This is a genomic window from Actibacterium naphthalenivorans (genome assembly GCF_014196965.1).
Classification (GTDB): Bacteria; Pseudomonadota; Alphaproteobacteria; order Rhodobacterales; family Rhodobacteraceae; genus Actibacterium_A; species Actibacterium_A naphthalenivorans.
This window is the reverse complement of sequence record NZ_JACIEQ010000005.1, coordinates 108,507-165,484: the sequence shown is the minus strand read 5'-3', so window position 1 is coordinate 165,484 and position 56,978 is coordinate 108,507. Positions and strand designations below refer to the sequence as shown.

At 65.0% G+C, this 56,978-nt stretch carries 49 protein-coding genes, 1 tRNA gene and 1 pseudogene (1 of these 51 only partly in view); 32 read left to right on the top strand and 19 right to left on the bottom strand.

Annotation, left to right across the window (positions count from 1 at the left end):
- Nucleotides 1-228: 228 nt before the first annotated feature.
- From GGR17_RS16190 to GGR17_RS16160, 7 genes are all read left to right on the top strand, one after another.
- Nucleotides 229-813, top strand: a complete 585-nt coding sequence (locus GGR17_RS16190; RefSeq protein WP_328705652.1) for a sugar transferase — start codon at nt 229-231, stop codon at nt 811-813.
- A gap of 215 nt (nt 814-1,028) precedes the next feature.
- Complete coding sequence (gene cydD, locus GGR17_RS16185; protein ID WP_054540446.1) at nt 1,029-2,669, top strand: thiol reductant ABC exporter subunit CydD; 1,641 nt, start codon at nt 1,029-1,031, stop codon at nt 2,667-2,669.
- Complete coding sequence (gene cydC, locus GGR17_RS16180; protein WP_054539610.1) at nt 2,669-4,324, top strand: thiol reductant ABC exporter subunit CydC; 1,656 nt, start codon at nt 2,669-2,671, stop codon at nt 4,322-4,324. The genes cydD and cydC overlap by 1 nt, the downstream gene beginning before the upstream one ends.
- A 116-nt stretch (nt 4,325-4,440) precedes the next feature.
- A complete protein-coding gene (locus GGR17_RS16175; protein WP_054539609.1) occupies nt 4,441-6,054 on the top strand; it encodes a cytochrome ubiquinol oxidase subunit I in 1,614 nt (537 codons plus the stop codon).
- 5 nt (nt 6,055-6,059) lie between these two features.
- Nucleotides 6,060-7,211 carry a cytochrome d ubiquinol oxidase subunit II gene (gene cydB, locus GGR17_RS16170; RefSeq protein ID WP_054539608.1) on the top strand — a complete coding sequence of 384 codons (1,152 nt, stop codon included), beginning with the start codon at nt 6,060-6,062 and terminating at the stop codon, nt 7,209-7,211.
- A 15-nt stretch (nt 7,212-7,226) separates the two neighbouring features.
- Entirely contained in the window at nt 7,227-7,349 is a 123-nt protein-coding gene (gene cydX, locus GGR17_RS16165; RefSeq protein WP_081940289.1) for a cytochrome bd-I oxidase subunit CydX, read from the top strand.
- Nucleotides 7,350-7,443: 94 nt separating this feature from the next.
- Nucleotides 7,444-11,037, top strand: coding sequence for a hydantoinase B/oxoprolinase family protein (locus GGR17_RS16160; RefSeq protein WP_054539607.1), 3,594 nt, complete (start codon nt 7,444-7,446; stop codon nt 11,035-11,037).
- A gap of 15 nt (nt 11,038-11,052) precedes the next feature.
- Here GGR17_RS16160 and GGR17_RS16155 read toward each other — a convergent pair whose 3' ends face one another.
- The 4 genes from GGR17_RS16155 to puuE form a co-directional block, all read right to left on the bottom strand.
- Nucleotides 11,053-12,423 (bottom strand): uracil-xanthine permease family protein, encoded by a 1,371-nt coding sequence (locus GGR17_RS16155; RefSeq protein ID WP_054539606.1) that lies wholly within the window; start codon nt 12,421-12,423, stop codon nt 11,053-11,055.
- 270 nt (nt 12,424-12,693) lie between these two features.
- Complete coding sequence (locus GGR17_RS16150) at nt 12,694-13,191, bottom strand: ureidoglycolate lyase (protein ID WP_369817423.1); 498 nt, start codon at nt 13,189-13,191, stop codon at nt 12,694-12,696.
- Between the two features lie 11 nt (nt 13,192-13,202).
- Nucleotides 13,203-14,045 carry a bifunctional allantoicase/(S)-ureidoglycine aminohydrolase gene (locus GGR17_RS16145; protein ID WP_054539604.1) on the bottom strand — a complete coding sequence of 281 codons (843 nt, stop codon included), beginning with the start codon at nt 14,043-14,045 and terminating at the stop codon, nt 13,203-13,205.
- Nucleotides 14,042-15,469, bottom strand: a complete 1,428-nt coding sequence (puuE, locus tag GGR17_RS16140; RefSeq protein ID WP_054539603.1) for an allantoinase PuuE — start codon at nt 15,467-15,469, stop codon at nt 14,042-14,044. The genes GGR17_RS16145 and puuE overlap by 4 nt, the downstream gene beginning before the upstream one ends.
- A 137-nt stretch (nt 15,470-15,606) precedes the next feature.
- Here puuE and uraH point away from each other — a divergent pair, with 137 nt between their 5' ends.
- Together uraH and GGR17_RS16130 are read left to right on the top strand one after the other, a co-directional pair.
- Nucleotides 15,607-15,966: a hydroxyisourate hydrolase gene (gene uraH / locus GGR17_RS16135; RefSeq protein WP_054539602.1), complete on the top strand. Its 360-nt coding sequence runs from the start codon at nt 15,607-15,609 to the stop codon at nt 15,964-15,966.
- A gap of 143 nt (nt 15,967-16,109) precedes the next feature.
- Nucleotides 16,110-17,339, top strand: a complete 1,230-nt coding sequence (locus GGR17_RS16130) for a urate hydroxylase PuuD (RefSeq protein ID WP_054539601.1) — start codon at nt 16,110-16,112, stop codon at nt 17,337-17,339.
- A gap of 14 nt (nt 17,340-17,353) precedes the next feature.
- On the opposite strand, the gene GGR17_RS16125 is transcribed toward GGR17_RS16130, so the two are convergent.
- Nucleotides 17,354-18,178, bottom strand: coding sequence for a 2-dehydro-3-deoxygalactonokinase (locus GGR17_RS16125; RefSeq protein WP_054540445.1), 825 nt, complete (start codon nt 18,176-18,178; stop codon nt 17,354-17,356).
- A gap of 59 nt (nt 18,179-18,237) precedes the next feature.
- Complete coding sequence (locus GGR17_RS16120) at nt 18,238-19,203, bottom strand: zinc ABC transporter substrate-binding protein (RefSeq protein WP_054539600.1); 966 nt, start codon at nt 19,201-19,203, stop codon at nt 18,238-18,240.
- A gap of 75 nt (nt 19,204-19,278) precedes the next feature.
- Between GGR17_RS16120 and GGR17_RS16115 the strand changes: the two genes are divergently transcribed.
- The 3 genes from GGR17_RS16115 to GGR17_RS16105 are packed head-to-tail and all read left to right on the top strand — an operon-like array spanning nt 19,279 to nt 21,300.
- Nucleotides 19,279-19,767, top strand: a complete 489-nt coding sequence (locus GGR17_RS16115; RefSeq protein ID WP_037207398.1) for a Fur family transcriptional regulator — start codon at nt 19,279-19,281, stop codon at nt 19,765-19,767.
- On the top strand, nt 19,764-20,525 hold the full coding sequence (locus tag GGR17_RS16110) for an ATP-binding cassette domain-containing protein (RefSeq protein WP_054539599.1): 762 nt from the start codon (nt 19,764-19,766) through the stop codon (nt 20,523-20,525). Before GGR17_RS16115 ends, GGR17_RS16110 begins: the two co-directional genes overlap by 4 nt.
- Nucleotides 20,515-21,300, top strand: coding sequence for a metal ABC transporter permease (locus tag GGR17_RS16105; RefSeq protein WP_054540444.1), 786 nt, complete (start codon nt 20,515-20,517; stop codon nt 21,298-21,300). Before GGR17_RS16110 ends, GGR17_RS16105 begins: the two co-directional genes overlap by 11 nt.
- Before the next feature lie 4 nt (nt 21,301-21,304).
- Here the strand turns inward: GGR17_RS16105 and GGR17_RS16100 are convergent, their stop codons facing one another.
- Genes GGR17_RS16100 through GGR17_RS16090 form a run of 3 tightly spaced genes read right to left on the bottom strand, consistent with a single transcriptional unit; the run spans nt 21,305 to nt 23,992 of the window.
- Nucleotides 21,305-22,285 carry an SLAC1 anion channel family protein gene (locus tag GGR17_RS16100; protein ID WP_054539598.1) on the bottom strand — a complete coding sequence of 327 codons (981 nt, stop codon included), beginning with the start codon at nt 22,283-22,285 and terminating at the stop codon, nt 21,305-21,307.
- A 9-nt stretch (nt 22,286-22,294) separates the two neighbouring features.
- Nucleotides 22,295-22,660 carry a DUF5368 domain-containing protein gene (locus GGR17_RS16095; RefSeq protein ID WP_054539597.1) on the bottom strand — a complete coding sequence of 122 codons (366 nt, stop codon included), beginning with the start codon at nt 22,658-22,660 and terminating at the stop codon, nt 22,295-22,297.
- A gap of 15 nt (nt 22,661-22,675) precedes the next feature.
- A complete protein-coding gene (locus GGR17_RS16090) occupies nt 22,676-23,992 on the bottom strand; it encodes an NAD(P)/FAD-dependent oxidoreductase (RefSeq protein ID WP_054539596.1) in 1,317 nt (438 codons plus the stop codon).
- 281 nt (nt 23,993-24,273) lie between these two features.
- Here GGR17_RS16090 and GGR17_RS16085 point away from each other — a divergent pair, with 281 nt between their 5' ends.
- The 8 genes from GGR17_RS16085 to GGR17_RS16050 all read left to right on the top strand — a co-directional run bounded on the left by GGR17_RS16085 (nt 24,274) and on the right by GGR17_RS16050 (nt 32,377).
- Nucleotides 24,274-24,708 carry an RrF2 family transcriptional regulator gene (locus GGR17_RS16085; protein ID WP_054539595.1) on the top strand — a complete coding sequence of 145 codons (435 nt, stop codon included), beginning with the start codon at nt 24,274-24,276 and terminating at the stop codon, nt 24,706-24,708.
- A 91-nt stretch (nt 24,709-24,799) separates the two neighbouring features.
- Nucleotides 24,800-26,083 (top strand): glycerate kinase type-2 family protein, encoded by a 1,284-nt coding sequence (locus GGR17_RS16080; RefSeq protein WP_054539594.1) that lies wholly within the window; start codon nt 24,800-24,802, stop codon nt 26,081-26,083.
- A gap of 126 nt (nt 26,084-26,209) precedes the next feature.
- Nucleotides 26,210-27,973 (top strand): sugar phosphorylase, encoded by a 1,764-nt coding sequence (locus tag GGR17_RS16075; protein WP_054539593.1) that lies wholly within the window; start codon nt 26,210-26,212, stop codon nt 27,971-27,973.
- Between the two features lie 245 nt (nt 27,974-28,218).
- On the top strand, nt 28,219-28,497 hold the full coding sequence (locus GGR17_RS16070; protein ID WP_207642713.1) for a hypothetical protein: 279 nt from the start codon (nt 28,219-28,221) through the stop codon (nt 28,495-28,497).
- The gene (locus GGR17_RS16065; protein ID WP_054539591.1) at nt 28,487-28,813 is read left to right on the top strand and encodes a DUF4387 domain-containing protein; all 327 of its coding nucleotides are present in this window, start codon (nt 28,487-28,489) and stop codon (nt 28,811-28,813) included. Before GGR17_RS16070 ends, GGR17_RS16065 begins: the two co-directional genes overlap by 11 nt.
- Nucleotides 28,814-28,822: 9 nt before the next feature.
- The gene (locus tag GGR17_RS16060) at nt 28,823-30,037 is read left to right on the top strand and encodes an acyl-CoA dehydrogenase (RefSeq protein ID WP_054539590.1); all 1,215 of its coding nucleotides are present in this window, start codon (nt 28,823-28,825) and stop codon (nt 30,035-30,037) included.
- Nucleotides 30,037-31,155, top strand: a complete 1,119-nt coding sequence (locus tag GGR17_RS16055; RefSeq protein WP_054539589.1) for a CaiB/BaiF CoA transferase family protein — start codon at nt 30,037-30,039, stop codon at nt 31,153-31,155. Before GGR17_RS16060 ends, GGR17_RS16055 begins: the two co-directional genes overlap by 1 nt.
- Before the next feature lie 328 nt (nt 31,156-31,483).
- Nucleotides 31,484-32,377 carry an IS1595 family transposase gene (locus tag GGR17_RS16050; protein ID WP_054539588.1) on the top strand — a complete coding sequence of 298 codons (894 nt, stop codon included), beginning with the start codon at nt 31,484-31,486 and terminating at the stop codon, nt 32,375-32,377.
- A 364-nt stretch (nt 32,378-32,741) separates the two neighbouring features.
- Here GGR17_RS16050 and GGR17_RS16045 read toward each other — a convergent pair whose 3' ends face one another.
- From GGR17_RS16045 to GGR17_RS16015, 7 genes and pseudogenes are all read right to left on the bottom strand, one after another.
- Entirely contained in the window at nt 32,742-33,257 is a 516-nt protein-coding gene (locus tag GGR17_RS16045) for a hypothetical protein (protein ID WP_157445590.1), read from the bottom strand.
- Nucleotides 33,258-33,384: 127 nt separating this feature from the next.
- Nucleotides 33,385-34,584: pseudogene (locus tag GGR17_RS16040) on the bottom strand (IS701 family transposase); the annotation flags it as partial.
- A 489-nt stretch (nt 34,585-35,073) separates the two neighbouring features.
- Nucleotides 35,074-35,148, bottom strand: a tRNA-Glu gene (locus GGR17_RS16035).
- 172 nt (nt 35,149-35,320) lie between these two features.
- A complete protein-coding gene (gene recJ / locus GGR17_RS16030; protein ID WP_054540443.1) occupies nt 35,321-37,069 on the bottom strand; it encodes a single-stranded-DNA-specific exonuclease RecJ in 1,749 nt (582 codons plus the stop codon).
- Between the two features lie 103 nt (nt 37,070-37,172).
- A complete protein-coding gene (glpX, locus tag GGR17_RS16025; protein ID WP_037207376.1) occupies nt 37,173-38,138 on the bottom strand; it encodes a class II fructose-bisphosphatase in 966 nt (321 codons plus the stop codon).
- A 74-nt stretch (nt 38,139-38,212) separates the two neighbouring features.
- A complete protein-coding gene (locus GGR17_RS16020; protein WP_054539586.1) occupies nt 38,213-39,499 on the bottom strand; it encodes a homoserine dehydrogenase in 1,287 nt (428 codons plus the stop codon).
- A 76-nt stretch (nt 39,500-39,575) separates the two neighbouring features.
- Nucleotides 39,576-39,878, bottom strand: coding sequence for a hypothetical protein (locus GGR17_RS16015; RefSeq protein ID WP_054539585.1), 303 nt, complete (start codon nt 39,876-39,878; stop codon nt 39,576-39,578).
- 173 nt (nt 39,879-40,051) lie between these two features.
- Between GGR17_RS16015 and GGR17_RS16010 the strand changes: the two genes are divergently transcribed.
- Both GGR17_RS16010 and GGR17_RS16005 read left to right on the top strand, forming a co-directional pair.
- Nucleotides 40,052-41,254 carry an exonuclease/endonuclease/phosphatase family protein gene (locus GGR17_RS16010; RefSeq protein WP_054539584.1) on the top strand — a complete coding sequence of 401 codons (1,203 nt, stop codon included), beginning with the start codon at nt 40,052-40,054 and terminating at the stop codon, nt 41,252-41,254.
- A 63-nt stretch (nt 41,255-41,317) separates the two neighbouring features.
- The gene (locus GGR17_RS16005; protein WP_054539583.1) at nt 41,318-41,803 is read left to right on the top strand and encodes a hypothetical protein; all 486 of its coding nucleotides are present in this window, start codon (nt 41,318-41,320) and stop codon (nt 41,801-41,803) included.
- On the opposite strand, the gene GGR17_RS16000 is transcribed toward GGR17_RS16005, so the two are convergent.
- Genes GGR17_RS16000 through GGR17_RS15990 form a run of 3 tightly spaced genes read right to left on the bottom strand, consistent with a single transcriptional unit; the run spans nt 41,800 to nt 44,648 of the window.
- Entirely contained in the window at nt 41,800-42,366 is a 567-nt protein-coding gene (locus tag GGR17_RS16000) for a TadE/TadG family type IV pilus assembly protein (protein ID WP_054539582.1), read from the bottom strand. The genes GGR17_RS16005 and GGR17_RS16000 overlap by 4 nt on opposite strands.
- 3 nt (nt 42,367-42,369) lie before the next feature.
- Entirely contained in the window at nt 42,370-42,924 is a 555-nt protein-coding gene (locus tag GGR17_RS15995; protein ID WP_162231830.1) for a TadE/TadG family type IV pilus assembly protein, read from the bottom strand.
- 11 nt (nt 42,925-42,935) lie between these two features.
- Complete coding sequence (locus tag GGR17_RS15990; RefSeq protein WP_054539580.1) at nt 42,936-44,648, bottom strand: TadE/TadG family type IV pilus assembly protein; 1,713 nt, start codon at nt 44,646-44,648, stop codon at nt 42,936-42,938.
- A 355-nt stretch (nt 44,649-45,003) separates the two neighbouring features.
- Here GGR17_RS15990 and GGR17_RS15985 point away from each other — a divergent pair, with 355 nt between their 5' ends.
- The 10 genes from GGR17_RS15985 to GGR17_RS15940 all read left to right on the top strand — a co-directional run.
- On the top strand, nt 45,004-46,434 hold the full coding sequence (locus GGR17_RS15985) for a Glu/Leu/Phe/Val family dehydrogenase (protein ID WP_054539579.1): 1,431 nt from the start codon (nt 45,004-45,006) through the stop codon (nt 46,432-46,434).
- 108 nt (nt 46,435-46,542) lie between these two features.
- Nucleotides 46,543-47,793 carry a sarcosine oxidase subunit beta family protein gene (locus tag GGR17_RS15980; RefSeq protein WP_054539578.1) on the top strand — a complete coding sequence of 417 codons (1,251 nt, stop codon included), beginning with the start codon at nt 46,543-46,545 and terminating at the stop codon, nt 47,791-47,793.
- 10 nt (nt 47,794-47,803) lie between these two features.
- Nucleotides 47,804-48,076, top strand: a complete 273-nt coding sequence (locus tag GGR17_RS15975) for a sarcosine oxidase subunit delta (RefSeq protein ID WP_054539577.1) — start codon at nt 47,804-47,806, stop codon at nt 48,074-48,076.
- On the top strand, nt 48,073-51,009 hold the full coding sequence (locus GGR17_RS15970) for a sarcosine oxidase subunit alpha family protein (protein WP_054539576.1): 2,937 nt from the start codon (nt 48,073-48,075) through the stop codon (nt 51,007-51,009). The genes GGR17_RS15975 and GGR17_RS15970 overlap by 4 nt, the downstream gene beginning before the upstream one ends.
- Entirely contained in the window at nt 51,002-51,547 is a 546-nt protein-coding gene (locus GGR17_RS15965; RefSeq protein WP_255353437.1) for a sarcosine oxidase subunit gamma, read from the top strand. The genes GGR17_RS15970 and GGR17_RS15965 overlap by 8 nt, the downstream gene beginning before the upstream one ends.
- Nucleotides 51,548-51,613: 66 nt before the next feature.
- Complete coding sequence (gene dnaG / locus GGR17_RS15960; protein WP_054539575.1) at nt 51,614-53,572, top strand: DNA primase; 1,959 nt, start codon at nt 51,614-51,616, stop codon at nt 53,570-53,572.
- Between the two features lie 119 nt (nt 53,573-53,691).
- A complete protein-coding gene (gene rpoD, locus GGR17_RS15955; RefSeq protein WP_054539574.1) occupies nt 53,692-55,677 on the top strand; it encodes an RNA polymerase sigma factor RpoD in 1,986 nt (661 codons plus the stop codon).
- 49 nt (nt 55,678-55,726) lie between these two features.
- A complete protein-coding gene (locus tag GGR17_RS15950; protein ID WP_054539573.1) occupies nt 55,727-56,197 on the top strand; it encodes a hypothetical protein in 471 nt (156 codons plus the stop codon).
- A 33-nt stretch (nt 56,198-56,230) separates the two neighbouring features.
- Nucleotides 56,231-56,791 carry a hypothetical protein gene (locus tag GGR17_RS15945; protein WP_054539572.1) on the top strand — a complete coding sequence of 187 codons (561 nt, stop codon included), beginning with the start codon at nt 56,231-56,233 and terminating at the stop codon, nt 56,789-56,791.
- A gap of 2 nt (nt 56,792-56,793) precedes the next feature.
- Nucleotides 56,794-56,978, top strand: partial view of a secondary thiamine-phosphate synthase enzyme YjbQ gene (locus GGR17_RS15940; RefSeq protein ID WP_054539571.1) — the 5' portion only. It continues 229 nt past the right edge of the window; 185 of the gene's 414 nt are visible here — the first part of the coding sequence; it begins with the start codon at nt 56,794-56,796; its stop codon lies beyond the right edge, outside the window.

Here is a 56,978-nt window from a genome sequence, read left to right as displayed (position 1 = left end):
GGAAGACTCTCAATTGGGAGGGGAAGCACGTCTTCGTGTGTTCTTCGGTGTCTTGTTTATTTGAAGTCCTATTAGCGCTGTTGGAACACTGAATTTTACGCGGAGGCCATTGGCCGCCTCGGGGGTAGCATTATGGAGCATTTAAGTTGGCGGAGCGTCGATGTTTCGCTCGAAAGACCCATCGATTCTCAAGAACTGAACGGCGTCTATGCGAAATTCGGAAAGCGTTTGTTCGACATCGTTTTTGCGCTGCTGCTTTTTCCGGTTGCGCTGCCCGTAACAGGGCTTCTGTGGGCGCTCACCAAATGTGACGGCGGGCCGGGATTTTTCGGGCACGTGCGCATCGGCCAGAACGGAAAGGCATTCAAATGCTGGAAGATCCGCAGCATGGTGGTGGATGCCGAAAAGAAGCTTAAGGCGCATCTGGAGCAAAACCCCGACGCTGCGGCCGAATGGGCCAAGGACTTCAAGCTGGAGAAAGACCCCCGCATCACGCAACTTGGGAGGTTTCTGCGCAAATCCAGCCTGGATGAGCTGCCGCAAATCTGGAACGTTCTGAAGGGCGAGATGAGCTTTGTCGGGCCGCGCCCGATCATCGAAGCCGAGCTGGTCAAATACGGCGGTTATCAATGGGCCTACCTTGCCGCCACACCCGGCGTGACCGGGGTCTGGCAGGTTTCGGGCCGCAATGATGTCAGCTATGATGAACGGGTGCGCATGGATGCGGAGTATCTCGAGAAAAGATCCTTCCTTTTTGATTGCGCGATCATGCTGAAAACCGTCGGCGCGGTGTTGAACCGAACCGGAAAGTAACCGCCCGGCGCATGGATTTGTCAGCCATTCGCGCCATGCCCGGCCGCGAATGCTTTGTGGGGCCATGCCCGTTCCGATGGCAGTGACAGAGTTGGCCGGGCTTGATTCAGATCAGGTCATCAAGGGTGTTGTCTCATTAAAGAAGGTTGTGAGATACATCTTTGGGCATGCACGTGGCCGATCCCGATCAGAGTGATGGAAAAAACGCAGGGCGCATGCTCGCGGCGATGGCGCTGCCGGTCCGGCGGCCGCTTCAGGCGGCGTCGGCACTGTCTGTTTTCGCAAGTCTTCTGTGGATCGCGCAGGCGGCGTTTGTGGCTTGGGCGCTGTCGGCCCTGCTGGCGCCAGGCGGTATGGTCGAGGCCGCCATCGCGGCGGGCGGCTTTGCCCTGATCGGCCTGATCCGTGCGGGGCTTGGGTTCGTGGCCGAGGGGATTTCCTTTCGTGCGGCCGAAAAGATCGTCGTGACCCGGAGAAAAGAGATCGTGGCCCGCGAAAGCCTGCGCCGCCGGAACGGCACCGCGGGCTCCGCCGCCATCGCCGCCCTGGCTGCTGAAAAGCTCGATCTGATCGAGCCCTATCTGACACGCTATGCCCCGGCCCGGATGCGCGTGGCGGTCGTGCCGATTGTGATTCTGGCCATCGCGTTCGCGCTGTCCTGGGCGGTGGGGCTCGTGCTTCTGGTCTCGGGGCCGCTGATCCCGGTTTTCATGGCGCTGGTCGGCATGGCCGCCAAAGAGGCTAGCGAACGGCAGATGCAGAAGATCGGGTCGCTCAACGATCTGCTGTCAGAGCGTCTGTCGGCGCTGGTCGACATCCGGCTGCTGGATGCGGGCGATGCGGTCGTCGCCGGGTTCCGGCACGAGGCCGACAGCCTGCGCCAGCGCACGATGGAGGTGCTGCGCATCGCGTTTCTGTCCTCTACGGTGCTGGAGCTGTTCTCGGCCATCGGCGTGGCCATGGTTGCGGTCTATGTCGGGTTCAGCCTGCTGGGGCAGCTTGGTTTCGGCGCCTATGCCACGCCCCTTACCGCGGCCGAGGGGATCTTTCTGCTGTTGCTGGCGCCGGACTATTTTCAGCCGATGCGCGATCTGTCCGCCGCCTGGCACGATAAAGCCTCGGCCGAGGCGGTGGCCGGGGAACTTGCAGGCTGGCACGAAGCCGGGGCCGGTCAGATCCTTGGCACCGGCGATCCGCAACCGGCCCTGACGGGCCCGGCGCATATCGCGCTGCGCGGGCTGACGCTCAGGCTTCCGGATGGGCGTGACCTGCGGTTTCCCGATCTGGATATTCCGGCGGGCACATCCATTGCCATCACAGGGGCGAGCGGGGCGGGTAAGACCACGTTGCTGTCACTTCTGGCCGGTCTGCAACAGCCTGCGGGTGGGGCGATCCTGGTCGCCGGGCGGCCGCTGACGGACGACACCGCCGACGCCTGGCGCGCGCGGCTTGGCTGGGTGCCCCAGGCGCCGCGTTTTCTGAACGCCAGCCTGCGCCGCAATGTCACGCTTGGCGCGCTATACGATCCCGCCCGCCTGTCGGGCGCGCTGGCAACGGCGGCGGTGGGCGATGTGGTGGCGGCCGCGCCGCGCGGGCTGCAGACCCGGCTGGGCGAGGCCGGCGGCGGCCTGTCGGGCGGCGAGGGGCGGCGGCTGACGGTGGCGCGCGCGGCCTATGCCGGCGCGGATGTGCTGCTTGCGGACGAACCCACCGCGGATCTGGACGCCGAAACGGCGCGGGCCGTGGCCGACGGGCTGATGGCCCTGTCGCGCGCGGGGGCCACGCTGATCGTGGCCACCCATGACGCGGCGCTGGCCGCACGGATGGACAGGCAAGTATCGCTGGAGGCTGGCTGATGCGCGCCCTGTTCCGCATTCTGCGCCTGATCATGGCGTCCCGGCCCGGCGTGATGCTGCGCGGCGCGCTGCTTGGCGTGGTGGTGCTGCTGGCCGGCGTGGCGCTGCTCGGGCTTTCGGGCTGGTTCATCACCGCCGCCGCCGCGGCCGGGCTGGTGGGGGCAGGGGCGGTGTTCGACGTGTTCCGCCCCGCCGCGGCCGTGCGGATGCTGGCGCTTGGCCGGACGGCGGCGCGCTACGGCGAACGGCTCTTGACCCATGATGCCACGTTGCGCGCCCTGACCGATTTGCGCGCGCTGCTGCTGCGCCACCTGTCGCAGGCGCCCCATGACCGGCTCGTGCGGCTGCGCGGCGCCCTGGCGCTGAACCGGCTGATGGCTGATGTCGATGCGCTGGATGCCATCCCGCTGCGCTTTGCGCTGCCCATCCTGTCGGCGCTGGTGGCGCATCTGGTCAGCTTTGCCGCGCTTGTTCTGCTGGTGGATCTGCGCGTCGCGGTCTGGGTCGTGGCGACATATGTGATTGCCGCCGGTGCAATTCTGGTCTGGGCGGCGCGCACGGCCGACAAACCCTCGCGCCGGGTCGAGCGGGCCCGGCAGGCGTTCCGCGCCCGGCTGATCGACCTGCTGCGCGCGCGCGATGATCTGGCGGTCTATGGGCGGCTGGGCGATCAGCGCGAGGCCGTGCTGGACGCCGACCGGCGGCGCGGCGCCGAACGGGCGCGGCTGGACCGGACAGAGCGGTTTGCCGGGGCGCTGCTGGCGATGACGGGCACGCTCGTGGTGGCGGGCGCGCTGTTGCTTGGCGCCTGGCTGGTGCGTGCCGGGGTGTTTCAGGCGCCTGTGGCAGCACTTGGGGTGTTCATGGCGCTGGCGCTCGCGGAATCCATCGCCCCGCTGCGCCGCACCGCGGCCGAGATGGGCCGGATGAGCGATGCCGCCCGGCGCGTCGAGCATTCCCTCGTGCCGGACGCCGGCCCGGCCCCCGGTCAGGGCCAGACCACGCCCGCCGCCGGGGCCCCGGCGATCGAGCTTGAGCGCGTGTGTTTCAGCCGTGGTGCGGCGGGCGCGCCGGTGCTGAACGGATTTTCGCTCTGTCTGATGCCTGGCCAGACCGTGGCGCTGGAAGGGCCGAGCGGGCGCGGCAAAAGCACGCTGTTGCTGATCCTCGCCGGGCTGCTGACACCTCAGGGCGGTACGGTCCGCGTGCTGGGCCATCCCGTCGATGCCTGGTCGCCGAAGGCCCTGCGCCGCCATCTGGCCCTGCTGCCGCAGCGCAGCGCGCTGATGTCGGGCAGCATCCGCGAGGCCCTGTCGCTTGCCTGCCCGGATCTGCCCGACAGCGCCGCGTGGGAGGTGCTGCGCGCGGTTTGCCTGGAGCAGACGCTCCGCGCCAAGGGCGGCCTTGACTGGCGGCTGGGCGAAGCGGGCGCCGGCCTTTCGGGGGGCGAGCAGCGGCGGCTGGCGCTGGCGCGGGTTCTGCTGCGCCGGCCCGACGTTCTGCTGCTGGACGAGCCGACCGAGGGGCTGGACGCTGAAACGGCAATGCGGGTTCTCGCCGGCCTGCGCGGTTATCTTCCCGACGCGGCGATCCTGATCGCCTCGCATAATGCCACCGAGCGGGCATGGGCCGGGGCGACGATTTGCGTCGGGTAGATATTACATTTTCTGCATATGCTTGATCCATATCAAGGCTGGGCACAGCCGATCGTCGCATATGCATAAATAGGTATTTGCGAGGCAAGTTTATCCTCGCCAGCAAGGAGAACGACATGGAACTGGACATTGTCGAGTTGTCGCGACTGCAATTCGCGATGACAGCCATGTATCACTTCCTCTTCGTGCCGCTGACGCTGGGCCTGTCGGTCCTCGTCGCGATCATGGAGACGGTCTATGTGATGACCAACCGGCCGATCTGGCGCCAGATGACCAAATTCTGGGGGTCGCTTTTCGGGATCAACTTCGTTCTTGGTGTCGCCACCGGCATCACCATGGAGTTCCAGTTCGGCATGAACTGGAGCTATTACAGCCATTATATGGGCGATATCTTTGGCGCCCCGCTGGCGATCGAGGGGCTGATGGCCTTCTTCCTCGAGGCGACCTTCGTGGGGCTGTTCTTCTTCGGCTGGGACAAGCTGAGCAAGCGCGCGCACCTGACTGTCACCTGGCTGGTCGCGCTCGGCTCCAACCTCTCGGCGCTGTGGATCCTGATCGCCAACGGCTGGATGCAAAACCCCGTGGGCGCGGAATTCAACCCGATGACCATGCGGATGGAGATGACCAGCTTCTTCGAGGTCATGTTCAACGAGGTCGCGCAGGCCAAATTCGTGCACACGGTTTCGGCCGGCTACGTCACCGCCGCGGTCTTTGTTCTGGGCGTCTCGGCCTGGTACCTGCTGAAAGGGCGCCACACCGAACTGGCCCGGCGCTCGATCTCGGTCGCGGCCAGCTTTGGCCTGGCCTCCGCGGTGTCGGTTGTCGTTCTTGGTGACGAATCCGGGTATTCCGCCACCCACAGCCAGAAAATGAAACTCGCCGCAATCGAGGCGATGTGGCACACCCAGCCCGCGCCGGCCTCTTTCACGCTGGTGGGTTTCCCCAACCGCGAGGCGCGCGAGACGCATTATGCCATCCACGTTCCCTGGGCGATGGGGCTGATCGGCACGCGTTCGCTGACCACCGAAATTCCGGGCATTGCCGAGCTGGTGGAAAACGCCGAGGCGCGCATCCGGTCGGGCATCATCGCCTATGACGCGCTGACCCAGATCCGCGAGTTGCGCGATGACGCGCCCGCCGATGTGGTGGCAACCTTCGAAGAGCACAGCGGCGATCTTGGCTTCGCCTTCCTGCTGCGCCGCTACGTCGACGATCCGCGCGATGCCACCGACAAGCAGATCGCCATCGCCTCGAACGATACCGTGCCGCAGGTCTGGCCGCTGTTCTGGGCGTTCCGGTTCATGGTAGCGCTCGGTTTCGGCTTCATCGCCACGATGACCTATTTCTTCTTCATGGCCAGCTTCAGGGGCATGCGCTTTCCGCGCCCCGCCTTGCGGCTCGCGGTGATCATGATCCCCGCGCCCTGGATCGCGGCAGAGCTTGGCTGGTTCGTGGCCGAATTCGGCCGCCAGCCCTGGACGGTGGACGGCGTGCTGCCCACGGCGATGTCCGTCAGCCATCTGAGCGTGAGCGACCTGCTGCTGACGCTTGCCGGGTTCGTGACGCTCTATACCGTGCTCTTCGTGATCGAGATGGGGCTGATGCTGAAATACATCCGCAAGGGCCCCTATATGGACGTCGCCGAAACCGACGTCTGGACAGAGCGGCACACGCATCGCCTGCGGACCCATGACGGCAAGGGCCCGTTTGCCGAAACCCCTGCGGAGTAAGTCTGATGATCCTTCATGAACTGATCGAATTCGACACCCTGCGCGTCATCTGGTGGCTTCTGCTCGGCGTCCTGCTGATCGGCTTCGCCCTGACCGACGGGTTCGACCTGGGCGTGGGCGCGCTGTTGCCCTTCGTCGCCAAGACAGACACCGAGCGCCGCGTGGTGATCAACACGGTCGGCCCGGTCTGGGAAGGCAACCAGGTGTGGTTCATCCTGGGGGGCGGCGCCATTTTCGCGGCATGGCCCTCGCTCTACGCGGTCAGCTTCTCGGGCTTCTATCTGGCGATGTTCGTGGTGCTTGCCGCGCTCATCCTGCGCCCGGTGGCCTTCACCTACCGCTCCAAACGCGAAGACACCACCTGGCGCACGGCGTGGGACTGGGCGCTTTTCGTCGGCGGCGCGGTGCCGGCGCTGATCTTCGGCGTGGCTGTGGGCAATGTGCTGCAGGGCGTGCCCTTCCGCCTGACGGATGATCTGTGGGCGATGTATGAAGGGGGCTTTTTCGGCCTGCTCAACCCTTTCGCGCTGTTGGCGGGGGCGGTTTCGGTGGCGATGCTGCTGCAGCATGGCGCCGCCTGGCTGACGCTGAAGACCGAAGGGCCGGTGTCCCAACGCGCCCGTACCTATGGCAGTGTCGCGGGCATCGTGGCGATGGCCGGCTATGCGCTGGCGGGTGTGTGGCTCCTGTTCGGGATCGACGGTTATACGCTGGTCGATGACGTGGTGCGCAACGGCCCGTCGAACCCGCTGCATTCCGAAGTTGCAAAGGGTGTGAGCTGGGGCGCGTCCTACACCGCGCGCCCGTGGATCGCGATCGCACCGCTGCTGGGCTTTGTCGGCATGGCGATGGCCATGCGCGGGCTGCGCGCCGGGCGCGAGGTCTCGACTCTGCTGTGGTCGAAGCTGGGTATCTTCGGCGTCATCTCTTCGGTGGGGCTGACGATGTTCCCCTTCATCCTGCCCTCGACAATCGATCCGCGGTCCTCCCTGACGGTCTGGGACAGTTCGTCGTCGCATCTGACGCTGTTCGTGATGCTGGTGGTGACGGTGATCTTCGTGCCGCTGATCCTGCTCTATACCGCTTGGGTCTATAAAGTGCTGTGGGGCAAGGTGACGGAAGATGATGTCACCAGCAACTCTGAGAGCCTGTACTGAGGAAAGGGACCTGACATGTGGTATTTCGCCTGGATCCTGGGGGTTCTGCTGGCCGCCATGTTCGCCGTCGTCAACGCGATGTGGCTGGAGCTGCAGGAAGACCGCCATCTGGCAGAGGATGACGCGCCCGTCTCCTGATGCCCGCGGCGGGGCGCAAGGCTGCGCCCCGTTCCTCTGATTGACATTCCGGCCCCCATCCCCGACTTCCTGTATGGGTTTCATGGGGGCTGCGATGGGCGCGGAGTGGGAATTCTGGATCGACCGGGGCGGCACCTTCACCGATGTGGTGGCGCGCCACCCGGACGGCCGGCTGAGCACCCACAAGCTGCTTTCGGAAAACCCCGAACGCTACCGCGATGCGGCGGTTCACGGCATCCGCACGGCGATGGGCCTTGCCCTTGGCGATGCGATCCCCGAAGGCGCGATCGGCGCGGTCAAGATGGGCACCACCGTCGCCACCAACGCGCTGCTGGAGCGCAAGGGCGAGCGGGTGCTGCTGCTGATCACCGAGGGCTTCGCAGATCTGCTGCGCATCGGCTATCAGACCCGGCCGCGCCTGTTCGACCTGGAGATCCGCAGACCGGACCAACTGTATGAAACGGTTGCCGAATTGTCCGAAAGGTTGGATGCCGAAGGCCGCGTGTTGCGCCCGCTGGACGAAGGCGCCGCCCGTGCCGCGCTGCAGGCCGCCTTTGACACGGGTATCCGGGCAGTGGCCGTCGCCTGCCTTCACGCTTATCTGAACCCCGTTCACGAAGCGCGCGTGGCAGAGATTGCCGCCGAAGTCGGGTTTACCCAGATCTCCGCCAGCCACCGTACGTCGCGCCTGATCAAGCTGGTGGGGCGGGGGGATACCACCGTGGTCGACGCCTATCTTTCGCCGATCCTGCGCCGCTATGTCGATCAGGTCGCAGGGGCGCTGGACATGGGGCGGGCCTGCGAACGGCTGCTGTTCATGCAATCCGGCGGCGGGCTGACGGACGCGGCGCTGTTCCAGGGCAAGGACGCCATCCTTTCCGGCCCCGCCGGCGGGATCGTCGGCATGGTCAAGACCGCCGGGATGGCGGGGTTCGACCGGCTGATCGGCTTCGACATGGGCGGCACCTCTACCGATGTCAGCCACTACGCGGGCGAGTATGAGCGCAGCTTCGAGACGGAGGTGGCCGGCGTTCGGATGCGCGCGCCGATGATGGATATTCACACGGTCGCGGCCGGGGGGGGGTCGGTCTGCAGCTTCCGCGACGGGCGCTTTCAGGTCGGGCCGGAAAGCGCGGGCGCCGATCCCGGACCCGCCTGCTATCGCCGGGGCGGGCCGCTGACGGTGACCGATTGCAACGTGATGCTGGGCAAGCTGACACCGGCGCATTTCCCGGCGGTTTTCGGACCGGAGGGCGACCAGCCGCTGGATGTTGCAGTGGTGCGCGAGAAATTCACGGCGCTGGCCGCGCGGATCGCCGCGCAAACCGGCGCCGCGCCGCAAACGCCCGAGGCGGTGGCCCAAGGGTTTCTGCGCATCGCGGTCGACAATATGGCCAACGCGATCAAGAAGATCAGCGTGCAGCGCGGCCATGACGTGACCGGCTATACGCTGCAATGTTTCGGCGGCGCGGGCGGGCAGCATGCCTGCCTCGTGGCCGACGCGCTGGGGATGAAACGGGTGTTCCTGCATCCCTTCGCGGGGGTATTGTCGGCCTATGGCATGGGCCTGGCCGAGATCCGCACGATGCAGGAGCGGCAGGTGGACGCCGCGCTGTCCGATGCCGAAGCCGCCGCCGAGGCGCTGCAGGCGCTGCGGCACGCGACGATCGCCGAGGTCGCAACGCAGGGTGTGCCTGCCGCCGCCATCCGCACCGAGGCGCGCGCGCATCTGCGCTATGAAGGCTCTCACCAGACGCTGGAGGTGCCGTTTGGCCCCCCGGCGGACATGCAGGCCGCGTTCGAGGCGGTGCATCAGAAACGTTTCGGCTTCACCTCTCCTGAACGTGCACTGTTCTTCGATATGGTCAGCGTCGAGGCAATCGGCGAAACCGGAGAGGCTCCGGCCGGCAGTGCCCCCGGCGGCGGGGCCGAGGCGATCGACCGGATCGCGGTATGTTTTGACGGCACGTTCCGCGATGTACCGCTGTTTGATCGCGCGCGGATCGGCGCGGAGGCGCGCATCACCGGCCCGGCCATCATCACCGAGGCGACCGGCACCAATATCGTGGAACCCGGCTGGGCGGCGCGGGTGGATGGATTGGGCAATCTGATCCTGGAGCGGGTGGCGCAAAAGGCCCGCCCGCACGCGGCGGGCACGGGGGCAGACCCTGTGTTGCTGGAGGTGTTCAACAACCTGTTCATGTCTGTGGCCGATCAGATGGGCGCGACCCTGGCCAACACGTCATGGTCGGTCAACATCAAGGAAAGGCTGGATTTTTCCTGCGCGATCTTCGATGCGGCGGGCGATCTGGTGGCCAATGCGCCGCATGTGCCGGTGCACCTCGGCTCCATGTCCGACAGCATCAAGACGGTGATGCGCCAGAATGCGGGGGCGATCCGGCCCGGTGATGCTTTCATGCTGAATTCGCCCTATAACGGCGGCACGCATCTGCCCGATGTCACGGTGGTGACGCCCGTGTTCATCGGCGAGGATATCCGGTTCTGGCTGGGCTCGCGCGGGCATCATGCCGATATCGGCGGGCGCACCCCCGGATCGGCCCCGCCCGACAGCTCGCATATCGAGCAGGAGGGCGTGCTGATCGACAATTTCCGGCTGGTCGATCAGGAAAGCTTTCGGGAAGAGGCCGTGGCGGCGCTGCTGGGCGGGGGGCCCTATCCGTGCCGCAACATTCCGCAGAACATGGCCGACCTGAAGGCGCAGGTGGCGGCCAATGAAACTGGGCGGCGGGAACTGCTGAAAGTGGTGGCGGGCTATGGCGGCGATGTGGTGTCGGCCTACATGAACCACGTTCAGGACAATGCGGAGGAAAGCGTGCGCCGCGTCATCGACCGGCTGCGCGACGGGCGTTTCAGCTATCCGATGGACAATGGCGCGCTGATCGAGGTGGCGGTGCGGGTGGATCGCGCGGCGCGGGCGGCGGTGATTGATTTCACAGGCACCAGCCCGCAGCAGCCGGGCAATTACAACGCGCCCTATGCGATTTGCCGGGCGGTGGTGCTTTACGTGTTCCGCACGCTGGTGGGGGCCGATATTCCGCTGAACGAGGGCTGCCTGAAACCGTTGCGGATCATCGCGCCGGAAGGCTCGATGCTGAACCCGGCCTGGCCGGCGGCGGTGATCGCGGGCAATACCGAGGTCAGCCAGGCGGCGTGCAACGCGCTTTACGGGGCGCTGGGGGTGATCGCGGGCAGCCAGGGCACGATGAACAATTTCATCTGGGGCAATGACGATTTCCAGAACTACGAGACCATCGCCGGCGGCACCGGCGCCGGGCCGGGGTTCAATGGCTGCGACGCTGTGCAAAGCCACATGACCAACACCCGGATGACCGATCCCGAAGTGCTGGAAAAGCGGTTCCCGGTGCGGCTGGAGGCGTTCGGCATCCGCCGGGGCTCTGGCGGGGCGGGGCGCTGGCACGGGGGCGACGGCGCGGTGCGGCGGCTGCGGTTTCTGGTGCCGGTGACGGTGACGACGCTGTGTTCACACCGCAAGGTGCCGCCCTTCGGCGTCGATGGCGGCCTGCCGGGCGCGGTGGGGCGCAATGCCGCCGAGTTGCCGGACGGACGCCGGGTGGTGCTGGGCGGCAATGACGAAATCGAGCTGCCCGCGGGTGGCCTGTTCGAAATGCTGACACCCGGCGGCGGCGGGTGGGGGCGGGCCGGATAGCCCGCCCTTGGGCGCTCAGTCGATCGACGGGTCCAGCAGCGGCGTGCCGTCTTCGGGCAGCAGCAGCGACAGGATGATCGCCGACAGGCCCGACAGGGTGATCGGTGTTGCCACGACCTGTTTCAGGAAGGTCGGCAGGTGCTGTGTGGCCTCCGGCACCAGCGTGACGCCGAGGCCGAGGCCGAAGGAAACCGCCATGATATAGACCTTGCGGCGGTCCATCTCCTGTGTGGCGAGGATGCGGATGCCGGCCACGGCGATGGTGCCGAACAGAACCAGCGTCGCGCCGCCCAGAACCGGCTTGGGGATCAGCAGGAAGGCCGACCCGATGATCGGAAAGAAGCCCATGAGCACCAGGATGCCGGCGATATAGATCCCGATGTGGCGGCTGGCCACGCCGGTCATCTGGATCACGCCGTTGTTCTGCGAAAAGGTGGTGTTGGGGAAGGTGTTGAAGATCGCGGCGATGCCGGAATTGACGCCATCCGCCAGGATGCCGCCCTTGATGCGTTTCATGTAGAGCGGCCCCTCGACCGGCTGGCCCGAGATGACGGAATTCGCCGTCAGGTCGCCGCTGGTTTCGATCGCCGTCACCAGATAGATGAAGGCGATCGGCACAAACAGGGTCAGATCAAAGGCGAAGCCGAATTTGAACGGCACCGGCAGGGCGAACATCGGCGCGTTGCCAAAAGCCGAGAAATCGACCTTGCCGAGTGCGGCGGCAACCACGAAGCCGACGAGCAGGCCAAGCATGATCGCCGAAATCCGGACAAGGGGGCCGCCATAGAAGGTCAGGGTCAGGATCGCGATCACGACGATCGAGCCCATGATCAGGTTGACCGGCGCGCCCAGGGTTTCGCCCGCCGTGGCACCGCCGGCGAAATCGGTGAAGCCGACCTTGATCAGGCTCAGCCCGATCACCGTGATCACGACGCCGGTGACGGTCGGGGTGATGACCTTGCCGAGCTTGTCGATGAACTGGCTGAGCATGATCTCGACCAGACAGCCGACAAGGCACAGGCCGAACAGCATCGCCAGAATATCCTCCGGCGTGCCGCCCTGGCCCTTTACCGCGAATCCGGCCGCCAGCAGGGCACCCAGAAAGGCAAAGCTGGTGCCCTGCAGGCTGAGCAGGCCCGAGCCGACGGGGCCGATCGTCTTGCACTGGATGAAGGTCGCGACGCCCGACACGAACATCGACATGGCGATCAGATAGGGGATATGGGCCCCGAGCCCGAGCACCCCGCCGATGATCAGGGTCGGCGTGACGATGCCGACGATCGACGCAAGGATATGCTGGATCGCGGCCAGCAGGCTGGGGCCCGGTGGCGGGGTATCATCCAGCTTGTATATCAGGGAACTGGCCGACGCGGGTTTGCTGGTCATTGGCGGAACTCCGTTCTGATCGTTTCGTGAACTCGGGTCTTGGCGTCAGGCCGGTGCCGCAATGGCTGTGTGCTGTCCCTCGTGCGGCCTGCGTGCCGTGATACGAACAGAGTGAACGGGATGAGCGTCGGCGCACCAAACCCTGTGGCGATCCGGCGGGGCGGAGGGGGGCGCAGTGGTGCGGTGGCGACACAATTTGGTCATGGTTTCGCACGCGCGCCTAATATTTGGGCGAATTTCCGGGTGGGGCCGGCGGAGCGCCCCGGCGGGTCACGGCGCGTCTGCGCCTGCCGGAGCGACGCGATAGGGCGTGTCGAACCAGTATTCTTCGAGGTTCTCGGTGTTTCCGATGCGGTCGACCACGGCGAAAAGGCCGGGCGCGTGCAGCGGTGTCAGCACGCCGTGCCAGGTGCCGCGGTGAAAGTTGATGGCCTGCCCCGGCGCGGTCAGAAAGGCCAGCGGGCGGCCGGGCCTGCCGCTTTCGTCCGGCGCGACGATCACCACGAAGGGATGCGCGCTCATCGGGATGAAGGCCTGGCTTCCGTCGGGGTGACGCTCGACCATGTCGAGCGTCAGGGGCAACTGGCGGGGCTCTGCCCGGAACAGGCTCAGCCCGGCGCGGCCCTGCGGGCCGAAATCCATCCGCGCGCGGTCGTGGTAGCGGCCGCAAAGACCTTGGTTGATGATCTTGTCGGGCGCGCCTTCGCACTCCAGCACATCGCCGAAGGGGGCAAAGGCCGCGGCCGTCAGCGGTTGAAGGAGGATCAGCACGCCGGCCATCAGCGAAGCTGAAGCCTCGGGTGCCGGTTCACATCCTTGTAGAGCAGATAGCGGAACGGCCGCTGCCCGGCCGCATAGCACGCCTGCGGGCAGAAGGCGCGCAGCCACAGGAAATCGCCCTCGGCCACCTCGACCCAATCCTGATTGAGCAGATAGACGCCGCGCCCCTGCAACACGTAAAGCCCGTGTTCCATCACATGGGTTTCGGCAAAGGGGATCGTGCCACCCGGCAGGAAGGTGACGATGTTGACATGCATGTCGTAGCGCAAATCGTCAGGGTCCACGAAGCGGCTGGTGGACCAGAAACCGACCGTGTCCGGCATGCCCAGCGGCTCGACCGCGTCGTCGCTGGTGACGAAAGACGGCGGCGGTTCGATCCCGTCCACGGCCTCGTATTGCTTGCGGATCCAGACGAATGTGGTGGGCGTGTCGCTGTCATTGGCCACGCTCCAGCGGGTGTGGGGCCCGATGAAGGCATAGCCGCCCGGCTCCATCTCGTTGCCGACGCCGTCGATCACGAGCCGCAGGTGGCCGGCCAGCACGAAGATTACCGCCTCGGCGCCGGTTTCGGGTTCGGGATGATCCGATCCGCCGCCGGGCGACACCTCGACGATATACTGGGCGAAGGTCTCGGCGAAGCCGCTGAGGGGGCGGGCCAGCACCCAGGCGCGGGTGCGGGTCCAGCCAGGAAAGAGGCTGGTCACGATGTCGGACATCACCCCGCGCGGGATCACGGCATAGGCATTGGTGAAATGCGCATGTTCACGGGCGCGCTGGTTCTGGTCCGGCAGGCCGCCGGTGGGCGCGTAATAGGTGCGGGGGGCGGGCTCGGGACGGTTCATTTCAGCAGATCTTTCAGGCGGTGCAGGGCGATCCGCTCGACCTGCCGGCAGGCTGTGTTGAACTCTGAATCGTAGTCATTGTCCAGCCGGGCGCGAAAGGCGGCCAGAATGGCGGCCTTGTCGTTGTCGCGGGCGGCGATGATGAAGGGAAAGCCGAATTTCGCGGTGTAGGCATCGTTCAGCCGGGTGAATTCGGCCCGTTCGGCCTCTGTCAGGGCGTCGAGCCCGGCGGCGGCCTGCTCGGCCGTGCTTTCGGCGGTCAGGCGTTTGGCGGTGGCCAGTTTGCCGGCAAGATCGGGATGGGCGGCGAGCACGCCCAGCCGCTCATCAGCCGTGGCGGAACGGAAGGCGCGGCAGAGCGCGGAATGAACGCCGATGGCGCAGTCATGGGCGGGGCCGAGTTCCAGATTGAAGGCGCGGTCGGCGACCCAGGGGGAATGTTCGAAGATGCCGCCAAAGGCCTGGACGAAGGCCTCTCGCGTCATCTCCGACGGGCGGTCGAAGGGCACTGGCGGGAAGTTTTCGGCCCAGTGCTCGGCGATGTCGATGCGCCGGGCGAACCAGACGCCGGCATGGCGTTTGGCATATTCGATGAAGCGGCGCAGCGCCTCGATCCGGCCGGGGCGGCCGATCAGCCGGCAATGCAGCCCGATCGACAGCATCCTGGCCCGGTCATGGCTGCCCTCGGCATACAGCGCGTCGAAACTGTCTTTCAGGTAGGTGTAGAACTGATCGCCCGAGTTGAACCCCTGCGGCGTGGCGAAGCGCATGTCGTTGGCATCGAGCGTATAGGGCACCAGAAGCTGGTCACGCCCCTTGTGGCGGCGCCAATAGGGCAGATCATCGGAATAGATGTCGGCGATATAATCGAACCCGCCTTCCTCGCTGGCCAGATCGACGGTGTTGACCGAACAGCGGCCGGTGTACCAGCCGCGCGGGCGTTCGCCGGTGACTTCGGTGTGCAGGCGGATCGCCTCGGCCATGTCGGCGCGTTCGTCTTCGGGGGCGGCGTCTTTGTATTCGATCCATTTCAGGCCGTGGCTGGCGATCTCCCACCCGGCGTCCTGCATCGCCGCAACCTGGGCGGGCGCGCGGGCCAGCGCCGTGGCGACGCCGTAAACGGTGACCGGAACATCCTCGCCGGTGAACAGCCTGTGCAGGCGCCAGAACCCGGCGCGGGCGCCGTATTCATAGATCGATTCCATGTTCCAGTGGCGCTGCCCCGGCCAGGGCGCGGCGCCGACGATTTCCGACAGGAATGCCTCTGACGCGGCATCGCCGTGCAGGATGCAGTTTTCGCCGCCCTCTTCATAGTTGATGACGAATTGCACGGCGATGCGGGCGCCGCCGGGCCATTTCGGATCGGGCGGGGTGGCGCCGTATCCCAGCATGTCGCGTTGGTACCGGGGGGCGGTGTCTGTCATGGGCGAGTTCCTGTGCTGCTGGCGCGAATCTGGCCCTATTGGCGCAGCAACGCAAGAGGGGCCAGGCCGGGCGCATTTGGCATTGCCAGCGGCGGCCAATTCGCCCAGCCTGAGCGCGGGCAACCGGGGAAGCGGCAATGAGCAACGGCTATCTGACGACGCATGTTCTGGACACGGCGCGCGGGGTTCCGGCGCCGGGGATCGCGATCGCGCTTTACCGTGTGTCGGGCGACGGCCGCGACAGGATTGCCGAGGCGGTGACCAATGCCGATGGCCGCACCGATGCGCCGATCCTGCCGCCGGGTGATTTCGCGCCCGGCATCTATGAACTGGTCTTTTCCGCCGGCGATTACCTGCGCGCCACCGGGCAGGCGGGCGATGCGCCGCTGTTTCTGGATGCGGTGCCGATCCGATTTGGCATCAGCGATGCCGGGGCGCATTACCATGTGCCGCTGCTTCTGTCGCCCTTCGGCTATTCCACCTATCGCGGAAGCTGAGCGCGCCGCGCATGCGTGAACTGCCGGAAAAACGCACAGATCCGCCCGGTTTTCACGGTTTTCACGCCGTCCGGGCCAGCGGATATTAACAAGCCCGCCATGCGCGGGTTAGCGTGGCGGAAAAGGAACGAAAGGGAACGGGCATGCTGGAACTGGCGCTGGTCGAGGAATGGGCGCAATTCGCCGTGCGCTGGCTGCATGTGATCACCGGGATCGCGTGGATCGGCTCGTCCTTCTATTTCATCGCGCTCGATCTGGGGCTGCACCGTGACCGCAACCTTGCCAGCGGCGCCGATGGCGAAGAGTGGCAGGTGCATGGCGGCGGCTTTTATCACATCCAGAAATACCTGGTCGCGCCCGACAGCCTGCCCGAGCATCTGGTCTGGTTCAAATGGGAAAGCTATGCCACCTGGCTGTCGGGGTTCGCGATGCTGGTGCTGGTCTATTATCTGGGCGCGGATCTGTTTCTCGTCGATCCCGAGGTGCTGGATCTTCCGGTCTGGGGCGCGATCCTGATCTCGCTCGGCTCGCTCGGGTTCGGCTGGCTGGCCTATGACATGATCTGCAAGTCGCGCTTTGGCGACGATAACACCCGGCTGATGCTGTTTCTTTATGTCGTGCTGGTGGTGATGGCCTGGGGCTATAGCCAGGTGTTCAGCGGGCGGGCGGCGTTGCTGCATCTGGGCGCGTTCACCGCCACGATCATGTCCGCCAACGTGTTTTTCACCATCATCCCCAACCAGAAGGTGGTGGTGGCCGATCTGAAGGCGGGCCGGGTGCCCGATCCGAAATACGGCAAGATCGCCAAGCAGAGATCGACGCATAACAATTATCTGACGTTGCCGGTGCTGTTCCTGATGCTCAGCAACCATTACCCGCTGGCCTTCGCCACGGAATACAACTGGCTGATCGCCAGTCTGGTGTTCCTGATGGGCGTGACGATCCGGCATTATTTCAACACGGTCCACGCCCGCAAGGGCAACCCGCTGTGGACATGGGCGGCCACGCTGGTGCTGTTCCTCGCGATCATGGCGCTGTCGATGGTGCCGCTGTATTCCGGTGACGCGCAGGAAGAAACCGCGCTGACCCCCGCCGAGCAGAGGTTTGCCGCGGCGGAGGGGTTCGAGGATGTGTATTACACCGTGCTCGGGCGGTGTTCGATGTGCCACGCGCAAGAGCCGGGCTGGGAAGGGATGCGCCACGCGCCGAAGGGCGTGGTGCTGGAGACCGAGGCCGAGGTTGCGCGCCATGCCAGGCAGATCTTCCTGCAGGCCGGGGCAAGCCATGCGATGCCGCCGGCGAACGTATCCTACATGGAAGATCAGGAGCGGCGGGCGATTGTCGCCTGGTACCGGGCTGCGGTCGAGGGGTAGCGCCGGGCGCTGCGTCAGGGTTTCAGCAACAGCCGCGCCTGGCCCAGGCCGTGCAGGCGCATCGCCGCGCCATCTGCCTCGGCCGGGGGCAGGCCCTGTGCCGCGATCGCCGCCGCGTAATGCTGCGCGATGTCGCCGGTTCCGATCACCGCCACCTGCTGGCCCAGCCAGTAGGGCCGCGCGGCGGCCAGCTCCGCGCCCAGAAAGCCACCCCAGAGCCGGGCCCGCGCGGTGCCTTCGGGCGGCCCGCGCAACTGCGCTTCGGCCCGGAGCGAGGCGAGCCGTTCGGCCAGCCGCTCGGGTTTGGCCATCATGTCGGACAGGGCATCCGAAAACGCCGCCGCATCCCAGCCGCCGTCAAGACCCAGCAGCCGGGCGGTGGTTCGGGCCAGCGGGACGGTGAGGAAGCTGACGAAGCTTACCACCTCTTCGGCGGAGATATGGGCCCAGACGGTGGTTTCGCCGGGCAGGCAGAGAACGCCGTCGAACTTCGGGTTCAGGGCCAGAAACCCGGCGATCGCGGTTTCGGGCCCCTGCATCACATGGGCCGGGCTCTCCTGCGCGAGGCCGGGGATGGCGGCAAGTTGCACGCCGTGAACCGGGCGTTGCACAAGCGTGTCGTCAAGCGGCCTGCACGGCACCTTGCGCAGCCCGGCCTGGCCAAGGCCACAGGCCACCACCGGCGGCAGCGCGCCGGTCAGCTCTGCCACGCTGCGGCGCAGGGCCTCCGGCGCGGCCCGGCCGGTTGCCAGAACCGTGCCGCCCGCGCCCATCGCCATCAGGCGCAGGTCGGCGCCCTCGGCGATGGCCGCGACCCAGTCTGTTGCAGTTTCCGCCATGGTACCCTCCGTGCGTCGCGCCTTGGGATAGCGTATCGGCGCGGCGCGGGAAACCGGGGTCACTCCTGCGTCGCGCAATCGGCGATGGTGCGGGCAAGGCCGGTCATGAGATCGGCATAGAGCCCGGGGCCGGGCTGCAATGACGAGCCCGACGGATCGAGCGCCCCGCCCAGCCGCACGCCGCTGCCTTCGATCACGGCGCCGATATAGGCCGGGTCATGCTGCACCTCGGGGAAGATGCAGACCGCACCATCATCGCCCAGTTCCTGCCGGATCGCGCGCAGCCGCGCCGCGCCGGGGCTGGCGGCGTCGCCGACCGTCACCGCGCCGGCGATGGTCACGTCAAAGGCTTCGGCGAAATAGGTATAGGCATCGTGGAACACCACGATCGGCCGGCCGGAAACCGGGGCGAGCGTTTGGCGCACCTCTGCCTCTGTCCGGTCGATCCCCGCCAGCGCCGCGGCCGCGTTCGCGGCATAGGTGGCGGCGTTTTCCGGGTCGGCCTGGGCCAGCGCATCGGCCATGTAAGTGGCCCAGAGCCGGGCATTGTGCGGATCAAGCCAGGCGTGCGGGTCCAGCCCGTCATGGTCATGGTCATGGTCATGCTCTTCCTTTGCCATGTGATCGCCGCCGCCGTCGCCGGCGTGGTCTTCCTCCGCCGCGTGCTCTACCTCATGTGCGTGTTCTTCGCCGAAGTGATGCAGGGTCAGGCCGGTGAGTTCGATCAGCTCCACCGCCTTCCCCTTGGGGCCGATCCCGTCGAGGGCACGCTCCAGCCAGGGGGTCAGTTCGGGCCCGACCCAGAACACCAGATCGGCGTCCGACAGCGCGCGGGCCTGCGACGGTTTGAGCTGAAAATGGTGCGGGTCGCTGCCCTTGTCCAGCAGCAGCACCGGCGTCCCGAGATCGCCCATGACCTGTGCGGCCAGCGAATGCACGGGCGGGATATCCGTTACCACGGCGGGCGCGTCGGCCAGCGCGGGGGTGGACAAAAGCATTGTAACGAGGGAAATGGGCAAGCGCATCGTGAAACCTGTTGGTTGTTGCATCCGGGTGGATACTATTGTTATGTTATATCGTAACAAGTCAAGAGCGGAACCATGACCGAAGCCGAAACACCGCTTGCCTTTGCCGAGCATGATCACAGTTGCTGCAGCACCGACGTGCTGGCGCGTGCCGAGGATATGGTCCGGGCGCAGGGGCTGCGCCTGACCCCGGTGCGCCGCCGGGCGCTGGAGATCCTGCTGGAAAGCCACCAGGCCATGGGTGCCTATGACGTGCTGGCGCGGCTGGCCGAAGACGGATTCGGCACGCAGCCCCCCGTGGCCTATCGCGCGCTGGAGTTTCTGGTCGAACACGGGCTGGCCCATCGCATCCGCCGCCTGAACGCCTTTGCCGCCTGCATGCACCCGGGCGAGGCGCACAGCCCGGCCTTTTTCATCTGCACCGGCTGCAATCAGGTGGCCGAGGCGCCGGGCGGGGGCGTGGCGGCGGCAATGGGCGATGCGGCCAGGGCCGTCGGCTTTCGCATCGAGCGGCTGAACATCGAAGCGGCGGGCCTGTGCCCCGCCTGCCAGGAGGGCGCATGAGCCTGATCACCGCCGAAAACATGAGCGTCCGCTTCGGCGGTGACACCGTTCTGCGCGACGTGGATTTCACCATCGAACCGGGCGAGATCGTTACCGTGGTCGGCCCCAACGGATCGGGGAAGTCGACGCTGCTGCGCGCGCTTCTGGGGGTGCGCCCGCCATCGGCCGGGCATGTGCGGCGGCTGCCCGGTCTGACCATCGGCTATATGCCCCAGCGCCTGACGCTGGATGGCCGGATGCCGCTGACCGTGCGCAGGTTCCTGTCGCTGCCGGTGCGCCGCGCGCCACGGGATGTGGCCGGCGCGCTGGAGCGGGTCGGGGTGCCCGGTGTCGAGGAACAGCAGATGGACGCGCTGTCGGGCGGGCAGTTCCAGCGCGTGCTTCTGGCGCGGGCGCTTCTGGCGCATCCGCAGATCCTGATCATGGACGAACCCACACAGGGGCTGGACCAGCCCGGCACCGCCGCGTTCTATCGCCTGATCGAAGAGGTGCGGCAGGAAACCGGCTGTGCGATCCTGATGGTATCGCATGACCTGCATGTGGTGATGAGCGCGTCCGACCGGGTGATCTGTCTGAACGGCCATGTCTGCTGCCAGGGCACGCCCACCGTTGTGTCGAACGCGCCGGAATACCGGGCGCTGTTCGGGCTTGGCACCGGCGGCGCCTTTGCGCTGTATCAGCACGCGCATGATCACGCGCATGACAATTGCGATCATGATCACGGCGAAGATCACGCGGGGCAGGGCCATGCTGGATGATTTTCTGACGCGGGCCGCGCTGGCCGGGCTTGGCGTGGCGCTGGCCGCAGGGCCGCTGGGATGTTTCGTGGTCTGGCGGCGCATGGCCTATTTCGGCGAGGCGACATCACATGCCGCGATCCTTGGCGTGGCGCTGGCGCTGGCGTTTTCGGTCAATATCTTTGTCGGCACGCTTGTTGTTGCGCTGCTGATGGCGCTGACCGTCAGCGCGCTGGCGGGGCGCGGGCTGGCGATGGATACCACGCTGGGCGTGCTGGCCCATGCGGCGCTGGCCTTCGGGCTGGTGGGGGTGTCGTTCCTGCAGGGGGTGCGGGTCGATCTGACCGCCTATCTGTTCGGCGACATTCTGGCCGTCAGCCGCAGTGATCTCGGGTTCATCTGGGGCGGGGCGCTGGCGGTGCTGGCGCTGCTGGCGTGGCGCTGGTCGGCGCTGCTGACCTCTACGCTGAACGAGGAGCTGGCCCATGCCAGCGGCATCGACACGGGGCGCGAGCGTATGGTGCTGACGCTGGCGCTGGCGCTTGTGGTCGCGGTGGCGATCAAGGTGGTGGGGGCGCTTTTGATCGTGGCGATGCTGATCATCCCCGCGGCCGCCGCGCGCGGCCCGTCGCGCACGCCCGAGGGCATGGCGGTGCTGGCCGTCGTCGTCGGGGCGGTGTCGGCGCTGGGCGGGCTTTGGGCGTCACTCTCCTATGACACGCCGGCGGGGCCCAGCATCGTTGCCGTTTCGGCGCTGATCTTCGCGGGGATGCTGGTGCTTCCCCGCCGAAGCTGAACCATCATTCCGGCTGGCAGATCTCGCCACGCGAAATCGCCAGCGCCGTGCGCCCCAGCAACGCTGCGATCACCACGCAGAGCAGCGCCAGAAGCCCGGCGCCGATGGCCCTGTGCGCCGCCGATCCGGCCTCTTGCGCATAGAGGAAGCTGGCGATCGACAGCGCCGCCAGCGGGAAGGACAGCGCCCAGAACGACAGCGCGAAGGGCAGCCGCAGGATGCGCGGCAGCTGTGTTGCCACCAGCGCCGCGAAGACATAGCCGAGGCTGAGCAGGACATGGGCGAAGGGATCCACGCCGCCCGTCATCCGGACCCAGGCCACGAACGCCACCGAGGGCGGTGCGATCAGGATCACGAGCGTCGGCTGCAGCCGGCCCGGCAGCGGGTCGTGAAAGGTCAGCCGGTTGAACACCAGCGTCAGCAGGATCACCCAGAAGATCATGCCGGCCGAAAAGAACAGCCAGCTCAGCTCGACATAGCCCAGCGGCATTCCTGCGACCGGCACAATCACATTGCCCACCGCCGGGATGAACCACGCGGGCGACAGGTGCCCGTGCTGAAAGCTGCGGGTGCCGATCCAGCCGGAAATCACCGCGAGGGTCAGCACGCCCTGAAGCGCCGCGCCCGCGATCCACAGGGCACGGGCGAGGGCGGGCCAGTCCGCCAGGGTGGCGATCGCGAGCAGCAGGAGCGAGATCGAGACGGTGGGGAAGAACGCCAGCCGCACCGGGTGTTTCCATTCCGCCGCCACATGGCCCGGATAGCGCAGCGTCTTCAGCCCGTAGCCCGTTGCCACCGCGACGAACAGCACGATCGAGAGCCCCCGCGCCACATCCGACATCCCGCTGCCCCAGCCGAACGCACGTTCGGCGCCGTGCAGGGCCAGCGTCAGCCCCAGCATCCCCATCACCATCGCGAAGAAGGTGATGGGGTATTCTTCCAGCCGGTTGTGCGCCGCGCTGCCGGGAATGTCTGAACTGCTCATGAGAGCCTCCTAGAGATCAGAGCTTGTATCACCCTTGCCGCGCATCAGCGATTGCAGGGTATAGACGAGGATCGCGCAGCCGATCGCACCCAGAACGGCAACGCCGAGGAACACGATCACATCGACCGGCCCGCCGATGTCGCTGACATGGGAATGGGTCATGACCATCACGAACCACACGGCCGCGACGGCACCAAAGGGCATCGACAGCTGTGCAAGGAAGAATTTGCGCATCGACAGTGACCGGTCGCGGACAAGCACGTAGATATAGGCCAGCGTGACGATCACGGCGGCGGCGACCATGCCCCAGAACAGCCAGAAGCCGAAGATCTCTTCGAACACCGCGATCAGGGTTTGAAACGTCAGGTCTTTCATATCCTCGCCCTCCTCTCAGGCCTTGCCGCGCAGCATGGCGTTATAGGTGGCCTTCAGCGCCACCTCTTTCATCAGCCAGGAAATCCACAGCTCTTCCAGCGGTGCGATCACGCCGGGGAAAGAGGGGGTCAGGTTGTTGTTGTAGTCGAACTCCACCAGCATCGCCCGGCCGATACGGGTGATCAGGGGGCAGGAGGTGTAGCCGTTATAAAGCTCGTCGCTGTCCTTTCCTTCGATCTGGGCCACAAGCTGTTCCTCGACCACGGGCACCTGCCACTTGACCGAGGCCGCCGTCTTGCCCTTCGGCACCCCGGCGATGTCGCCCACCGCGAACACCTCGGGATAGCGGCGGTGGCGCAGCTTGTACTGGTCCACCTCGACCCAGCCCTGGCCGACCCATCTGTCGGCCCAGGGCAGGGGGGAGTTGATCACCACGTCGGGCGCGCGCATCGGCGGGATCACGTTGGTGAAATCATAGGGCATTTCCACATCGCCCTCGGGCGTGGCGAAGGTGGCGATCTTCTTGCCGGGGTCGATAGCCTTCATCACGTGGTTGTAAACGGTGTTGAAGCCGCGATCCTCATAGAGCATCCGCACCTTTTCATTCACGATCGGAACCGAGAACAGGCTGCCGCCATGCGCCGCATAGTTGATTTCGACCTTGCCGCGTGTGCCCTTTCTGCGGGCGTAATCGTCGGTCAGGAAGGTGTATTTCAACGGCGCACCGGCGCATTTCATTTCCGTCGCCGGGCGGGTGAACAGGCCGATGCCGCCCTCGTCGGTGAACCTGTCCATCAAGGCCCAGGTCTTGGCGGCGTAATCCGGCCCGGCATAGACAGAGCCGATGCCCTCGCGGCCGACCAGATCCAGCGACATGCCCTCGATCTGATCATAATCCAGTGTCAGCCCGGTGGCGACGATCAGATAGTCATAGGCCACTTTCTGACCCGACGCGGTGGTCACGATCTTGGCCTCGGGGTCGATCTCCGCTGCCGGTTCCTCGATCCAGCTTGCGCCTTTCGGAAGCCAGCCGCCCGTCTCCGACACCGAGTAATCGGCGGGTTTCAGCCCGGCGGCGATCAGGGTGAAGCCCGGCTGATAGAGGTGCTGCTTGCGCCCGTCGATCAGGGTGATGCTGGCCCCCTCCAGCCGTTCCACCAACCGGTTCGCCAGCGCGGTGCCGGCGGCGCCCGCGCCCAGGATCACGATCCTTGCCGATGTCCTGACCTTTGCCGCCTGCGCGGGTGCGCCGGCCGCCGCCAGCGCGAGGCCCCCCGCAGCCAGCCCCAGAAAGGCCCTGCGAGAGGCTGGAATTTGCGTGAGATGGGACATGCGACTCCTCCTGAAAAAGTTTAGTCTTTCCTGCACGTTTTTCGGACGGCTGCTTTGACCCAAGTCAAAACCCGCGTGTTGCTCTGCGCCGATGAGGAGGCGGGGAGGGGGCAATCGACATATGAACATCGTTCATATCAGTGAAGCGCCGAGGTTGACGCCCTGATCCGGATTTTTGCCGCTACACTTGGCATGTCTGATCTCGATCAAGTTTTCGGCATGGCAAATGTTATATCCACAATGGACCATTTGCCGCAAACAGCCTCGAAAGGCCGGTTCCCATGCGATTGACGACCCGCACAAATATCGCCATGCGCGCGCTGATGTACTGCGCAGTGAATGCCGGGCGCGTCGTGCGCAAATCCGATATCGCCCAGGCGTGCAACACGTCAGAGAACCATATGGCGCAGGTGATCAATTCGCTCAGCCGGTTCGGGCTGGTCAAGACCACGCGCGGCCGCCACGGCGGGGTGACGCTGGAACAGCCGGCGGATCAGGTTTTCGTCGGCACGGTGTTTCGCAAGCTGGAGGCCGGTGTGCCCTTTGCCGAATGCTTCGCCAATGACACCAACACCTGCCCGCTGATCGATTGCTGCCGTTTGCGGGGCGTGTTGTCGGATGCGCTGACGGCGTTCTACAGCTCGCTCGACAAGGTCAGCCTTGCCGATCTCGTCGCCGAAAACACCCCTTTGGAACAAGCGCTGCTCTTGCGCTGATCCGGGTTCTGGCTTCTCTTCGCGGTACCGGCATTCTAAAACCGGTGACAATGCGAAGGCGGAGGCCGGGGTGACAGCCAGATCTGACGACATGACCGGAACCTGGGCGGGCGGCAATGCCGCCGCTTTTCTGCGTGGCCTGTTCGATGCCGCGGTTGCCGCCGCTGACCCGATGCTCTGCGTGCCTGCCGCCCTGCCACCGCGCCCTGCGGGACGGGTGGTGGTGATCGGGGCGGGCAAGGCCTCGGCCCGGATGGCCGAAGCGGTGGAACGGGCCTGGGGGCCGGTCGAGGGGCTGGTGATCACCCGCTATGGCTACGGGCGGCCCACCCGGAAGATCGAGATCGTCGAAGCCGCCCATCCGGTGCCTGACGCGGCCGGGCGCGACGCGACCGCGCGGATGCTGGGCCTGCTGGGCGGCCTGGGGCCGGAGGAATTCGTGCTGGCGCTGATTTCGGGCGGAGGCTCGGCCCTGCTGGTGCAACCCGCCGGCGCGATCACCTTGGCGGAAAAGCAGGCGGTGAATGCCGCGCTTCTGGCCTCGGGCGCGCCCATTCTGGCGATGAACACGGTGCGCAAGCATCTTTCGCGGGTGAAGGGCGGGCAGCTGGCGGCGGCGGCCTATCCGGCGCGGATGCTGGCGCTGATGATTTCCGATGTGCCGGGTGATGACCCGGCCTTCATCGCGTCGGGGCCCACGGTGGGCGATCACACCACCCCCGCCGATGCGCGCGCCATTCTGGCGCGCTGCGCCATCACCCCGCCGGCCTCTGTCGCGGCGGTGCTGGGCGGGCCGACGGGCGTGCTGCCCCCCGAGGCGCCGGCGTTGTCGAAGGTGGAAAACCGGGTCATCGCCGCCCCGGCCCAGTCGCTGGACGCGGCAAGGGCGACGGCGGAGACAGCGGGCGCGCGGGTGGAGCTTTTGGGCGACGCGATCGAGGGCGAGGCGCGCGAGGTTGCCATGGCGCAGGCCCGGCGCGCGCTGGACATTTCCGCGGCCATGGCAAAGGGCGACCGGCCGGTGCTGCTGCTGTCGGGCGGGGAATGCACCGTCACGCGGCGGGGCGACGGGGTGGGCGGGCCGAATGCCGAATTCTGCCTGTCGCTGGCGCTGGCGCTGAACGGGGCGGCGGGGATCTTCGCCATCGCCTGCGACACCGACGGGGTGGACGGGGCGGCCGATGTCGCCGGGGCGGTGGTCACGCCCGATACGCTGGCCCGCGCCGCAGCGCTGGGGCTGGACCCGCAGGCGGAGCTTGAGCGCAACCACAGCCACGGCTTTTTCGCGGCGCTGGGCGATCAGGTCGCCCCCGGCCCGACCCTGACCAATGTGAACGATTTCCGGGCGATCATGATCCTGCCGCCCGACGGCTGAGCACCGCGCGGCGCAGACCGTTGCATTGAAGCAAAAGCTGCGAATCAGAACCGGCAACGGCGCGGGAAGGGCTTGTAACCCTTCGGATATTCGGCAAGTTGGGCGGAAATCCGCAAAGTCCGAGCCATGACCAACACTCCGCCGACCCTCAGCGTCAAGCTGGCCGATCTGATCAGCCGCATCTATCCCGATCTCAATCAGGACATCCTGACCACCCAGGTTATCGATGCCTTCTGGCCCGAAGGCAGCAGCCGCCGCAAACGCTCGCGGATGCCGGGCAACCGGTTGTGGTCGTCGGGCGACGCCATGGTCATCACCTATGGCAATTCACTGATCGACGGTGTGCACAAGCCGCTGGACCTGTTGAATGATTTCCTGAACCGCTATCTCAAGGGCAGCGTCAATTCGGTGCATATCCTGCCGTTCTTTCCGTTCACTTCGGATGACGGTTTCGCGGTCACCGATTACCGCACGGTCAACAGCCATCTGGGCGACTGGGCCGATATCCGGCGCATCTCGGATGAATTCACGCTGATGTCGGATCTGGTGCTGAACCATGTCTCGAGCCAGGGCACGTGGTTCAACGAATACCGTCAGGGGCATGAACCGTTCGACAAGTTCTTTTTCGAAGCCACCCCCGAGGATGACCTGAGCAGTGTCGTGCGGCCCCGCACCAGCCCGCTGTTGCGCGAGGTCGAGACGGCGAGCGGCACCCGCCACGTGTGGTGTACCTTCAGCCATGACCAGGTCGATGTGGATTTCCGCAACCCCGAGGTGCTGCTGGAATTCCTGCGCATCATGCGGCTGCACATCGACCATGGCGTGCGGATCATCCGGCTGGATGCGGTGGCCTTCATCTGGAAGGAAATCGGCACCCCCTGCATCCACCTGCCGCAGACTCATGCCATCGTGCAGCTCATGCGCATCCTATGCGATTTCGCGGTCGAGCCGCTGATCCTGCTGACCGAGACCAACGTGCCGAATGTGGAAAACCTGTCTTATTTCGGCAACCGCAACGAGGCGCACGCCGTTTACAACTTCTCGCTGCCGCCGCTGTTGCTGCACGCGCTTCTGAGCGGAACGGCGGAGCATCTCAAGCGCTGGCAGGTGTCGATGCCGCCGGCGCAGCTGGGCTGTGCCTATCTGAACTTCACCGCCTCGCATGACGGGATCGGGATGCGCCCGGCCGAGGGTATTCTGGATACCGAACAGACGCTCAAGGTGATCGACACGGTCAAACGCTTTGGCGGCAAGGTGTCGATGCGCGCGCTGGCCGGTGGCGGCGAGTCGCCCTATGAGCTGAACATCACCTTCTTCGACGCGATGAAAGGCACCTTCGAGGGCGAGGATGAATGGCAGGTCGATCGCTTTCTGTGCAGCCAGACCATCGCCATGGCGCTGGAGGGGATACCGGCCTTCTACATCCATTCGCTTCTGGCCACGCCGAACGATTACGAGGGGGTCGCCAAGACCGGCATCAACCGGGCGATCAACCGTCACCGCTGGGATTACCCGACGCTGCGCGCCCAGCTTGACGATCCCGACAGCCTGCACGCGCAGGTTCTCAGCGGCATGCGGCAGCGGATACAGGTGCGTTGCCGCCAACCCGCGTTTCACCCGAACGCCACCCAGTTCACCCTGCATCTGGACGAGCGTATCTTCGGGATCTGGCGCCAGAGCCTGAACCGCGACCAATCGATTTTCGCGCTGCACAACGTCAGCAAGGACGAGCTGACGGTGCCGCCCTTGTCGATCAACCTGATCGGCGGCGAGCAATGGGTGGATCTGCTGAGCGGAGAGAGGATTTCAGCCGCCGGGCCGGATATCCTGATGCGCCCCTATCAGTGCCGCTGGATCACCAACCGGCCCGCGGGTGAGGGCGCGCTTTAAAGGGGTGTTCTCGCCGGGTGCCCCGAGAGGGCGCAGGAAATCTCGGGCTTCCCGGGCTGGCGCATCACCGGGTCGGTTGTCGCGTCATTCTCAAGCAAAGCGGCAGAATTCAGATTGCATCCAAACCGATATCGAACGCGCAAGATAGATTGCGGCCATGGATCGCGCGGTCGGTGCCCTGAGCCGCCACCCGCAGGGAGATCAGACGCGCGTCGTTCAACGCGAGGAAAGCAACATCGTCTGCGATGCCCCGAGATCGACGTGTTCAGGGCGTGGCGCCAACCCGTGAAATGGCCGAGGAGGTCGCCATGATCGGCACCCGGCAGCTGTTCTATGCCCGCCTGCCCGACGTAAAGGGCACCGCCGGTGGCGTCTCGTTCGTGTTCGATGAGGTAATGCTGGCCAGCCCGGCCCATCGCTGGACCGTCAACCACACCATGGCGGTCGATGAACCGCTAGAGCTTTTCCCCCTCCACACCGCCGAAATTGGTGTCGAAATCGCGGAGACGACCAATGTCCACTAAGAAACTCTCCGATCTGGCCAAGACCATCCGTAGCAAGAATGCCGGAACCGACAAGATCACGTTCGATGTGATCTTCCGCGAATTCGATGCGTATGAATTGGTGAAACGCTCCGGGGCGCTAAGCCGCGAAACGGTGGCTGCAGTTCTGCGAATCGATCCACAGCGGATAACCGATTTCGTCGAATACGATCCGGCCTATGCGATCAAGTTCACGATCCTGCGCGATCGCCCCAGCGGAAGCCCGGGCGACGGTGACATTTTCGGCGCCCAGCAATATGCTCCCTTCCTCGATCTCGAAATCGATACGACTGCATGAGGTAAGGCCATGAAAGATACGCTGCCCACTAAAGACGCTCCCGATATGTCGCGCTTCGATTGGGAGGATGCCTTCCGTCTCGAGGACCAACTCATGGAAGATGAGCGCATGCTGCGCGATGCGGCGCGGGTGTTCGCGCAAGATATGCTTCAGCCGCGGGTGATCGAGGCCTACCGCAACGAGATCAGTGCGCCGGAGCTGTTCCTAGAGATGGGCGAGGCGGGTCTTCTGGGCGCTACCGTGCCCGAGGAATATGGCGGGCTTGGCGCCTCTTACGTCACCTATGGTCTCATCGCGCGTGAGATCGAGCGGGTGGATTCGGGCTACCGTTCCATGATGTCGGTGCAGTCGAGCCTGGTTATCTATCCGATCTACGCCTATGGCAGCGAGGAGCAGCGCCGTAGATATCTGCCTGGCCTGTGCTCGGGAAAACTAGTCGGCTGTTTCGGCTTGACCGAGCCTGACGCCGGCTCCGACCCCGGCTCAATGAAGACCCGCGCCGAGAAGACCGGGACCGGTTATCGCCTGACCGGCAGCAAGATGTGGATCTCTAACAGCCCCTTCGCCGATGTCTTCGTGGTCTGGGCGAAATCCGAGGCTCACGGCGGAAAGATCCGAGGTTTCATTCTTGAAAAGGGCATGAAGGGTCTGTCGGCGCCCAAGGTCGGTGGAAAGCTTTCTTTGCGTGTCTCCACCACCGGCGAGATCGTGATGGACGGCGTCGAGGTGAGCGAAGACGCACTCCTGCCCCATGCCGAGGGATTGAAGGGGCCTTTCGGCTGTCTCAATCGCGCTCGCTATGGCATCGCTTGGGGCGTGTTGGGCGCGGCGGAATTCTGCTGGCACGCCTCGCGTCAATATGGGCTGGACCGCAAGCAGTTCGGGAAGCCGCTGGCACAGACCCAGCTTTTCCAGAAGAAACTGGCCGATATGCTGACCGAGATCACACTCGGGCTTCAGGGTGCATTGCAGGTGGGCCGGCTGATGGACAATGCCCGCGCCGCCCCCGAGATGATCAGCCTGATCAAACGCAACAACTGCGGCAAGGCGCTGGACATCGCCCGTATGGCCCGTGACATGCATGGCGGGAACGGCATTTCCGAGGAATTCCAAGTCATCCGCCACATGCTGAACCTCGAGACGGTAAACACCTATGAAGGCACCCATGATGTACACGCCCTGATCCTCGGCCGCGCACAGACCGGGCTGCAGGCATTTTTCTGATGGGGGGGCCACTCGCTGGGCTGAGGGTCGTCGAACTGGCGCGAATCCTCGCCGGCCCATGGATTGGCCAGATTCTGGCTGATCTGGGGGCCGAAGTAATCAAGGTGGAGGCGCCGGAGGGCGACGACACGCGGCGCTGGGGCCCGCCCTTCATCGAGCGCGAGGGCGACCGGTCGGCGGCTTACTTTTACGCGGCCAATCGGGGCAAGAGTTCTATCACCGCCGATTTCCGAACTGAACAAGGCCGCCGTGCGGTGCGAGAACTGGTCGCCGGAGCCGACGTTCTGGTCGAGAACTTTAAACGGGGCGGGCTGGTGAAATACGGCCTCGACTACGACAGCCTCTCGGCGTTGAACCCGCAACTGATTTATTGTTCGATCACGGGATTCGGCCAGACCGGGCCTTATGCCGACCGGCCCGGATACGACTTCCTAATTCAAGGGATGTCGGGGCTGATGTCTGTCACCGGCGAACCGGACGGACAGCCACAGAAGGTGGGTGTCGCCGTGACCGACATTCTGACCGGTCTTTATGGGGCGGTCGGTATTCTTGCCGCAGTCGAGCAACGCCACACCTCCGGGCGGGGCCAGCATATCGACATGTCGCTTCTCGATTGCGCGGTCGCGTCGATGGCGAACCAGGCGATGAACTACCTCGTCACCGGACAGTCGCCTGTCCGGCGGGGGAACAGCCATCCCAATATCGCACCCTACCAGGTTTTCGCCACGGCTGACGGTCACGTCATCGTCGCAGTGGGCAATGACGGCCAATTCAGCCGGTTCTGCCAAGTGTTGGGGCTGGATCAGCTTCCTGGTGACGCCCGGTTTGCCGCCAATGCCGAGCGGGTGCAGAACCGCGATTTGTTGACCGAGTTGCTTTCGGTTGCAATCGCCGGCTGGAGCTCTGCCCGAATTCTGGAGGCGCTCGAACGCACCAATGTCCCCGCCGGGCCAATCAACACGATGGAACAGGTGTTCGCCGACCCCCAAGTTCTTGCGCGAGGTTTGCGGATCACGCCCGATGGCATCCCCGGCGTTCGCGGCCCCTGGAGGTTTTCGGATGCCGAGCTTTCACTCGCCCGATCAGCACCCGTCCGCGGACGCGGTGGGAAGGCATAGGCGATGCTGGAAAGCGAAGTCATGAAGCGCCGGGATCGCGAATCGGCATTGAAATTATTGAATAAATAACTAAACCGGTATGGTCATGACTGTATGATTATGACGGGCCGCCTGCGATCCTGGGGGCTAACACTACTTTGGCAGAATTTTTTTTGGGCGTTCTGCGATGAGCCTTTCACAATGGGGGCAGCGTCCTGGTGGTGGTCTCGCGAAGGCGTCGAGGATGGCTTGCCTGACGGCTGGCATGGTTGGTTGCGGCGGCGGTCCGGGGATTCTTTTTGGGGTGTATCCCCTTGACGCAAGTAAGCCGATTTGCTATATATGATGCATGGAAAAGAGCAAATCAGCATCCCCCGACTTTAGTGTCCGCGATTTCTTCAAGCGCTTCCCCGATGATGAAGCCTGCCTTGAACACATCTTCCGCGTTCGCTTCGGGGATCGTCACGTTTGCCAAGCCTGCGGTGTTGAAAGCACCTTCCACCGCATGAGCAACCGCCGTGCGTGGGCCTGTGCCGCCTGTGGTGATCATGTCTACCCTACGGCTGGCACCATTTTCCAAGATACCCGGACGCCGCTCCAGGTTTGGTTCTATGCGATCTACCTGTTTGTCACGACGCGGCACGGGGTTTCCGGCAAGGAACTGCAACGTCAACTTGGGGTGACCTATAAGACCGCATGGCGGATCGGTCACAAAATCCGTGAGCAGATGGACAAGCACGACCTGAAAGCCATGCTTCAAGGTCATGTCGAGATTGATGAAGCTTACGTGGGCGGCAAGCGCCCCGGCAAACGTGGGCGCGGTGCCGCTGGCAAAACCATTGTCATGGGCTTCAAGGAACGCGGCGGGCGTCTCGTGACCGAGATTATCCCTGACGTGAAACTGAAAACCCTTCGGGCCGAAACACTCAAAACCGTTGAGGCTGGCTCGACCGTATCGACCGATGAACTCTACAGCTACCGCTTACTGAAAGAGCATGGATATTCGCATGTTGCGGTGAAGCATGGAGCGAAAGAGTGGGCCGTGTATGATGCCGACACCGACACGCTGCACCATACAAACCATGTTGAAAGCTTCTGGCGTCACTTCAAACATTCGATCCGTGGCACTCATGTTTCGATCAGCCAGAAGCACATGCGCCGGTATTTGGACGAGTTCACTTTCCGGGCGAACCATCGCTGGGAAGCGAACCTGATGTTTGATCGTCTTGTAGCGGCGTTTTGATCACAGTAGCGGCTGTTTCATCGAACTCCGCCGCGCTGATCTGGCCGACGCCGCGCGCTTCTTCCTGAGCTATAAACTCTTCTAATTTCCCGGTTTTTTGCGCTTTAGATAGAGATAACATGATGGATTTGCTCCAAGATTCTTGACTTGTAATCTATTGTAGCATAAGAATTTCCGCATGACGAATGGGGCGGCCCGAAAGCCGCCCCACCGTCCCTTTAGCGGGATACCCCACCTTACGGGGGCTGCGAGCGGATAGCCATGAAAGCATCGCACACCGCCCGGAGGGGAGTTAATGGTTCCATAGAACCACCTCCCAGCTAAGTTCCCGGCATCTTCCAGTGCCGGGTCTGGTCTGAGAGGATCAGATGAGTTGTTTGATCGAGTCCTCTAGGTCGTCTCGATCAAAATGTTCTGAGGAAGTGTCACCTTCCCCGGTTTCTGAGCCGCCCTCGGGCGGCTCATTCTCTTCGGAGGGGAGCGAAAACTCTCCCCGACCGACCTTTTTCAAGCGCCCCTCATTCACAAAGCGATACAGGCTCGGCCCGACTTGGGCGTGAACCACGCCAGGCCAATACTTACCGTCAATGAATCCCACCACCTGCGCCGCTGTCGCGGACTGACGTGAAGAAAGGTATTCGCGCGCCATTTCCCACAGTGTAGGAATTCCGTCAGGGCGTGGCGCGCCTGCAGTGGGTTCATCTGTATCACCCTTGCGCTCGACAACGCTTTCTGCTGCACTTGAATTTGGCGTCGTGACATATCGTGCCACAACACTTAGCGCCACCTTGATTTCGCTTCGCTCCTTCTCAAGGTCAGAAATCGTCGCGTCAATCTCGCGCAAACGGTTCACAAGGATGTCGGATGCTGAATGTTCCATGAGTGTCAGATGCGCACTCACGACAGGGGAGTCAATCGTTAATCGTGAGGGCAGAACATTTAGGGCACGGCGTGAAAGGTTCTTTCAGGGGGGGGGGCAAAACTTGCGTCAAGGGGATACACCCCTTCTTTTTTTTCCGTCCCGCGGCCTTGAGGCGGCGGGATTGCAGGAAGGCGTAGGCGATCATCGTCATCAGCGCGTGTCGGTGAATACCCGTCCAGGACCGCCCCTCGAAATGATCGAGACCAAGCTCCTCCTTGAGTTGTTGATGCGCCTGTTCGCAGATCCATCGGGCCTTGACGGCGGCGGCGAGCGCCTTGAGGTTGGTGTCGGCTGGCAGGTTCGAGGCGTAGTATTTCCGCTCGCCGGTCGCACGGCGTTCGCCGATCAGCCAAGCCTCCTCGTCACCCGGCATGGCTTGCACACGGCCATCTGCCATACGATGCCGGTGGCCATCAGCGATGTGGACGCGGGTTGCGGCGAACTGGCAATTCAGCCTGCCTTTGGTCCCTCGTCTCCAGCTGACCTTCCGCCATTTACCGTGATCCAGCATCTGTTCGGCGGAAACGGCAATGCGGTCTGGGAGGTGATATTTGCGGCGTCGGCCGCGCCTGGCCTCGGGAAAGACCAGCCCGACATCTGCCGGATAAACGTTCTGCCGCCGTGACAGGCCGACCGCCCAAGCGAGACCGCGCGCGCTCAGAGCCTGGCGAAAAGGCCCGCTCGATCCGTAACCCGCATCGGCCAGCACACAGCCGAAGCGGACACCCGCAGCCCTCACCCGGTCGATCTCCTCGATGGCAATCGCAGGTTTGCTCAGGGCCGTTTGCCGATCATTCGGCACCCGGGCCCGGGCCATGCGGTCGGGATCGTTGGTCCAGACCTCTGGTAGAAACAGCCGTAACCCCACCGCCACCGGCACCTCGCGGGAGGCCAGCGTTACCGAGACAAGGGACTGACAATTCGCGGTTTTGCCCAGCGATGAGGCATATTGTGGCGCAACCCCGACCGAGCGTTTGCCCTTCTTCGGCAGGCAGGTATCATCGATGACCAGAAAGGCGTCCTCGCCACCAACCAGCCTGTCGGCCTCGGCCAGCAAGGCCGCCTCCAGCGGCGCGCTGTCCCAGACCCCGTCGGCGATGAAATGATGCAGTTGGTCATAGCCGACCGCCCCGTCCCGCGCCGCCATCGGCTGCACGCTCTTGCGATCACCCGGCCCAATGAGCCCGGCAATATAGGCCGGACACATCCGCCCCCGCGTCTTGTGTCCAAGCGCCGCTACAAACGGCGCCAGCCAGGTTTCCAGATCGCTCCGCCAGTTCCCCATAAACCGCCAGCCTCCCTCAAAGCTGGCTCCCTATGAATCACTCAAAACGCCTCCCGTGAATCCGGAGATTATCAGATCAGCAAAATTCTGCCAAAGTAGTGCTAAGCTCAAGGATCTTGGCAGCATACCGGCCGCTGGATGAGCAATCGGGCGGAGAATTCGCATGAGCACCCGGTCCATTTGGGCGCGGCTCTGACTTCGCGCTGCTATCAAGACCGATATGCTCTAGCTTTCATCGTATAGGTTAAGGTTTCGCGATTGGTCGCATCGGGACATCATCCTACAACAACCTTTCGACAAATGTTGCGCCGACTATGCAGCGCAACCGCCGGGCAGGGCAAGCGGGGCGTTCACGAATGCGCGATCATTTCCAGCCTGTCGCAACGCCTGAATATCCGATTTTAAGGGTCACCCCGTCGTGGGTAGATTGTGGGGGAGATGTTCGACTTTTTGGAGTATTGAGTAAAATCAATATCTTACAAAGCGAAGTGGCAGCCCGTAGGGGAATCGAACCCCTCTTTCCAGGTTGAAAACCTGGCGTCCTAACCGATAGACGAACGGGCCATGCCTTGGCGTGACGCGGTAATTAGGGAAATTGAGCGGGGGGCGCAAGGGGGTTTTTCGAATTATTGCGCGAATTTCCAATGTACCTGAGAGCGTCGTCGCGCGGCAGGTTCAGGCCCGCCGCAGGGTGTCGGAACGCGGGCGTGGGCAGGCTCCGATCTGCGTCCCGCGTTCAGGCCGGGGCCGCGTCTTCCAGGCGCAATTGCGGCCGCTGCCGCCCGCCCCAGGTGTTGATCTCCAGCCGCCCGGCAAGGTGAAAGCGCGCGCCGCCGTGCTGCTCCAGCATCGGGCCGAGCCCGGTGTCGAAGGCGCCAAAGGCGATGGCGTCAATCCGGGTGCCGAGCCCGTCGCCGAAGCTGATCTTCAGATGGCTGTCGCCGACGCGCTTGGCAAAGGCGATCTGCACGTCGGGAAAGGCGAAGCGCGGCGCCGGCGCGCCCGCGCCAAAGGGGCCCGCCGCCTCGATCTGGCTGATCAGCTCCACCGTGGCGGCGCCGGGCATCAGAACCCCGTCGAGCCGCAGGTCGGCGGGGCCGGCGGTACCGGCGCCCTGTTTGTGCAGCAGCTCGGCCAAGCGCGCCATGGCCGGTTCCAGCTTGTCGCGCGCCACGGTCAGGCCGGCGGCCATCTTGTGCCCGCCGCCGCGAAGCAACAGCCCCTCAGCCGCGAGCCGCTGGATCGACGCGCCCAGATCGACCCCGGAAACGGAGCGGCCGGAGCCCTTGCCCTCGTCCCCGTCCAGGCCGATGACGATGGCCGGGCGGTTGGTGGCCTCTTTCAGCCGCGAGGCGACAATGCCGACCACGCCGGGATGCCAGCCTTCGCCTGCGGCCCAGACAAGCGGCCCGTCCAGCCCCCGAGTTTCAGCCTGCGCCAGCGCGGCGTCGCGCACGGCGGCCTCGACCTCGCGCCGTTCGGTGTTGAGCTGATCCAGCCGCTCGGCCAGCGCGGCGGCCTCGGCCGGATCGTCGGTGGAGAGCAGCCGCGCCCCCAGATCGGCCTTGCCGATGCGCCCGCCGGCGTTCACCCGCGGCCCCAGCAGAAAGCCCAGGTGATAGGGCGTGGGCGCGGTATCCATCCGCGCCACATCGCCAAGCGCCACGAGACCGGGGCGCTGGCGCCGGGCCATCACCGTCAGCCCCTGGCGTACCAACGCGCGGTTGACGCCGGTCAGAGGCGCCACATCGGCCACGGTGGCCAGCGCCACGAGATCGAGAAAGCCGAGCAGATCCGGGCCCTTGCGCCCCGCGATGCGCAGTTGACGCCCGGCCTCGACCAGCATCAGGAACACCACGCCGGCCGCGCAGAGATGCGCCAGATCGCCGGTTTCGTCCTGCCGGTTGGGGTTCACCACCGCCAGCGCGGGGGGCAGGGTTTCGCCACCCAGGTGATGATCCAGCACTACCACATCGGCCCCCCGCGCCGCCGCGATCGGCTCATGGCTGAGCGTGCCGCAATCGACGCAGATGATCAGATCGTGATCCCGTGCCAGCGCCTGCATCGCGGGCACGTTGGGGCCATAGCCTTCATCGATCCGGTCGGGGATATAAAGCGTGGCGTCGCGGCCCATCTGCCGCAGCCAGCTCAGCAGCAGCGCGGCAGAGGCGCCGCCGTCCACGTCATAATCGGCGAAGACCGCGATACGTTCGTTCCGGTCCACCGCGCGCAGGAACCGTTCGGCGGCGCGGTGCATGTCGCGCAGCGTCAGCGGGTCGGGCAGCAGATCGCGCAGGGCAGGGGCCAGGAAAGCCTCTGCCTCGTCCGGGGCCACGCCCCGGCGGGTCAGGATGCGGCAGACGGCGGCGGGCAGGCGGGTGATCTGTTCCATCGCCTGCGACAGCCGGTCATCCTCGCCGCTGGGGCCGACCCAGCGCCGGCCGGTGGCCGAGCATTCGACATTCAGGAAGGCACGCCCGGTCATGAAGCGGCGCCAGGCCACGCCGGGCGCCCCTCAGGCGCTCGCGGGCTTTCCTCGCGCAGATCCGCGAAGACGCCCGCCTGGCCGGATGCGCGCGCGGGGCGGATCACTTCACCGGGTTGCGATAGATCATCCGGCGGACCGAGCCGGTTTTGGAGCGCATCAGGATGGTTTCCGTGGTCAGATAGCCCGGCTCGCGCTTGATGCCCCTCACGATCGACCCGTCCGTCACGCCGGTGGCGGCAAAGATCACGTCCTGCGTGACCAGTTCGTCGCGCGAATAGATACGGTCCAGATCGGTGATCCCGGCCTTGGCGGCGCGGCCGCGTTCATCATCGTTGCGGAACAACAGTTTGCCCCACATCTGCCCGCCCATGCATTTCAGCGCCGAAGCGGCCAGCACGCCTTCGGGCGCCCCGCCCGAGCCCATGTACATGTCGATGCCGGTAATCTCGGCCTCGGCGCAATGGATCACGCCGGCCACATCGCCATCGGTGATCAGGCGGATCGCGGCGCCGGTTTCGCGCAGCTCGGCGATCATGTCTTCGTGGCGCGGGCGCTCCAGCACGCACAGTGTGATGTCGCTCATCGCGCAGCCGCGCGCCTTGGCCAGTGCGGCGACACGCTCGGATGGCGACATCTCCATCGACACGACGTCTTTGGGATAGCCCGGCCCGATCGCCAGCTTGTCCATATACACGTCCGGCGCGTGCAGCAGCGTGCCGCGCGGCGCCATCGCGATGACGGTCAGCGCGTTGGGCATGTCCTTGGCGGTCAGGGTGGTGCCTTCCAGCGGGTCCAGCGCGATGTCGACCGCAGGGCCGGTGCCCGAACCGACCTCTTCGCCGATATAGAGCATCGGCGCCTCGTCCCGTTCGCCCTCTCCGATAACGACGACGCCCTGGATATCCAGCTTGTTGAGCTGGTCGCGCATGGCATTCACCGCGGCCTGATCGGCGGCCTTCTCGTCGCCATGGCCGACCAGACGGGCCGAAGCCATCGCTGCGGCTTCGGAAACGCGGGCCAGACCCAGCGAGAGCATGCGGTCATTGAAATCGATGGGTTGCGACATGATGAAATCCTGTGACGTGAAAGCGGTTTGCCCATACACCTAGCCGGTGACGGGGGGGTGACACAAGGCGCGGGTCAGAGCGTTTCGGTGCGAATGGCCACAGGGTGCCCCACGACAACACCGGTGGCTGCGAAACCGCCCATTGCGTGATCCAGCGCGTCGCGCGTTGTCTTGTGGGTGACGATCAGCACCGGGGCGGTGGTGTCGGCATGGTCGTACTGGCGCATCCGGTCGATCGAAATCCCGGCCTCGCCCAGCACCGTGGCCACCTTGGCCAGCGCGCCGGGCTTGTCCTGCAGCACCATCCGCAGATAATAGGGCGCGGCGGCGGTGGCCCTGGCCGGGATCGGCGCGGCCAGCGTGGCCGCCGGTTGTCCGAAGGTGGAAAGGCGGATCCCGCGCGCGATGTCCAGCACATCGGACATCACCGCCGAAGCGGTGGGGCCTTCGCCCGCGCCGGCGCCGCGCAGCACGATCTGGCCCGACGCATCGCCTTCCAGCACGACCATGTTGGTGGCGTTCTCAAGCTGGCCCAGCGGCGAGCCCGCGGGCACGAGGCAGGGCGACATGCGCTGTTCCAGCCCCCGGCCCGTCATCTGCGCCACACCCAGAAGCTTGATGCGGAAGCCCATATCGGCGGCATGGCGGATATCGTCGATCGAGATCCGCTCTATCCCCTCCAGTTCCACATGATCGAAGGCCACGCGGGTGCCAAAGGCGATGGAGGCCAGCAGGGCCAGCTTGTGACCCGCGTCGATGCCGCCCACGTCCAGCGTCGGGTCGGCCTCGAGATAGCCAAGCGCGCTGGCCTCTTCGAACACCTCGGCATAGGGCAGGCCGGCGTTTTCCATCCGGGTCAGGATATAGTTGCAGGTGCCGTTCATCACGCCCATGACGCGCAACATCCTGTTTCCGGCCAGCCCTTCTGTCAGGGCCTTGACCACCGGGATGCCGCCGGCCACGGCCGCCTCGAAACGGATCAGCGCGCCCCGCGCCTCGGCCGCTTCGGCCAGTGCCTGACCGTGGGTCGCCAGCATCGCCTTGTTGGCGGTGACCACATCCTTGCCCGCGGCGATGGCGGCCTCTGTCGCGGCCTTGGCCGGCCCGTCGGCGCCGCCCATCAGTTCGACGAACACGTCCACATCGTCACGGGTGGCCAGCGCCACCGGATCATCCTCCCAACCATAGTCCGAAAGATCAACGCCCCGGTTCTTGCCGCGGGTACGGGCCGAGACCGCCGAAATCTCGACCGGCCGCCCGGCGCGGGCGGCCAGCAGACCGGCATGGTTCTGAATGATTTTGACGACGCCGGTGCCGACGGTGCCAAGCCCGGCAAGGCCGAGCCGCAGGGGGGTGGACATGAGGGAAACTCCTGCAGATGTGCCGCGATCGACCGGGTGTTAGCGTGTTGCGGCGGGGCTTGCAACGCGGCTGCGCCTAAAGCGCATGACGTGATACCGCGTCCAGCAGCTGTCGGCGTTCGGTCCGGCTAAGAACGGGGCCGCCCAGGGCGCGGGCCCTGCGGCGCAGCGTTTCGGCGCGGGCGGCAAGGCGGGCGCCTGTCTCATCGTCGGTTTGCACCTGCGCCGCGTCTGCCAGCACCGCATCCATCGGCTGGATCGCGGGGAAGGGGGCGTTCTTGGCGCCCTCGCCGACCGCCGCCGTGATCTGGGGAAACCGCGCGCAACTGCCGAGAAGGCACAAAAACAGGAAGAACGTGGCGCGGGGCATGATGTCCATTGGCGAAACCTGCGTGACCTTAGCCCGCCCCGGGGGGCGCGGGCAAGGCGATGCTGCCCGGCCATCGGCGCAGGTGTGCCGGAACATCGCGCAAGGCCGGGGCGGGCGTGCGCCGGGCTTTGCGGGAATCGCCGGGGCAGGCAGAATGGGGGCATTGTTTCGGGAGATTTCAGATGGCCGCACCTTTTTCAGCCGCCGAATGGCAACGCATCAACATGACGCTCGAGGCCGGCCCGGCGGCCTATGGCATGCCCGAACGGCGCGCGGGATCGGTTGTTCTGGCCTCGTGGAACATCCGCAAGTTCGGCGCGCTCGCCGATGGCACCGGGCCGAAGAAAAGCCCCGGCGCCTTTGCGATGATTGAACGGTTCTGCCGGGAATGCGACCTTGTGGCGATACAGGAGGTGCAGAGCGATACCGGCTCGATCTACGCGCTGCGCGACCGGCTGAACGCGGCGGGGGGCGCCTATGCGCTGGTGATTTCCGACGTGACGGGCCGGGCGCCGACGCGCAATCGCAAGGGCATGGCCGAACGCAGCGCGTTTCTGTTCAATACCGCGCGGGTGCGGCGCGGCGATCTGGCGTCGGATCTATCCTATGACCGTACCGCGATCCTGTCCAACATCAACGCGGCGATGGCGACCTCGATCGCCAATCAGCTTGGCGAGACGGCCGATCCGGGGTTTCTGGACCGTGCCCTGCACTGGATCAGCGGCACCACCCGGCTGGCCGCCGACCGGCTGGATAATTTCGTGCAGTTCATCCGGTCGCCGCATCTTGTGGAATTCGTGATCGACGGGCCGCAGGGCAGCTACGCGTTCTATTGCGTCAACGCGCATCTGGTGTCGGGCAAGAACAAGCGCGAGCGCGAGCAGGAATTCTTTGCCCTGCTCGAATGGCTGCTGATCGACAGCGCGCAGACGGTGGTGCGGGATGGCAAGATCTATCTTCTGATGGCCGATCTGAACCTTGATTTCGAATCCAGCCTCGACCGTCGCAGACGGGGGATCGAGACCTACATCACCGACCTGAACGCCGAGAGGGGGCTGACGGCCAAGGTGAATTTTCCGTTCCTGGACGGTGGCCTGCACACCAATGCGCGCAAGGACGAAACCTTTGACCATATCGCCTGGGTCGCGCTGGACGACCGGCTGCCGCGCGGGCGGCACAACGGGCTGGCCGGCACGCTGGGCCCCGACGGGTTCGACTATGGCATGTTCGATTTCACCCGGCTGTTCGTCGAGGCCGGGCCGGGGCGGGGGCCGGATGGCGCGCCTGAATACGCCCGGTTCGAGCATGATTTTTCCGATCACATGCCGATCTGGCTGCGCCTGCCGCTGCCCTCTGATACCCAGCACCGGTTCGTCGTCGGGTGAACGCCCTCTCGATCTTTCGCGCGGCGGCGGCTAAACCGGCGGCGGACCTTTCAGGAGACCCCGATGACCAAGGTGCTTGCCACCGTTTCCGCCTCTTTGCCGCGCCGCGTGTTCGGCATCGGTGTTCTGCTGCTTTTGGGCGGTGTCGTTCTGTACATCGGGCTGGCGCGCCCGCATGACGCGCCGGGCTGGCAGGTCTTCATGCTGGTGTTCGGCATCCTGATGCTGTGGCTGGCCGAGATGATGCGCCGGGCAACGGGGCGCGGGCTGCGGCTGACCGAAGAGGCGCTTGTCGATGATGCCGGGCGCGAGCTGGCGCGGATCGATCAGATCGAGGCGGTCGAGCGTGGCACTTTCGCGATGAAACCGACCAACGGCTTCGTGCTGCACCTGAAGACGGCGCCGGGGCGGGCCTGGGCGCCAGGCATGTGGTGGCGGCTGGGGCGGCGTGTCGGCGTCGGCGGCGTGACCGCCGCCGGCCAGACCAAGTTCATGGCCGAAATCCTGACCGCGCGGCTGCATGAACGCGCGCAGGCGGACGAGGCTTAGCCCCAGGGGATCGTCGCCATGAAGCGCGGGCGGGTCACCACGGTATTCTCGAAGCTGCGCTGATCCAGCCCGACGTTGAACGCGGGCGTATAGGTGACGAAAGTTTCGACCAGGATAACCCGGTCGCCCGCCGGCATGATCGGGATCACGTCCAGATAGGATGACAGATCGCCATCGGTCAGGGGGGCAAGTGTTCCGGTTCCGTAAGACCAATCCCGCGTCATCACGCGGGAGGCATCGTTATTGGCGCAATTGTCCGCGCAGCGGACGATCGTCACCCGGATGCGGGAATCCGTTCCGTGCCCGGTGGTCAGATAATCATAGGTGTTGGCCAGCCCCTGGATATAGAGGGCATTGACCGGCGCGGTTTCGCGGCTGAGCATGTCGCTGATCGTATAGGCGGCCTTCTGGTTGACGTTCTTGGCGTCATAGGCATCGAAGAAGGCCAGGCTGCCGACATAGGTCCAGACCAGCACCGGCAGGGTCATCACCGCTTCTGCGGTGATCGTGGCGTCTTCTTCGGCGATGAAGCGGCGCAGGCGTTTGCAGATTGTTTCCATCATCGCTCAGGTTCCCGTTCCCGGCTCGTTCACGAACCCGGAGGTTGCGATCAGCGGAAAGCCGTCGCCGACGTTTTCTTCGAGAAGCAGCGCCAGCGCGGTGCCCGGAAACACCGGATCAACCATCGCGCAGGCGCGCACGATCATCATTTCGTTCTGCGTGCCCGCCGTGAAGGTCACCACCGGCTGAACATCGGCGCCGCGGTTGACACAGGTGGCGGCCGGGTTCGGCAGGGTCCAGCTTGCCCGGTTGACCGGTGTCAGTTCCAGCATCAGCTCGGACGAGCAGTTGGAGATCAGGTTGCCCAGATGGCTGCAGATCTCGGATTTCAGCAGGTCGGCATCCAGGTTCGGCCAGGTGCCCAGCCTAAGGTCGCGCACCGTCATATCTACCGCGCGTTCCAGAAACGCCTGGCGGGTCATCAGGATCGCAAGTTCGAAACTGGACAGGAACAGCGTCATGAACACCGGGAACATGATCACGAACTCCATCGTGGCTGTGCCGTCTTCGCGGCGCAGCAGGCGCTTTGCCCGGCGGCCGATCCGCCCTGCGAATGTCATCAGGCCGTGGCTCATTGGGTCAGTCTCAGCTGGTTGATCGAGCTGGCGATGACGCCGAAAATCTCGGCCAGGTTGCTGCCGTTGGCGGGAAAGTAGTGGCCCGGCGTGCTGGCACATTGCGACATCACGTTGTCGGCGTCCCCGGACACTTCGAAGCCGATCGTATAGACGATCACGCCCTGTTGCTTGGCTGCCGAGCAGATGTCCTGAAGCCGGGCGTTTTTCGTCGAGGTGCCGTTGGCAGCCACCGGATCCTCCAGCCAGCTCCACTGCGCGTACCAATCGGTCGGGAAGCGCTCCCACACCGCCTGATAGTTCATCTGCACCGCGGCGCCGGGCTGATTGATCACCTGTTCCTCGGTCGTGGTCGTGCAGCGATAGCCGCGCCACCAGGTCCAGGTGCAACTGGTGTTGGTCACGGTCACGACCTCACCATCGGCATCGCCGAATGGAAAGTCGTTCCAGGTGCCGTCGTGGGTGTAATAGTATTTCCCGGTTGCGGCTTTGTAGATCGAAAAGTGGTTAGAATAGTTCGGATCGGTATTGCGATACACCTCTGACAGGCCCGAACGATAGCCATCCTTCAGGTAATGCTGGTCGGTGTTGACGCCATCGGTCATCAGCACCACGACCTTCATCGAATATTCCTGGGTATAGTCATAGGGCCGGCCGGCGAAGGCCGCGTCCACCACGGGGGTGCCATTGCCCGAATTCTCGGTTGTCAGGGTCTGGATCGCGGGGCGCAGCGTCGGGTCCAGCAGGGCCGCGCCCCATTTCATCCCCAGATCGATCGAGGTGTTGCCTCCGGCCGAAAGCTGGTTGATTGCCGTGAAGACGTCATTGTGGTCTTCCATGAACGGCTTGACCTCGCGCCAGCTGTCGGTGCGGCAGGTCCAGGACGACGGATAGTAGTTCGACGAATTCCAGGGATCGAAATGCCCGGTGCGCGACAGCTCTACCTGCGGGTCGAGCGCGGTCACGTGGAATTCGGAGCCTGAGAATGTCACGCAATCCGAGCTTTGATGCTCGTTCGACACGTTCAGCTTGTCCAGCAGGGTGGAGCCGACGGTGACCTGTTCGGCATAGGGCACGAGGGAGATCGAAACCTTGCCATCCTCGACGGTGCAGGGTTCGTTGGAATTGCGCTCTGCGTTCGGGTTGCACTGCATGTAATATGAGAAATCCTTGGCGGCTTCGCGCAGCTCGTAGATTTTCGTGGACCCGCTGCTCGACGACCAGCCCATGGAACCCGACACGTCGACGACAAGAGAGATCTCGAGATCGGTGATGCCTTCTTCGGCGGTGCTGGCCCCGCCCGATACGATCCGGTCGACGCCGAGCATCGACATGAACAGCGTATCAACCTCTGTCGAGGCGGTTGCCGACACCCGGCGGAAACTCAACTGCCCGGCGGCGGTGGAATGTGTCACGACGATGGAGTCCGCGTTCAGGTATTGCGCCATTCCGGCCTTGTCGAAATAGTCGATGACCACGGATCTGGCGTCTTCGGTCTGGTTCAGATCGGCGGCGGCCAGCACGGCGCGGTCCAGCGTGTTCTGGATGGTGGTACGGGTGTATTCGGCGCGCATCGTGTCGATTGCGAGGCCGCTGGCCATCAGCATCAGGATCAGAAGAAAGAGGCCGAACAAGATCATCGAACCGTCTTCGTCACGCCGGAAACGGTTCAGCCGCCCCGACCAGGCAGACCGTGCGCGTTTCAACATTACAAAAGTGCTTCTTTTTTCAATCCGAAGCGACATCATACTCGTCCTTTTTCAACTTCGCCCGCACAATGAAACACAATGGATGCGGACGTCGGCCCCGCCTTCTAACGCTTGGTGTGGCGGAAAATTACGGCCGAACTGTGGCGCACTCGGGGCACTGTCGCAAAGCCGGGGCCAGTTCCGCGCCGGGTGCGATCACTGCGCCCCGGGGGGAAACAAATGCAAGGCTTTCAGCACTTTGCTGCCCCAGTTCAAGCTATCCTTAACGAAATTTCGGGTGGTGCTATGGAAAACAGGCCCTAGGCTCGGTCAGACCGAGTCGCGATACAATGCGCCTGCCTGTGGGAGGGATAAAATGGCCGGAACGAACGAGCCGAGCTTTCGGGAATCTGTGGATCTGATGTTCAGCCAGGCCGTGGCGCGGATGGACCTGCCGCCGGGGCTGGAGGAAAAGATCAGGGTGTGCAACGCCACCTATACCGTCCGGTTCGGGGTGCGGCTGCGCGGGCAGCTTCACACGTTTACCGGCTACCGTTCGGTGCATTCCGAACATATGGAGCCGGTCAAGGGCGGCATCCGCTATGCCACCGAGGTCAATCAGAACGAGGTCGAGGCGCTGGCGGCGCTGATGACCTATAAATGCGCGCTGGTGGAAACGCCGTTCGGTGGCTCCAAGGGGGGGCTGTGCATCAACCCGCGGGACTGGGACGAGCACGAGCTGGAGCAGATCACCCGCCGGTTTGCCTATGAGCTGATCAAGCGGGATCTGATCAGCCCCAGCCAGAACGTGCCGGCCCCCGACATGGGCACCAGCGAGCGCGAGATGGCCTGGATCGCCGATCAGTACAACCGGATGAACACCACCGACATCAATGCCAATGCCTGCGTCACCGGCAAGCCGCTGCATGGCGGCGGCATCGCCGGCCGGGTCGAGGCGACGGGGCGGGGCGTGCAATACGCGCTGCACGAATTTTTCCGCCACCCCGAGGATATCGCCACCGCGGGTCTGTCGGGCACGCTCGAGGGCAAGCGGATCATCGTTCAGGGGCTGGGCAATGTGGGCTACCACGCCGCGCAGTTCCTTTCGGTCGAGGACGGCGCCAGGATCACCGGCATCATCGAGCGTGACGGCGGGCTGTTCAATCCGGATGGCATGAATGTGGATGCGGTGGCGCATTGGATCCGCGTCAACGGCGGGGTGCAGGGGTGCCCCGAAGGGGCCTATCTGGCCGATGGGGCGGTGCTTCTGGAAGAGGAATGCGATATCCTGATTCCCGCTGCGGTCGAGGGGGTCATCAACCTGGGCAATGCCGCGCGGGTGAAGGCGCCGCTGATCATCGAGGCGGCGAACGGCCCGATCACCGCCGGCGCCGATGCGGTTCTGCGCGGGCGCGGCGCCGTGATCATTCCCGATCTCTACGCCAATGCCGGTGGTGTTACGGTATCCTATTTCGAATGGGTCAAGAACCTGTCGCATATCCGCTTTGGCCGGATGCAGCGCCGGCAGGAAGAGGCGCGCCACAAGCTGATCGTGGATCAGCTTGAAACCCTGTCGGAGGCGCTGGGCAACACGTGGTCGCTGACACCACATTTCAAGGAGCGCTACCTGCGCGGGGCCGATGAGCTGGAGCTGGTGCGCTCGGGGCTCGATGACACGATGCGCACCGCCTATCAGTCGATGCGCGAGGTCTGGCACGGGCGCGAGGATATCCCGGATCTGCGGACGGCGGCCTATGTCGTGGCCATCACCCGCGTCGCCGAAAGCTACCGGGCGAAGGGGCTGTAACGCGCACATGGTCCGAATGCGACATCCGGCGGCGCAAAACAGCGCAAATGGACGTTGCGGTATCGGGGCGGAGTTGTTCTTCTGAACTCCGGTGATCCGGAGATGCGCATGGGTTTTTCAGGCTTCAGAGTGTTCCGCGAAGGGCTGCGCGGCAACAGGGGCTGGGCGCGGCAATGGCGCGACCCCGAACCGAAGCCGGCCTATGACATCGTGATCGTCGGCGGCGGCGGCCACGGGCTGGCGAGCGCCTATTACCTGGCCCGGAACCACGGGCTGGGCAATATCGCGGTGCTTGAAAAAGGCTATCTTGGTGGCGGCAACGTCGGCCGCAACACCACGATCGTGCGCGCCAATTATTTCCTGCCGGGCAATTCCGAATTCTACAGCCATTCGCTGAAGCTGTGGGAGGGGCTGGAGCGCGAGCTGAACTATAACGTGATGCATTCGCAACGCGGCATCATCAACCTGTTCCATTCCGATGGCCAGCGCGATGCCTTCGCCCGGCGCGGGAATGCGATGATCAATCAGGGCGACGATGCGGTGTTGCTCGACAGAGAGGGGGTGCGCGCCCATGTGCCCTATCTCGATTTCGAGCAGACCCGCTTTCCCATCCACGGCGGCCTTTTGCACCCGCGCGGCGGCACGGCGCGGCATGATGCGGTGGCCTGGGGCTTTGCCCGCAGGGCCGATCGGCGCGGGGTGGACCTGATCCAGAACTGCGAGGTCACCGGGATTGATATCGTAGGCGGACGGGTAACCGGTGTGCAGACCACGCGCGGTGCGATCCGGGCCGGCAAGGTCGGCGTTGTCGTGGCCGGGCGGTCGGGGCAGGTGGCGGCGATGGCCGGGCTGCGCCTGCCGGTCGAAAGCCATGTGCTGCAGGCCTTCGTGACCGAGGGGCTGAAGCCGGTGATCAATCAGGTCGTGACGTATGGCATGGGCCATTTCTACATCAGCCAGTCCGACAAGGGTGGGCTGGTGTTCGGCGGCGATCTGGATTTCCACGCCTCTTACGCCGCGCGGGGCAACCTGCCCGCGGCCGAACATGTGATGGAGGCGGGCATGACCCTGATGCCGATGATCGGCAAGGCGCGGGTGCTGCGCAGCTGGGGCGGGATCGTGGACATGACGCCCGATGGCTCCCCCATCATCGACAAGGCACCGGTCGAGGGGCTGTTCCTGAACTGCGGCTGGAACTACGGCGGGTTCAAGGCGGTGCCGGCCTCGGGCTGGGCGATGGCGCATCTGATGGCCACCGGACAGCCCCATGCCACCGCTGAACGCTTCCGGCTGGACCGTTTCACCACCGGCCATCTGCTGGACGAAGAAGGCACCGGCAGCCAGCACAACCTGCATTGAGGAGGGCGGGATGAGGATAATCTGCCCCCTGTGCGGGGCGCGCGACCGGCGCGAATTCACCTATCTGGGGCATGAGGCCTATCTTCACCGCCCCGCTGCGGATGCACCGCCGGAGGCGTGGGATGAGTATCTGCATCTGCGCGACAACCCGGCCGGGCCGACCCGCGACTTGTGGTATCATGAGATGGGGTGCGCGGCCTGGCTGCTGGTCGAGCGCAATACCGTGACGCATGAGGTGCTTTCGGCGGTGCTGGTCCACGACGTGGCGGAGGGCGGCGCATGAGGGTTCCGGGCAAGGGCCGCGTCAACCGCCGCATCACGGTGCCCTTCACCTTCGACGGCAGGCGGCTCTACGGCCATGAGGGCGACACGCTCGCCTCGGCCCTGATGGCCAATGACGTGCGGCTGGTGGCCCGGTCGTTCAAGTACCACCGCCCGCGCGGCATTTTCAGCGCCGGCTCGGAAGAGCCGAACGCGCTGGTGACCATCGGGCACGGCGCCGCGGCCATCCCGAACGTGCGCGCGCCCGTGCAGGAACTGTATGAGGGTCTCGAGGCGCGCAGCCAGAATGCCTGGCCCGGCCTGCGCCACGATCTGCTGGCGGTCAATGATCTCTTCGCGCCGTTCCTCGGGGCGGGGTTCTATTACAAGACATTCATGTGGCCGCGGGCATTTTGGGAAAAGCTCTACGAACCCGCGATCCGCCGGGCGGCGGGGCTGGGCGCCTTGTCGGGGCTGCACGATGGCGCGCGCTATGACAAGGCTTTCGCCCATTGCGATCTGCTGGTGATCGGCGGTGGCCCGGCCGGGCTGATGGCCGCCCTCGTGGCGGGCCGGGGCGGGGCCGATGTCATCCTGGCGGACGAAGATCACAGCTTTGGCGGGCGCCTGAAGGGCGAGGTGGAAGAGGTGGACGGCCAGCCGGGCCATGCCTGGGCGGCGGGCGCCGTGGCCGAGTTGATGGCGCTGCCCAACGTGCGGCTGATGCGGCGTACCACCGTGACAGGCGCTTATGATCAGGGAACCTTCGGCGCGCTGGAGCGGGTGGGCCTGCATCTCGCGCGCCCGCATCCTGACGCGCCGATGGAAACCTTCTGGCGGATCGTGGCGAAACGCGCGGTGCTGGCCACGGGCGCGTTGGAACGGCCCATCGCCTTTGCCGGAAATGATCGGCCGGGCATCCTGCAGGCCGGGGCCGCGCGCACCTATCTGAACCGCTGGGGCGTTGCGCCGGGGCGCCGGATCGCGGTGTTCACCAATAATGACAGCGGCCACCGCACCGCCCGCGACATGGCGCTGGCCGGAGTCGAGGTGGCAGCGGTGATCGATGCGCGCGAAGATGTGGTGGCAGCCGGTGACTTTCCGGTGTTCGCCGGCGCGCGCGTTACGGCCACGGCCGGGCGGCTGGGGCTGGCGCAGATCACTCTGCGGGACGCGACGGGGCGCAACGTGTCGCTTGAGTGCGATTGCCTTGCAGTTTCGGGCGGCTGGAACCCTTCGGTCCACCTGAGTTGCCACATGGGCGCAAAGCCGATCTGGCGTGAAGACATCGCCGCCTTCGTTCCGCCAGAGGATGCGGTGCCCGGGATGGTGGCCGTCGGCGCGGCGAACGGCGATTTTTCCACCGCCGCCTGTCTGGCCGCCGGCGCGCGGGCCGGCGGCGAGGCTCTTGCCGCGCTCGGCCTGAAGGCCGCGCCGGCCGATGTTCCGAAGGCAGGGGATGGCACCTATGATATCGCGCCGCTGTGGCATGTGCCGGGCAAGGGCCGCGCCTGGCTCGATTTCCAGAACGATGTGACGGTGAAGGATGTGGTGCTGGCCGCGCAAGAGGGGTTCGCCTCGGTCGAGCATATGAAACGCTACACCACGCAGGGCATGGCGCCCGACCAGGGCAAGAACTCCAACATCGGCGCCCTGGCGGTGCTGGCCGATGCCACCGGGCGCACGATCCCGCAGACGGGCACCACCACCTATCGGCCTCCCTTTACACCGGTTTCGATCGCCGCTTGGGGGGCTGGCGGGCAGGGAAAGGAATTCGCGCCCGAGCGTTTCACCACGGCGCACCAGCCGACGGTGCAGCGCGGGGCGCCGATGATCGAGGCCGGGCTGTGGCACCGCCCGTCGTATTTTCCCCAGGGAGGCGAAACCAGCTGGCGCGCGGCCTGCGACCGCGAGGTGCGGATGGTGCGCAGCACCGTCGGGGTCTGTGATGTTTCCACCCTGGGCAAGATCGACATTCAGGGGCCCGACGCGGGCGCGTTTCTGGATCTTGTCTATTGCAACACGATCTCGACCCTGAAGGTGGGCCGCGCCCGCTATGGGCTGATGCTGCGCGAAGACGGGCATGTGATGGATGACGGCACCGCGGCCCGGCTGGGCGCGGATCACTTCGTGATCACCACCACCACCGCTGCGGCGGGGCAGGTGATGCGGCATCTGGAATTCGTTCACCAATGTGTCGCGCCGCGGATGGATCTGCGCATGATCTCGGTGACCGAACACTGGGCGCAATTCGCGATTGCCGGGCCGAAGGCGCGCGATCTGGTGAACGCGTTGATCGACGAAGAGATCAGCGACGAGAGCTTTCCCTTCATGGCCTGTGGCCCGGTGGCCGTTTCGGGCGTGGCCGCGCGGCTGTTCCGCATCTCCTTTTCCGGTGAGCAGGCCTATGAACTCGCGGTGCCGGCGCGCTATGGCGAAAGCCTGTTCCGGATGCTGCTGACGCTGGCAGAGGCGTTGGGCGGCGGCCCTTACGGGATGGAGGCGCTGAATGTGCTGCGCATCGAAAAGGGCTTTCTGACCCATGCCGAACTGCATGGCCGCACCACCGCCTTTGACCTTGGGCTGGGCCGGATGATCGCGGCGCGCAAGGATTGCATCGGCAAGGCCGCCGCGCAGCGCCCCGGCCTGACAGGGCCCGCACGCGAGCAGCTGGTGGGGCTGCGCCCGGTGCATGACGGCGGCGCAATCATTGCCGGGGCGCATCTGTTCTCCGAGGCCGCCACGCCGGTCAGCGCCAATGATCAGGGCTATGTCACCTCGGCCTGTTTCTCGCCGATGCTGGGCTGTGATCTGGGGCTGGCGTTCCTGAAGGATGGCCGCGCGCGGCATGGCAAGAGGGTGGTTCTGGTGGATCACCTGCGCGGGGTTCACACGCTCTGCCGGGTATGCGACCCGGTGTTCTTCGATCCGGAGGGGGAGCGGGCCCGTGGTTAAACTCACCGCCAAGCCACCGTTGGAAACCGGGCTGTTGTTCGAGGCCGGGGGCGCCAGGCTGCTGGCCATTGATACTGGCCGGCTTACCTCGATCGCGCCTTATGCGGGGCAGGCCGATGCGGTGTCGCAGGTCTTGCAGGCCGAACACGGGCTGGTGTTTCCGGCGCCCGGGCGGGTGAGCCACTCGGAGGCCGCGCGCTGCGTCTGGTGGGGGCGGGCGCAGGCGATGCTGGCGGGGCCGGAGCCGGCGGCGGGGCTGGGCGCCTGCGCCGCGCTGACCGACCAAAGCGATGGCTGGGCAATGCTCGTGCTGGAAGGCGCGGGCGCGCGGGCGGTGCTGTCCCGGCTCACGCCGCTCGACATTCGCACGGAGGGGTTCCCGGCGGGCCATACCGCGCGCACCGAACTGGCGCATATGATGGCGTCGGTAACATGTGCCGGGCCGGACCGGTTCGAGTTGCTGGTGATGCGCTCCATGGCGCAAACGGCGCGGCGCGCACTTGAAACCGCCGTCAAAAGCATCGCCGCGCAGGGCTGAGCGGTGGAAAAGTTTCCCGGCCGCCGATGCTAGACTCTTCGTGCCTGCGCACCGATATTGTCTGTCATGAGTCTGCCCCCCGGTTTCCTTGACGAGCTTCGCACCCGCACGTCCCTTAGCCAGGTCGTGGGCCGCAAGGTCATGTGGGATCCGCGCAAGTCGAACCAGAGTAAGGGCGACATGTGGGCGCCATGTCCGTTCCACCAGGAAAAATCCGCCTCGTTCCACGTGGATGACCGCAAGGGCTATTACTATTGCTTCGGTTGCCATGCGAAGGGCGACGCGATCAGTTTCATTCGCGAGACCGAGAATGTTGGCTTCATGGAGGCGATCGAGATTCTCGCCGCCGAAGCCGGGATGACCATGCCCGCGCGCGATCCGCAGGCACAGCAAAAATCCGATCGCCGCAGCCAGTTGATCGAGGTGATGGAGCAGGCGGTGCAATACTACCGGCTGCAGTCGAAAACCGCCGCAGCCGGCGACGCGCGCGCCTATCTGGCCCGGCGCGGCCTGTCGGAGGCGGCGCAGGAGCGTTGGGAAATCGGCTTTGCCCCCGATATGTGGCAGGGGCTGTGGGACCATCTGACCGGCAAGGGGATCACGCCCGATCTGATCATGGGGGCGGGGCTGGCCAAGCCCAGCCAGCGGGGCGGCAAGCCCTATGACACGTTCCGGGGCCGGATCATGTTCCCGATCCGCGACGCGCGCGGCCGGGCGATCGCCTTCGGCGGCCGGGCGATGGATCCCAATGACAATGCCAAGTACCTGAACTCGCCCGAGACGGAGCTGTTCGACAAGGGCCGCAGCCTTTTCAACCACGGCCCCGCGCGTGAGGCCGCCGGCAAGGGCAAGCCCCTGATCGTGGCCGAGGGCTATATGGATGTGATCGCGCTGGCCGAGGCGGGCTTCGGCGCCACCGTCGCGCCGCTGGGTACCGCGATCACCGACACGCAGTTGCAGCTGATGTGGCGAATCCATCCCGAACCGATCATCGCGCTGGATGGAGACACCGCCGGGCTGCGCGCGGCGATGCGGGTGATTGATCTGGCGCTGCCGCAGCTGGAGGCCGGGCAGAGCCTGCGCTTTGCGTTGATGCCGCAGGGGCAGGACCCCGACGATGTGATCCGGTCGGGCGGGGCCGGGGCGATGCAGAAGCTTCTGGATCAGGCCCGCCCGATGGTGCAGCTCTTGTGGCAGCGGGAAACGGAGGGCCGCGTTTTCGACAGCCCCGAGCGCAAGGCCGCGCTGGACAAGGATCTGCGCAAGGCGATCGCCACCATCAAGGATCCGTCGATCCGCGGCCATTACGGCGAAGAAATCAAGCGTCTGCGATGGGAGCTGTTCGGCCAGCGCCGCACATCGCAGCAGCGCCCCGGCAAGTGGCGCCCGCGTGATGCGCCGGCGCTGCCGATGCCGACCACCAGGAACTCGGCGCTGGTGTCGGGCCCGCCTCGGTTCGAGGAGGAGCTGCGCGAGGCCGTGATTCTGGCCACGCTGGTCACCCACCCCGCGCTGCTGCCGGAGTTCGAGGGAGAGTTGGAGCGGCTGGAATTCGTCACCGATGATCACCGGCGCATTCAGGGCGCGCTGCTGACCCATCTGGGCGAAAACGATCCCGAGGCGTTGCGCGCGGCGATTGCCGGTACGTTGGGGCCCGGCCCCCTTGAAAAGCTCTTTGCCCAAAGCCATGTGCAGATCGCGCCGCCATTGCTGGATCGCGCCGACAGCGAAAAGGCGATGATGTGCCTGGCCGAGGAACTGGCCAAGCTGGACGCGGCAAGGGGGGCGGCGCGGGAAATCGAGGATGCGGTGGAGGATCTGGCCGGGTTGGCCGATGAGGGGCTGACCTGGCGTCTGGGACAGGTGGCCGAGGCGCGCAACCGCGCCGGGCGCGGCGATACCGAGGACAAGGGCGAATATGACATCGGCCCGAACGGTGCCCGCATGAGCCGGGAGGAGCGGAATTCCTTCGACCGGCTGCTGGAACAGATAAACTTCACCAAGGGTGGGCGGCGACCGTCGTGACGTTGCTGCGACGATTGGATAAAGAAACACAGCTAAACGGGTGTGCAGGCGCGTGATTCGCGCTATTGATTCGGATCACGTGAGGGACCGAATCAGCTTCCCCGCCTAAGGAGCAGAGAATGGCCGCAAAAGATACGGACGACCGCAAGACCGAAGATCAGGAGCAGGAACTGACCCTCGACATGAGTCAGGCTGCCGTCAAGAAGATGATCGGGGAGGCGCGGGAACGCGGCTATATCACCTACGAACAGCTCAATCAGGTCTTGCCGCCCGATCAGGTTTCCTCTGAACAGATCGAGGATGTGATGTCGATGCTGTCCGAGATGGGCATCAACATCATCGAGGAGGAAGAGGCCGAAGAAGAGGATCAGAGCGGTTCGACCCAGGTGGTCGAAACCTCGACCTCGCGCGAGGTTGCCGTTTCCCAGACCGAGACCGAAAAGCTGGATCGCACCGATGATCCGGTGCGCATGTATCTGCGCGAAATGGGTTCGGTCGAACTGCTGAGCCGCGAGGGCGAGATCGCCATCGCCAAGCGGATCGAGGCCGGGCGCAACACGATGATCGCCGGGCTTTGCGAAAGCCCGCTGACCTTTCAGGCCATCACCATCTGGCGCGACGAACTTCTGAACGAAGACATTCTCCTGCGCGATGTGATCGACCTGGACGCCACCTTCGGCCGCACGCTGGACGACGAGGAGGGGGATGAACCGGTCGTTCAGAACCTGAATGTCGAAGCCGGGGAGCCCAAGAAGGAAGATGGCCAGCCCGAGCTGGACGCCGACGGCAATCCGATCAAATCCGATGATGACGAGGATGAGGACGAGCAGGCCAACATGTCGCTGGCCGCGATGGAAGCCGCGCTGAAGCCGCAGGTTCTGGAAACCCTCGAACTGATCGCGCGCGACTATGCCACGCTGGCCGAGATGCAGGATCTGCGCATGTCGGCGACGCTGAACGAAGACGGCACGTTCTCGGCCGGGGATGAAGAGGCCTATCAGAAGCTGCGCTCCGAGATCGTGCTGCTGGTGAATGAGCTTCACCTGCACAACAACCGGATCGAGGCGCTGATCGATCAGCTTTACGGCATCAACCGCAAGATCATGCAGATCGACAGCGCGATGGTGAAGCTCGCCGATCAGGCCCGTATCAACCGCCGCGAATTCATCGACGAATACCGCGGATATGAGCTTGACCCGACCTGGATGGATCGCGTGGCCGAGAAATCGGGTCGCGGCTGGCAGGCGTTTGTGGAGCGTTCGGGCGACAAGGTCGAGGAGCTGCGCGCTGACATGGCGCAGGTGGGGCAGTATGTCGGCGTGGATATCTCCGAATTCCGCCGCATCGTGCAGCAGGTTCAGAAGGGCGAGAAAGAGGCGCGTCAGGCCAAGAAGGAAATGGTCGAAGCCAACCTGCGCCTCGTGATCTCGATCGCCAAGAAATACACCAACCGGGGCCTGCAATTCCTTGACCTCATTCAGGAAGGCAACATCGGCCTGATGAAGGCCGTGGACAAGTTCGAATACCGTCGCGGTTACAAATTCTCGACCTATGCAACATGGTGGATCCGTCAGGCGATCACCCGGTCCATCGCGGATCAGGCGCGCACCATCCGTATCCCGGTGCATATGATCGAAACGATCAACAAGCTGGTGCGCACCGGCCGCCAGATGCTGCACGAGATCGGCCGCGAACCCACGCCCGAGGAACTGGCCGAAAAGCTGCAGATGCCGCTGGAAAAGGTTCGCAAGGTGATGAAGATCGCCAAGGAGCCGATCAGCCTCGAAACCCCCATCGGCGACGAGGAAGACAGCCAGCTTGGCGATTTCATCGAAGACAAGAACGCCGTCTTGCCGCTGGACAGCGCCATTCAGGAGAACCTGAAGGAAACCACGACACGTGTTCTGGCCAGCCTCACCCCGCGCGAGGAACGTGTGTTGCGGATGCGCTTTGGCATCGGCATGAACACCGACCACACGCTCGAAGAGGTCGGTCAGCAGTTCAGCGTGACGCGAGAGCGGATCCGGCAGATCGAGGCCAAGGCGCTGCGAAAGCTGAAACATCCAAGCCGCAGCCGCAAGCTGCGCAGTTTTCTGGATCAGTGATTTTCTGAACTGGCCGCGCACTGCGCGGCCTTTCCTCTGGGAGGCGAAGATGAAACCTCTGCTGGCCGTTTGTGTTGCTGTTGCCCTGCTGGCGGGCTGTGCCGAAAAGCCCGCGCCGCGCGCCCTGCCCGAGGTTATGCCCGATTACCACAATACGACCGGCAATCTTGTGCTGGGTGATCCGGCTACACCCGGCCAGTTCGAGGTGATCAGCCGGCCCGGCGATGGCGCGAGAAACTACTGGTGCGCCGCGGGCGAATATGTGGAAAACAAACTCCGGCTGCTGCCCAACGAACGCATCTATGTGGTGGAATCGCGCCGCCCGAGCCTGCGCAGGCCGGGCCATTCCGGTGTTGTCTTTACCGTGCGTCCGGATGAGGCACTTCTGGCTGCGGCCGAGGCGCGGCCCGAGAGCGATTACAGCCTCAGCATCGATGTCGGCGAGAATTTCCTGTCGGCCCTTGCCACGTCTACCTGTCGTTCGATCACGCCCTTCTACTGGGATTTCGACGCGTTCTGAACCGCCGATGCCGCCGCGCCCGCAGGACTTGTGATGCCCGAACCGCGTTTCACCCTTGCCCTCGTCACCTCTGCCGACGGGTTCATCGCCCGCACACCCGGCGAGCCTCCGCAGGTATGGGCCAGCGCCGAAGAGCAGGATCTGTTCTTCGCCGAGGTCGCGGCGGCGGATTGGTCGATCATGGGCCGCCACACCCATGCGGCGGCGGACCGGCCCGAGCGGCGGCGGATCATCCTGTCGACCGGGGCGGGCGGATGGCGCCGCCCGACGCAGCTCTGGCTGAACCCCGAAAAGCTGGGCCCGAGCGATCTGGCCGCACGGGTCGGCGCGGTTCATCCGATGCGAAACGGGCTGATCCTCGGTGGTACGCGGGTGCATGACTGGTTTCATGCCGCGGGGGCCATCGACCTCGTGAAGCTGACGGTGGAGCCGATCAGCTTTGGCGCGGGGCTGCCTGTCTTCTCCGGCCAGGCCGTGGCGGACCCTGTCCAGGTGTTTCAGGCCGCAGGCTACCGTGCCATCACCGACGAGCCGCTGAACGCCGGGGGCACGCGCCTTGTCACGCTGCGCCCGCGCGGCGCGGCGGAGGGCTGAGCATGCAGACCACCTTCACCATTCCGACCCGCGGCGCCGGCCTCTATGAATTCACCCGGCAGGTGACCGGCTGGTGCGCCGGCCAGGGCGACGGTTTGCTGACGCTTTTCGTGCGCCACACCTCCTGTTCGCTTCTGGTTCAGGAAAACGCCGACCCGGATGTGCAGCGCGACCTCAGGGCGTTCTT

What these genes read in the sequence shown, in the direction of transcription:
- recJ (WP_054540443.1), bottom strand. Translation starts at nt 37,069, where the DNA reads ATGACCGGGCGTGCCTTCCTGAATGTCGAATGCTCGGCCACCGGCCGG.
- GGR17_RS16005 (WP_054539583.1), top strand. Translation starts at nt 41,318, where the DNA reads ATGACCAAGGTGCTTGCCACCGTTTCCGCCTCTTTGCCGCGCCGCGTG.
- puuE (WP_054539603.1), bottom strand. Translation starts at nt 15,469, where the DNA reads ATGACAGACACCGCCCCCCGGTACCAACGCGACATGCTGGGATACGGC.
- GGR17_RS16175 (WP_054539609.1), top strand. Translation starts at nt 4,441, where the DNA reads ATGGAACTGGACATTGTCGAGTTGTCGCGACTGCAATTCGCGATGACA.
- GGR17_RS16125 (WP_054540445.1), bottom strand. Translation starts at nt 18,178, where the DNA reads ATGGCGGAAACTGCAACAGACTGGGTCGCGGCCATCGCCGAGGGCGCC.
- GGR17_RS16085 (WP_054539595.1), top strand. Translation starts at nt 24,274, where the DNA reads ATGCGATTGACGACCCGCACAAATATCGCCATGCGCGCGCTGATGTAC.
- cydX (WP_081940289.1), top strand. Translation starts at nt 7,227, where the DNA reads ATGTGGTATTTCGCCTGGATCCTGGGGGTTCTGCTGGCCGCCATGTTC.
- rpoD (WP_054539574.1), top strand. Translation starts at nt 53,692, where the DNA reads ATGGCCGCAAAAGATACGGACGACCGCAAGACCGAAGATCAGGAGCAG.
- GGR17_RS16055 (WP_054539589.1), top strand. Translation starts at nt 30,037, where the DNA reads ATGGGGGGGCCACTCGCTGGGCTGAGGGTCGTCGAACTGGCGCGAATC.
- GGR17_RS15995 (WP_162231830.1), bottom strand. Translation starts at nt 42,924, where the DNA reads ATGACATTCGCAGGGCGGATCGGCCGCCGGGCAAAGCGCCTGCTGCGC.
- GGR17_RS15950 (WP_054539573.1), top strand. Translation starts at nt 55,727, where the DNA reads ATGAAACCTCTGCTGGCCGTTTGTGTTGCTGTTGCCCTGCTGGCGGGC.
- cydD (WP_054540446.1), top strand. Translation starts at nt 1,029, where the DNA reads ATGCTCGCGGCGATGGCGCTGCCGGTCCGGCGGCCGCTTCAGGCGGCG.
- GGR17_RS16020 (WP_054539586.1), bottom strand. Translation starts at nt 39,499, where the DNA reads ATGTCCACCCCCCTGCGGCTCGGCCTTGCCGGGCTTGGCACCGTCGGC.
- GGR17_RS16075 (WP_054539593.1), top strand. Translation starts at nt 26,210, where the DNA reads ATGACCAACACTCCGCCGACCCTCAGCGTCAAGCTGGCCGATCTGATC.
- GGR17_RS16155 (WP_054539606.1), bottom strand. Translation starts at nt 12,423, where the DNA reads ATGACCAGCAAACCCGCGTCGGCCAGTTCCCTGATATACAAGCTGGAT.
- GGR17_RS16160 (WP_054539607.1), top strand. Translation starts at nt 7,444, where the DNA reads ATGGGCGCGGAGTGGGAATTCTGGATCGACCGGGGCGGCACCTTCACC.
- GGR17_RS16100 (WP_054539598.1), bottom strand. Translation starts at nt 22,285, where the DNA reads ATGAGCAGTTCAGACATTCCCGGCAGCGCGGCGCACAACCGGCTGGAA.
- GGR17_RS15990 (WP_054539580.1), bottom strand. Translation starts at nt 44,648, where the DNA reads ATGTTGAAACGCGCACGGTCTGCCTGGTCGGGGCGGCTGAACCGTTTC.
- GGR17_RS16010 (WP_054539584.1), top strand. Translation starts at nt 40,052, where the DNA reads ATGGCCGCACCTTTTTCAGCCGCCGAATGGCAACGCATCAACATGACG.
- GGR17_RS16015 (WP_054539585.1), bottom strand. Translation starts at nt 39,878, where the DNA reads ATGGACATCATGCCCCGCGCCACGTTCTTCCTGTTTTTGTGCCTTCTC.
- GGR17_RS16000 (WP_054539582.1), bottom strand. Translation starts at nt 42,366, where the DNA reads ATGATGGAAACAATCTGCAAACGCCTGCGCCGCTTCATCGCCGAAGAA.
- GGR17_RS16120 (WP_054539600.1), bottom strand. Translation starts at nt 19,203, where the DNA reads ATGCGCTTGCCCATTTCCCTCGTTACAATGCTTTTGTCCACCCCCGCG.
- GGR17_RS15970 (WP_054539576.1), top strand. Translation starts at nt 48,073, where the DNA reads ATGAGGGTTCCGGGCAAGGGCCGCGTCAACCGCCGCATCACGGTGCCC.
- GGR17_RS16130 (WP_054539601.1), top strand. Translation starts at nt 16,110, where the DNA reads ATGCTGGAACTGGCGCTGGTCGAGGAATGGGCGCAATTCGCCGTGCGC.
- GGR17_RS15975 (WP_054539577.1), top strand. Translation starts at nt 47,804, where the DNA reads ATGAGGATAATCTGCCCCCTGTGCGGGGCGCGCGACCGGCGCGAATTC.
- GGR17_RS15945 (WP_054539572.1), top strand. Translation starts at nt 56,231, where the DNA reads ATGCCCGAACCGCGTTTCACCCTTGCCCTCGTCACCTCTGCCGACGGG.
- GGR17_RS16095 (WP_054539597.1), bottom strand. Translation starts at nt 22,660, where the DNA reads ATGAAAGACCTGACGTTTCAAACCCTGATCGCGGTGTTCGAAGAGATC.
- GGR17_RS16145 (WP_054539604.1), bottom strand. Translation starts at nt 14,045, where the DNA reads ATGAACCGTCCCGAGCCCGCCCCCCGCACCTATTACGCGCCCACCGGC.
- GGR17_RS16115 (WP_037207398.1), top strand. Translation starts at nt 19,279, where the DNA reads ATGACCGAAGCCGAAACACCGCTTGCCTTTGCCGAGCATGATCACAGT.
- GGR17_RS16070 (WP_207642713.1), top strand. Translation starts at nt 28,219, where the DNA reads ATGCCCCGAGATCGACGTGTTCAGGGCGTGGCGCCAACCCGTGAAATG.
- GGR17_RS16105 (WP_054540444.1), top strand. Translation starts at nt 20,515, where the DNA reads ATGCTGGATGATTTTCTGACGCGGGCCGCGCTGGCCGGGCTTGGCGTG.
- cydC (WP_054539610.1), top strand. Translation starts at nt 2,669, where the DNA reads ATGCGCGCCCTGTTCCGCATTCTGCGCCTGATCATGGCGTCCCGGCCC.
- GGR17_RS16110 (WP_054539599.1), top strand. Translation starts at nt 19,764, where the DNA reads ATGAGCCTGATCACCGCCGAAAACATGAGCGTCCGCTTCGGCGGTGAC.
- GGR17_RS16080 (WP_054539594.1), top strand. Translation starts at nt 24,800, where the DNA reads ATGACCGGAACCTGGGCGGGCGGCAATGCCGCCGCTTTTCTGCGTGGC.
- uraH (WP_054539602.1), top strand. Translation starts at nt 15,607, where the DNA reads ATGAGCAACGGCTATCTGACGACGCATGTTCTGGACACGGCGCGCGGG.
- GGR17_RS15980 (WP_054539578.1), top strand. Translation starts at nt 46,543, where the DNA reads ATGGGTTTTTCAGGCTTCAGAGTGTTCCGCGAAGGGCTGCGCGGCAAC.
- GGR17_RS15985 (WP_054539579.1), top strand. Translation starts at nt 45,004, where the DNA reads ATGGCCGGAACGAACGAGCCGAGCTTTCGGGAATCTGTGGATCTGATG.
- GGR17_RS16060 (WP_054539590.1), top strand. Translation starts at nt 28,823, where the DNA reads ATGAAAGATACGCTGCCCACTAAAGACGCTCCCGATATGTCGCGCTTC.
- GGR17_RS16090 (WP_054539596.1), bottom strand. Translation starts at nt 23,992, where the DNA reads ATGTCCCATCTCACGCAAATTCCAGCCTCTCGCAGGGCCTTTCTGGGG.
- GGR17_RS16065 (WP_054539591.1), top strand. Translation starts at nt 28,487, where the DNA reads ATGTCCACTAAGAAACTCTCCGATCTGGCCAAGACCATCCGTAGCAAG.
- GGR17_RS16050 (WP_054539588.1), top strand. Translation starts at nt 31,484, where the DNA reads ATGGAAAAGAGCAAATCAGCATCCCCCGACTTTAGTGTCCGCGATTTC.
- cydB (WP_054539608.1), top strand. Translation starts at nt 6,060, where the DNA reads ATGATCCTTCATGAACTGATCGAATTCGACACCCTGCGCGTCATCTGG.
- dnaG (WP_054539575.1), top strand. Translation starts at nt 51,614, where the DNA reads ATGAGTCTGCCCCCCGGTTTCCTTGACGAGCTTCGCACCCGCACGTCC.
- GGR17_RS16045 (WP_157445590.1), bottom strand. Translation starts at nt 33,257, where the DNA reads ATGGAACATTCAGCATCCGACATCCTTGTGAACCGTTTGCGCGAGATT.
- glpX (WP_037207376.1), bottom strand. Translation starts at nt 38,138, where the DNA reads ATGTCGCAACCCATCGATTTCAATGACCGCATGCTCTCGCTGGGTCTG.